At 61.0% G+C, this 57,671-nt stretch carries 46 protein-coding genes, 2 tRNA genes, 1 other RNA gene and 1 pseudogene (1 of these 50 running past the window's edge); 21 read left to right on the forward strand and 29 right to left on the reverse strand.

All coding sequences use genetic code 11. From position 1 onward, the window contains the following. Positions 1-74 precede the first annotated feature (74 nt). Positions 75-197 (reverse strand): type B 50S ribosomal protein L36, encoded by a 123-nt coding sequence (gene ykgO, locus L8U58_RS08025; RefSeq protein WP_005511141.1) that lies wholly within the window; start codon positions 195-197, stop codon positions 75-77. Between the two features lie 194 nt (positions 198-391). Between ykgO and nadE the strand changes: the two genes are divergently transcribed. Beyond that, complete coding sequence (nadE, locus tag L8U58_RS08030; RefSeq protein ID WP_269955091.1) at positions 392-1,342, forward strand: ammonia-dependent NAD(+) synthetase; 951 nt, start codon at positions 392-394, stop codon at positions 1,340-1,342. Here the strand turns inward: nadE and L8U58_RS08035 are convergent. The 6 genes from L8U58_RS08035 to pgm form a co-directional block, all read right to left on the reverse strand. After that, entirely contained in the window at positions 1,339-1,908 is a 570-nt protein-coding gene (locus L8U58_RS08035; protein ID WP_269955092.1) for a vitamin K epoxide reductase family protein, read from the reverse strand. The two genes, nadE and L8U58_RS08035, sit on opposite strands and share 4 nt — an antisense overlap. Before the next feature lie 191 nt (positions 1,909-2,099). Then, positions 2,100-2,366, reverse strand: coding sequence for a type II toxin-antitoxin system RelE family toxin (locus L8U58_RS08040; RefSeq protein ID WP_080716101.1), 267 nt, complete (start codon positions 2,364-2,366; stop codon positions 2,100-2,102). Beyond that, a complete protein-coding gene (gene relB, locus L8U58_RS08045) occupies positions 2,350-2,586 on the reverse strand; it encodes a type II toxin-antitoxin system RelB family antitoxin (RefSeq protein WP_269955093.1) in 237 nt (78 codons plus the stop codon). Before relB ends, L8U58_RS08040 begins: the two co-directional genes overlap by 17 nt. 203 nt (positions 2,587-2,789) lie before the next feature. Next, positions 2,790-2,862 (reverse strand) — tRNA-Ala (locus tag L8U58_RS08050). Between the two features lie 149 nt (positions 2,863-3,011). Then, the gene (locus tag L8U58_RS08055) at positions 3,012-3,758 is read right to left on the reverse strand and encodes a DsbA family protein (RefSeq protein ID WP_269955094.1); all 747 of its coding nucleotides are present in this window, start codon (positions 3,756-3,758) and stop codon (positions 3,012-3,014) included. A 182-nt stretch (positions 3,759-3,940) separates the two neighbouring features. Then, positions 3,941-5,596, reverse strand: a complete 1,656-nt coding sequence (gene pgm / locus L8U58_RS08060) for a phosphoglucomutase (alpha-D-glucose-1,6-bisphosphate-dependent) (protein WP_187401760.1) — start codon at positions 5,594-5,596, stop codon at positions 3,941-3,943. A 217-nt stretch (positions 5,597-5,813) separates the two neighbouring features. Between pgm and L8U58_RS08065 the strand changes: the two genes are divergently transcribed. Then, positions 5,814-7,259, forward strand: a complete 1,446-nt coding sequence (locus L8U58_RS08065; RefSeq protein ID WP_269955095.1) for an alanine/glycine:cation symporter family protein — start codon at positions 5,814-5,816, stop codon at positions 7,257-7,259. A gap of 26 nt (positions 7,260-7,285) precedes the next feature. Here the strand turns inward: L8U58_RS08065 and L8U58_RS08070 are convergent, their stop codons facing one another. Continuing rightward, complete coding sequence (locus L8U58_RS08070; RefSeq protein WP_034969583.1) at positions 7,286-7,588, reverse strand: hypothetical protein; 303 nt, start codon at positions 7,586-7,588, stop codon at positions 7,286-7,288. A 117-nt stretch (positions 7,589-7,705) separates the two neighbouring features. On the opposite strand from L8U58_RS08070, the gene L8U58_RS08075 reads away from it, so the two are divergent. Both L8U58_RS08075 and L8U58_RS08080 read left to right on the forward strand, forming a co-directional pair. Continuing rightward, entirely contained in the window at positions 7,706-9,379 is a 1,674-nt protein-coding gene (locus tag L8U58_RS08075; protein ID WP_269955096.1) for an AMP-binding protein, read from the forward strand. 87 nt (positions 9,380-9,466) lie between these two features. After that, positions 9,467-11,035 carry a metallophosphoesterase gene (locus tag L8U58_RS08080; RefSeq protein ID WP_269955097.1) on the forward strand — a complete coding sequence of 523 codons (1,569 nt, stop codon included), beginning with the start codon at positions 9,467-9,469 and terminating at the stop codon, positions 11,033-11,035. A gap of 33 nt (positions 11,036-11,068) precedes the next feature. On the opposite strand, the gene L8U58_RS08085 is transcribed toward L8U58_RS08080, so the two are convergent. Both L8U58_RS08085 and L8U58_RS08090 read right to left on the reverse strand, forming a co-directional pair. Next, positions 11,069-12,424: a Na+/H+ antiporter family protein gene (locus L8U58_RS08085; protein WP_035008627.1), complete on the reverse strand. Its 1,356-nt coding sequence runs from the start codon at positions 12,422-12,424 to the stop codon at positions 11,069-11,071. 50 nt (positions 12,425-12,474) lie between these two features. Then, positions 12,475-15,171: a DEAD/DEAH box helicase family protein gene (locus L8U58_RS08090; protein ID WP_269955098.1), complete on the reverse strand. Its 2,697-nt coding sequence runs from the start codon at positions 15,169-15,171 to the stop codon at positions 12,475-12,477. Positions 15,172-15,299: 128 nt separating this feature from the next. Between L8U58_RS08090 and L8U58_RS08095 the strand changes: the two genes are divergently transcribed. After that, positions 15,300-15,758 (forward strand): hypothetical protein, encoded by a 459-nt coding sequence (locus tag L8U58_RS08095; protein WP_155270742.1) that lies wholly within the window; start codon positions 15,300-15,302, stop codon positions 15,756-15,758. Between the two features lie 48 nt (positions 15,759-15,806). On the opposite strand, the gene ssrA is transcribed toward L8U58_RS08095, so the two are convergent. The 5 genes from ssrA to ftsE all read right to left on the reverse strand — a co-directional run bounded on the left by ssrA (position 15,807) and on the right by ftsE (position 19,527). Beyond that, positions 15,807-16,189, reverse strand: a transfer-messenger RNA (tmRNA) gene (gene ssrA / locus L8U58_RS08100). A gap of 67 nt (positions 16,190-16,256) precedes the next feature. Continuing rightward, positions 16,257-17,216, reverse strand: coding sequence for a hypothetical protein (locus L8U58_RS08105; RefSeq protein WP_269955099.1), 960 nt, complete (start codon positions 17,214-17,216; stop codon positions 16,257-16,259). Positions 17,217-17,278: 62 nt separating this feature from the next. Further along, the gene (gene smpB / locus L8U58_RS08110) at positions 17,279-17,842 is read right to left on the reverse strand and encodes an SsrA-binding protein SmpB (RefSeq protein ID WP_034969597.1); all 564 of its coding nucleotides are present in this window, start codon (positions 17,840-17,842) and stop codon (positions 17,279-17,281) included. Between the two features lie 53 nt (positions 17,843-17,895). After that, on the reverse strand, positions 17,896-18,798 hold the full coding sequence (gene ftsX, locus L8U58_RS08115; protein WP_034969601.1) for a permease-like cell division protein FtsX: 903 nt from the start codon (positions 18,796-18,798) through the stop codon (positions 17,896-17,898). A 39-nt stretch (positions 18,799-18,837) separates the two neighbouring features. Then, positions 18,838-19,527, reverse strand: coding sequence for a cell division ATP-binding protein FtsE (gene ftsE, locus L8U58_RS08120; RefSeq protein WP_034969749.1), 690 nt, complete (start codon positions 19,525-19,527; stop codon positions 18,838-18,840). 242 nt (positions 19,528-19,769) lie between these two features. On the opposite strand from ftsE, the gene L8U58_RS08125 reads away from it, so the two are divergent. Next, entirely contained in the window at positions 19,770-21,386 is a 1,617-nt protein-coding gene (locus tag L8U58_RS08125; protein WP_192817076.1) for an AbgT family transporter, read from the forward strand. 173 nt (positions 21,387-21,559) lie between these two features. Continuing rightward, complete coding sequence (locus tag L8U58_RS08130) at positions 21,560-25,036, forward strand: bifunctional proline dehydrogenase/L-glutamate gamma-semialdehyde dehydrogenase (protein WP_269955100.1); 3,477 nt, start codon at positions 21,560-21,562, stop codon at positions 25,034-25,036. 45 nt (positions 25,037-25,081) lie between these two features. On the opposite strand, the gene prfB is transcribed toward L8U58_RS08130, so the two are convergent. Continuing rightward, a complete protein-coding gene (prfB, locus tag L8U58_RS08135) occupies positions 25,082-26,215 on the reverse strand; it encodes a peptide chain release factor 2 (protein ID WP_034969607.1) in 1,134 nt (377 codons plus the stop codon). Positions 26,216-26,245: 30 nt separating this feature from the next. Here prfB and L8U58_RS08140 point away from each other — a divergent pair, with 30 nt between their 5' ends. Both L8U58_RS08140 and L8U58_RS08145 read left to right on the forward strand, forming a co-directional pair. Next, positions 26,246-27,115 (forward strand): inositol monophosphatase family protein, encoded by an 870-nt coding sequence (locus L8U58_RS08140; protein WP_043011467.1) that lies wholly within the window; start codon positions 26,246-26,248, stop codon positions 27,113-27,115. Positions 27,116-27,189: 74 nt separating this feature from the next. Further along, positions 27,190-28,056: an inositol monophosphatase family protein gene (locus L8U58_RS08145; protein WP_043011506.1), complete on the forward strand. Its 867-nt coding sequence runs from the start codon at positions 27,190-27,192 to the stop codon at positions 28,054-28,056. A gap of 11 nt (positions 28,057-28,067) precedes the next feature. Here the strand turns inward: L8U58_RS08145 and L8U58_RS08150 are convergent, their stop codons facing one another. After that, positions 28,068-29,591 (reverse strand): NAD-dependent succinate-semialdehyde dehydrogenase, encoded by a 1,524-nt coding sequence (locus L8U58_RS08150; RefSeq protein WP_269955101.1) that lies wholly within the window; start codon positions 29,589-29,591, stop codon positions 28,068-28,070. 102 nt (positions 29,592-29,693) lie between these two features. Here L8U58_RS08150 and pgi point away from each other — a divergent pair, with 102 nt between their 5' ends. Then, positions 29,694-31,397, forward strand: a complete 1,704-nt coding sequence (gene pgi, locus L8U58_RS08155) for a glucose-6-phosphate isomerase (protein ID WP_269955102.1) — start codon at positions 29,694-29,696, stop codon at positions 31,395-31,397. 1,165 nt (positions 31,398-32,562) lie between these two features. Further along, positions 32,563-32,826 (forward strand): hypothetical protein, encoded by a 264-nt coding sequence (locus L8U58_RS08160; protein WP_269955103.1) that lies wholly within the window; start codon positions 32,563-32,565, stop codon positions 32,824-32,826. Positions 32,827-32,960: 134 nt separating this feature from the next. On the opposite strand, the gene L8U58_RS08165 is transcribed toward L8U58_RS08160, so the two are convergent. The 4 genes from L8U58_RS08165 to L8U58_RS08180 form a co-directional block, all read right to left on the reverse strand. After that, a complete protein-coding gene (locus tag L8U58_RS08165) occupies positions 32,961-33,743 on the reverse strand; it encodes a neuraminidase (RefSeq protein ID WP_269955104.1) in 783 nt (260 codons plus the stop codon). Positions 33,744-33,853: 110 nt separating this feature from the next. Next, positions 33,854-34,660: a hypothetical protein gene (locus tag L8U58_RS08170; RefSeq protein WP_338078545.1), complete on the reverse strand. Its 807-nt coding sequence runs from the start codon at positions 34,658-34,660 to the stop codon at positions 33,854-33,856. Positions 34,661-35,429: 769 nt separating this feature from the next. Further along, complete coding sequence (locus L8U58_RS08175; protein ID WP_269955105.1) at positions 35,430-36,275, reverse strand: DNA-formamidopyrimidine glycosylase family protein; 846 nt, start codon at positions 36,273-36,275, stop codon at positions 35,430-35,432. Continuing rightward, positions 36,268-41,283, reverse strand: a complete 5,016-nt coding sequence (locus L8U58_RS08180; RefSeq protein ID WP_269955106.1) for a DEAD/DEAH box helicase — start codon at positions 41,281-41,283, stop codon at positions 36,268-36,270. Before L8U58_RS08180 ends, L8U58_RS08175 begins: the two co-directional genes overlap by 8 nt. A 34-nt stretch (positions 41,284-41,317) precedes the next feature. On the opposite strand from L8U58_RS08180, the gene L8U58_RS08185 reads away from it, so the two are divergent. The 6 genes from L8U58_RS08185 (at position 41,318) to L8U58_RS08210 (ending at position 46,052) form a co-directional block, all read left to right on the forward strand. Next, a complete protein-coding gene (locus L8U58_RS08185) occupies positions 41,318-42,082 on the forward strand; it encodes a 3'(2'),5'-bisphosphate nucleotidase CysQ (RefSeq protein ID WP_034969634.1) in 765 nt (254 codons plus the stop codon). A gap of 42 nt (positions 42,083-42,124) precedes the next feature. After that, positions 42,125-43,051: a lipase family alpha/beta hydrolase gene (locus tag L8U58_RS08190; protein WP_034975311.1), complete on the forward strand. Its 927-nt coding sequence runs from the start codon at positions 42,125-42,127 to the stop codon at positions 43,049-43,051. Beyond that, a complete protein-coding gene (locus tag L8U58_RS08195) occupies positions 43,041-44,033 on the forward strand; it encodes a lipase family alpha/beta hydrolase (protein WP_051894079.1) in 993 nt (330 codons plus the stop codon). The genes L8U58_RS08190 and L8U58_RS08195 overlap by 11 nt, the downstream gene beginning before the upstream one ends. Positions 44,034-44,126: 93 nt before the next feature. Next, positions 44,127-44,948 carry a thymidylate synthase gene (locus L8U58_RS08200; RefSeq protein WP_034969641.1) on the forward strand — a complete coding sequence of 274 codons (822 nt, stop codon included), beginning with the start codon at positions 44,127-44,129 and terminating at the stop codon, positions 44,946-44,948. Next, positions 44,949-45,662: a dihydrofolate reductase gene (locus L8U58_RS08205; RefSeq protein WP_269955107.1), complete on the forward strand. Its 714-nt coding sequence runs from the start codon at positions 44,949-44,951 to the stop codon at positions 45,660-45,662. Between the two features lie 114 nt (positions 45,663-45,776). After that, complete coding sequence (locus tag L8U58_RS08210) at positions 45,777-46,052, forward strand: hypothetical protein (RefSeq protein WP_192816042.1); 276 nt, start codon at positions 45,777-45,779, stop codon at positions 46,050-46,052. Positions 46,053-46,197: 145 nt separating this feature from the next. Here L8U58_RS08210 and L8U58_RS08215 read toward each other — a convergent pair whose 3' ends face one another. Genes L8U58_RS08215 through L8U58_RS08235 form a run of 5 tightly spaced genes read right to left on the reverse strand, consistent with a single transcriptional unit; the run spans position 46,198 to position 52,542 of the window. Next, positions 46,198-47,970, reverse strand: coding sequence for an ABC transporter ATP-binding protein (locus L8U58_RS08215; RefSeq protein WP_269955108.1), 1,773 nt, complete (start codon positions 47,968-47,970; stop codon positions 46,198-46,200). After that, the gene (locus tag L8U58_RS08220; protein ID WP_338078546.1) at positions 47,963-49,711 is read right to left on the reverse strand and encodes an ABC transporter ATP-binding protein; all 1,749 of its coding nucleotides are present in this window, start codon (positions 49,709-49,711) and stop codon (positions 47,963-47,965) included. Before L8U58_RS08220 ends, L8U58_RS08215 begins: the two co-directional genes overlap by 8 nt. Before the next feature lie 7 nt (positions 49,712-49,718). Continuing rightward, positions 49,719-51,188: an ABC transporter ATP-binding protein gene (locus L8U58_RS08225; protein WP_035002585.1), complete on the reverse strand. Its 1,470-nt coding sequence runs from the start codon at positions 51,186-51,188 to the stop codon at positions 49,719-49,721. Beyond that, the gene (locus L8U58_RS08230) at positions 51,185-51,910 is read right to left on the reverse strand and encodes an energy-coupling factor transporter transmembrane component T family protein (protein WP_034993043.1); all 726 of its coding nucleotides are present in this window, start codon (positions 51,908-51,910) and stop codon (positions 51,185-51,187) included. Before L8U58_RS08230 ends, L8U58_RS08225 begins: the two co-directional genes overlap by 4 nt. Continuing rightward, positions 51,907-52,542 (reverse strand): MptD family putative ECF transporter S component, encoded by a 636-nt coding sequence (locus L8U58_RS08235; RefSeq protein WP_269955110.1) that lies wholly within the window; start codon positions 52,540-52,542, stop codon positions 51,907-51,909. Before L8U58_RS08235 ends, L8U58_RS08230 begins: the two co-directional genes overlap by 4 nt. A 140-nt stretch (positions 52,543-52,682) precedes the next feature. Between L8U58_RS08235 and L8U58_RS08240 the strand changes: the two are divergent. After that, positions 52,683-52,958, forward strand: a pseudogene (locus L8U58_RS08240) (IS481 family transposase); the annotation flags it as partial. 30 nt (positions 52,959-52,988) lie between these two features. On the opposite strand, the gene L8U58_RS08245 reads toward L8U58_RS08240, so the two are convergent. After that, a tRNA-Arg gene (locus L8U58_RS08245) sits at positions 52,989-53,061 on the reverse strand. 174 nt (positions 53,062-53,235) lie between these two features. On the opposite strand from L8U58_RS08245, the gene L8U58_RS08250 reads away from it, so the two are divergent. Beyond that, positions 53,236-54,765 carry a glutamate-cysteine ligase family protein gene (locus L8U58_RS08250; protein ID WP_269955111.1) on the forward strand — a complete coding sequence of 510 codons (1,530 nt, stop codon included), beginning with the start codon at positions 53,236-53,238 and terminating at the stop codon, positions 54,763-54,765. Between the two features lie 12 nt (positions 54,766-54,777). Here L8U58_RS08250 and L8U58_RS08255 read toward each other — a convergent pair whose 3' ends face one another. Together L8U58_RS08255 and L8U58_RS08260 are read right to left on the reverse strand one after the other, a co-directional pair. After that, entirely contained in the window at positions 54,778-55,560 is a 783-nt protein-coding gene (locus L8U58_RS08255) for an enoyl-CoA hydratase (RefSeq protein WP_269955112.1), read from the reverse strand. Between the two features lie 67 nt (positions 55,561-55,627). Beyond that, positions 55,628-56,485 carry an aldo/keto reductase gene (locus L8U58_RS08260; RefSeq protein ID WP_034969667.1) on the reverse strand — a complete coding sequence of 286 codons (858 nt, stop codon included), beginning with the start codon at positions 56,483-56,485 and terminating at the stop codon, positions 55,628-55,630. Positions 56,486-56,612: 127 nt separating this feature from the next. Here L8U58_RS08260 and L8U58_RS08265 point away from each other — a divergent pair, with 127 nt between their 5' ends. Together L8U58_RS08265 and L8U58_RS08270 are read left to right on the forward strand one after the other, a co-directional pair. Then, the gene (locus L8U58_RS08265) at positions 56,613-57,494 is read left to right on the forward strand and encodes an ABC transporter ATP-binding protein (protein WP_269955113.1); all 882 of its coding nucleotides are present in this window, start codon (positions 56,613-56,615) and stop codon (positions 57,492-57,494) included. Beyond that, positions 57,491-57,671, forward strand: the beginning of a protein-coding gene (locus L8U58_RS08270) for an ABC transporter permease (RefSeq protein WP_269955114.1). Its footprint extends 1,040 nt past the window's final position; only the first 181 of its 1,221 coding nucleotides appear in the window; the start codon lies at positions 57,491-57,493; its stop codon lies beyond the right edge, outside the window. The genes L8U58_RS08265 and L8U58_RS08270 overlap by 4 nt, the downstream gene beginning before the upstream one ends.

Consider the following 57,671-nt stretch of genomic DNA (forward strand, 5'->3'; position numbering starts at 1 on the left):
ACAAAAAATCCCCCGCCTCACAACGGCGACAAAGCACCGAAGCGACGGCGGGGGAAGGTGGAACCTTGTGGTTCTTAGCCCTGGCGAGCCTTGAAGCGGGGTTCCTTCTTGTTGATCACGTAGACCTTACCGCGGCGACGAACGACCTGAGCGCCCGGCTTGTTCTTCAGCGACCGAAGGGACTTACGGACCTTCATCGGGCGCTCCTTTCCTCATCGACTTTTCACATCGCCAGGCAGCCCAGGCCAAAGCCCGGTCATGCCGCCCGGCACAAACACAAACGATGAGTTTACCCACCACGCCCCTCAAAACCAAATGGGTGCACGCAGCATCTTCGGCACAGCACCACGTACTCCGCCATATCCTCCACCGTACGGACTAGCATCAAGGCATGAGCTCCTCTGCAGATCACACTGGCAAGCCACACAGCACCGACCGCACCCCCGGCGCACGCGACATCCACGGTGGCCCTGGCGCCCGCCCGCTGCATGCGCGCATCATCGCCGAATTGGGAGTGCAACCCACCATCGACCCAGCCGAAGAGGTAAAACGTCGCGTACAGTTCATCGCCGACTACCTGCGAGCCACCCACACACGTACGCTGGTGCTGGGCATTTCCGGCGGGCAGGATTCCACCCTCGCCGGAAGGCTGTGCCAGCTGGCTGTCGATCGCCTCAACCAGGAGGATGCACAAGCCCAGCAGGAAGAGCCGGCCCAGCCCTACCGCTTCTGCGCCGTGCGGCTGCCCTACGGAATTCAAGCGGACGAGGACGACGCACAGGTTGCGCTGGAGTTTATTGCGCCGAGTATGGGCGTCACAGTAAATATCAAGGGAGCCACCGACGAGTCGGCGCGCGCGACCAGCGAAGCCCTAGGGATCACACAGGTCAGCGACTTCAATAAGGGCAACATCAAGGCGCGCGAGCGCATGATCGCGCAATACGCGCTGGCCGGCGAGCTCGGCGGGCTGGTCGTTGGAACAGACCACGCGGCGGAGGCGATCACTGGCTTCTACACCAAGCACGGCGACGGTGCGGCGGACCTGGTTCCATTGGCGGGACTGACGAAGCGACAGGGTGCAGCACTACTGCAGTACCTCGGCGCCCCGGACAGCACGTGGCAGAAGGTGCCAACCGCGGACCTTGAGGAAGACCGCCCCGCCCTGCCCGACGAAGAAGCACTGGGCGTAACGTACGCGCAGCTGGATGACTACCTGGAAAGCACCAACGGCGCGGCCGACTTCGACCCGCAGGTCGCGGAACACATCGAGGGGCTATGGTTCCGTTCGCGCCACAAGCGACACCTGCCAGTCACACCCCGCGACGCGTGGTGGCGGGACTAGAACAAGAACTGGTCCAGGATCAGCGCGGTAAATGCGAGGTACCAGGCGATAACGACCACCAGCGGCAAGCCCAGTGCGGTGTGTGGCACGTCCTCCCCCGCCTCGCGCCGCTGCTCGCGTTGGATGTGCACCAACGTCATCACGAACATCGGCAGGATCGCTGCCCACACGGCCATGCAGTAAGGGCACAGCGCGCCAATCGAGTAAACCGCAGCGTAGGCCAGCCAATGCACAAACACCACGCCCAATGCCAGCCCAGCCAGGATGCAGTACCACATCCAACGCGGCAGCTTGGCCCCCACGATCAGCATCACCGCGAGGGTCATCATCACAGGGAAGCCGATCAGCCCGATGAACGGGTTAGAGAAACCAAAGGCGGACGCCTGATCCGAGGCCATCACGTCCGTACAAGAGATCACCTCGTTGAAGGTGCAGGCCGGCTTAAAGTCGGGATTCAGCGCCATCTGCAGCTTGTCGTGCATGATCAGCGCGGAAAAAATCAGCCCGATCGTAGACAGCACTAGGAAGGTGTAGCCGAAGCGCTTCGTTGCCCCTAGACCGTTCATGTGCTCGCTCTCTCTGTTTTCTGACGCCCTCGCGACCCGACCTATCTAAACCTAGAATTCTCCGACATGTGGTGAACCTACATTGGGTTCGCTGTACGCTCCTGAACTGGGCAGTTTCCAATAGAACTAGACTAGCACGGTGGATTTGCTTCAGTCGTGCTTACCCAGACAGGGATCCCCACTCAAGCGGATTAACCTTTATAGATTTTCGACCGATGCCCTAGATCGACGACGACAACGACAATGCTCTCGTCTACGATATCGGCAATAATCCGAAGGTCCCCCACCCTCCATCGCCATAAACCAATCCTGTTCCCGGAAAGCGCTTTGCCACGCGATCGAGGATTTGGAAGCCGCGACACTTCTCTCAACAGCTGGCTGACGCGACTTCTATTCTGCTTATCTAACTTCTTATATGCTTTGGCCGCACGGGGAGAAAATCTAATCTCCCAGGTCACATTCGGCCTCCAAGTCAGTCAGCGAAACGGTCTCAAGTTCCCCCCTGCGGATTTGAGTGGCTTCATCCTCCAAGGTGTAGAGGTACTCAAGCTCCGCGAGATGTGCCCCCAATGCTTCACGAACATAGAAAGAACTGGACCGTCCCGTTCGCTTGGACAATCTATCCAGCCGTCTCTTTTGCTCATCATCGATGTGCAAATTAATCAGTGCACCGCTCATACCCATATTGTTACAGCTCCCCCACTCGAAAATCTAGACGTACACCATAGGAATCTCCGGCACGCTCCAGACTACCCCGATGGTCAAACTGTCCAGGCTTCGCGCTTATACACCCAGTCAAGTTATAGGAGCACTTTAACTCTCACAATGACCCACATACATAACAGAGCCCTGGTCGTTACCGACCAGGGCTCTGTGTTCTGTGGAGCTAACGGGATTCGAACCCGTGACCCCCACACTGCCAGTGTGGTGCGCTACCAGCTGCGCCATAGCCCCGTTGCTATCCGAGCGATTTCCTTCAAAGAAATCCCTGAGAAGCGAACGGATCTAAAGCTACAACACTGGAATTAAGTTCTCCAAATCGCCAGGTGCCCCTGGGTGGCGCCACAGCTCTGATGCTCCGTGACTACTCACCCGGCGGGAAACTACTTGCCTTCCAGCGCTACCGGAACCCAGGATTGCATCTCCCGCTTCTCGTTCACTGGCGGATCAAATTTCTTACCATTCTTGTAAAGCAGCGGCGAGGAAACATTTCCTTCTCGCTTCTCAACTTCCTTGTCGTTTGCACGGGAGATCTTCGCACCTTCGTCCTTAATGGACTTGTCGCGGATCTTGCCAACCACACCATCATCTACGCCCATCTTTTCCGCAGCGTTGGCCAGGTCATCCCAGTCCCAATCACGGGTAACGGTGGACTGCTCTTCCATCATCAAGCGGTGGATGTTCCAGAAGGCATCCACGTCACCCGTCTTGGCAATTTCCCAGGCCACGGCGGCGCCACGGGTCGAGGGGCCGGTTTCATCGCCACGGTCCAGGAAGTTCATGAAGCGGAACTGTACCTTCACCTTCCCGTCTTCCAGCGCCTTCTTCACGTCTTCGCTGGACGCGGTTTCCAACTCTGCACAGTAGTGGCAGCTGAAGTCCTCAAAAACTTCAACAGTCGGAACGTCGTTCCCGGCGTTCTCGGGCTCCAGGGTGACGATGCTGTCCTTAGCAGTCATCTTCACATTCACCTTGTCATCCGGCAGGGTGATGTTGTCCACCTTGTGCTTCTGGTTGTTGTACACGATAAAGCCAATGGCTACGGCTGCGATAACGAGGATCGCGATGATTCCCCACAGGAAGCCGTTGCCCCCTTTAGAAGCATTAGGGGACTTAATTTTCTGGCTCACTGAGCTTTCCTTTCAACAGATGGTGACGTGTCTACTGCGCGTTACACTATCGCAGTAGTCTGGGAAAACCCTGAATCGACCCCGAAATAATCCGTATACGCGCAGCGAGGGCAGCAGCAAGGGGCTCCGGCAGGGCTAGGGCTGCCGCCAGCCCCCCCCTGTCCGCCACTGCCGAGTGAGAACTATCCCAGCACCCCGTCGACAACGACCTGTGCTTCCTCCAGCACCTGGTCCAGGTGCTCGGCACCGTTGAAGGACTCGGCATAGATCTTGTACTTGTCCTCCGTGCCACTCGGGCGGGCGGCGAACCAGGCGTTATCCGTGGTCACCTTCACACCGCCGATGGCCGCGCCATTGCCCGGCGCCTCGGTCAGAATCGCCTGGATCTTCTCCCCCGCCAGCTCGGTGGCTTCCACGTCGCTGGCGCTGAGCTTCTTCAGCCGCTCCTTCTGTTCACGGTTCGCCGGCGCATCGATGCGCTTGTACTGCGGCGCCCCGAGCTCCTCGGCTAGCTCCTTGTAACGCTCGGATGGGCTCTTGCCGGTCGTTGCTTTTATTTCGGACGCCAACAGGTCAGCGATAATGCCGTCCTTATCGGTCGACCAGACCTGCCCGTTGCGACGGAGGAAGGAAGCACCTGCGGATTCTTCTCCGCCAAAGCCCACGGATCCGTTGACCAGGCCCGGCACGAACCACTTGAACCCGACCGGCACCTCCATCAGGTTGCGCCCCATGCGGGCCACCACGCGGTCGATCATGGAGGAGCTCACCAGGGTCTTGCCCACGGCGGCATCCTGCGGCCAGTTCTCGCGGTGGCTAAAGAGGTACTCGATGGCGACGGCAAGGTAGTGGTTCGGGTTCATCAGGCCTGCATCTGGCGTGACGATTCCGTGGCGGTCGGAATCAGCGTCATTACCAGTGGCTATGTCGTACGAAGCCCCACCGGCGCCGGCGACCGCATCGACCAGAGAGGCCATCGCGGACGGCGAAGAACAATCCATGCGGATCTTGCCGTCGGAGTCCAAGGTCATGAAGCCAAAGGCGGGGTCGATCGTCGGATTGACGACGGTGAGGTCGAGGCCGTGCACGTCGGCGATGCGCTCCCAGTAGGCGACGGAGGCACCACCCATCGGGTCGGCGCCGATGCGCACGCCCGCGCTGCGGATGGCCTCGAGGTCGATAACCTCCGGCAGAGCGGCGACGTAGTTGCCCAGGAAATCGTGGTTTTCTACCAACTCGGTCGAGGTGGAGCGCTGCACTCCAGCCAGATCAGCATCCAGGTACTCGTTGGCGCGACGGGCGATCCAACTGGTGGCGTCGGTATCCGCAGGGCCACCGGTCGGCGGGTTGTACTTGAAGCCACCGTCGCGTGGCGGGTTGTGGGAAGGGGTGATGACGATGCCGTCGACGCGGCCAGCATCGGTACCCTCCGGGCCGCCGGGCAGCTGCTTATTGTGCTCCAGGATTGCGAAGCTGATGGACGGGGTGGGAACGAAGCCACGCTCCTGGTCCACCTTGACGGTCACCCGGTTGCCGGCCAGGACCTCAAGCGCGGTGGCCTCGGCGGGCTCGGACAGTGCGTGCGGGTCGCGGCCGATAAACAGGGGGCCGTTAATGCCCTGTTCACGGCGGTAATCGACGATGGCCTGAGTGGTGGCCAGAATGTGTGCTTCGTTGAAAGCCCCGTCGAAGGCACTGCCACGATGGCCGGAGGTACCGAAGCTTACGCGCTGGCCCGGATCGTCCAGGTTGGGAACCTTGGCGGAGTAGGCCTCCAGCAGGGCGGGAATGTCGGTTAGGTCGTCGGGGGTGGCGGGCTGGCCAGCGCGTGGGTGCATATTCTTTCCTTCGGTCGGTGCCTGAAAGGGCTGAAAGCATTTTCTTGCAGCTCACCATTTATCGTGCCCGATTCCGCGGCTTTTTTCAGCGCTCTTGCACCCGTTCAACGCCCCCCTTGACGACTCTTTAACGCGCGGCTGCGCGGTAGCCAATTTTGCTGAGATTTTTGTGAAAACATTTCACCTCTCCCTACCACCGGCGTACCCTCTGTAGTTCATGCAAGACGTTTCCTTCGCCGAGTCCCTCCAGAACTATCTGGATAAGATCGACCAGTTTGTCTGGAGCCAGTGGCTACTTATCCCACTGTTGCTGCTCACTGGCCTGTGGCTGACGTTCCGCCTAGGCGGCGTGCAGTTCCGCAAGCTATTCGTGGCACTGCGGCACGCACTCATCGACCGCGATGACGAAGGCGGCGAAGGCGACATCACTCAGTACCAGGCGCTCACAACGGCTCTGGCTGCCACCGTCGGCGTGGGCAATATTGTGGGTGTGGCTACTGCAATTTCCGTCGGTGGTCCCGGCGCGCTGTTTTGGATGTGGGTCACCGGCTTGGTGGGTATGGCCTCGAAGTATTCGGAGGCCTTCCTGGGTGTTCGCTTCCGCGTGGCCGATTCGAAAGGCCAGGTTTCCGGTGGCCCACAGCGCTACCTGTCGCTGGGCATTCCGGGCGGTCTGGGCACGTTCCTGGCGTGGTTCTTCACCATCGCGGCCATCATCGCCTCGTTCGGCATCGGAAACCTCACCCAGGGCAACGCTGTGGCCGCGGGTCTAGAGGACACGTTCAACGTCAGCCCCACCGTCACCGGCGCGGTGATGTTCGTGCTAGTCGGCGCGGTGTTGCTGGGTGGCATCGGCTCGATCGGCAAGGTCACTTCGGCCTTCGTGCCGCTGATGATTCTTATCTATATCGTCGGCGGTTTCGTCGTGCTGGGGTTGCACGCTAGCGAGATCCCGGAGTCTTTCGGCCTTATCTTTAGTGACGCCTTCACGGGAACCTCTGCCACCGGTGGATTCCTAGGGTCCGGCATCATGCTGGCTATGCAGATGGGTGTGGCCCGCGGCATCTTCTCAAACGAATCCGGTATGGGTTCGGCCGCAATTGCCGCAGCAGCGGCAAAGACCACCCACCCTGTACGCCAGGGATTGGTCTCCATGACTCAGACCTTTATCGACACGATCATTGTGGTGACCATGACTGGCCTGGTGATCATCACCACGGGTGTGTGGGACACGGGCGAGGACAATGCAGCAAACATGACGGCGCAGGCCTTTAGCAAGGGAATCGGCTCGGAGTGGGGCGGCACCATCGTCTCCCTATCGATCGTGTTCTTCGCATTCTCCACGATCCTGGGCTGGTCTTACTACGGCGAGCGCAACGCGGAACGTGCTTTCGGACCCTGGGCCTCCCTGCCTTACCGAATGCTGTTCACCTGCGTGGTTTTCGTCGGCGCTACGACGGAGATCGGATTGGCCTGGACCTTCGCAGACATCGCCAACGGACTGATGGCCTTGCCGAACCTGGTTGGCCTGCTGATCCTGTCTGGCCTGATCGCTCGGGAAACCAAAGCATACCTGGACTTCGACCCCACCCTTCGGGCGCGCCCGGAGGACGTGGAGAAATTCCTCGTCGATACAAAGAACCCGTGGCGCAGTGCACTCTAGTTGCGGGGCGCCCTAGCTCCAGCGTTTTAGTTGGCGCAGGTGAACTCCACAGATAGGGCGATCGTGCGGTTCGAGTCGTCCTCCACCGGGTTTCCTTCGACAACATAAGCGTCACCCTTACGCTTCACCGTGGCCGAGCCAGCGTGGTCGTCGTCGATACCGAAGTCAACTTCCAGCACCTTGCGGCCATCGTCTTCATCCAGCTTGCAACGGACTGGGGAAAACAGCTTGGGATCTACATCTTTTCCATCAACGGAGATGCGCGTGAGCTTGCTGCCCGGGCTCTCCTGTGCGGGCGCGACCGCTGCAGCGCCAGCGCGACGAGACATTTGCGAACCAACAATTTCCTTAACAGATCGTGAATACCTCATCCCTTCCCACGGTATCAAAGCTCAAATTCTTCAAATCCCACACAGGTTTTAGTGATCTGAATTACAGTCGCGGGCATGACTTTCGCTTCACAGCACGGCCTGAACGCTCCCCTTACTCCCCTGCGCTTCCTCCAGCGCTCCGCACAGGTTCACTCCAACAAGGTAGCCGCGGTCGACGGACCGCGACGCATCACCTTTGCCGAATTCAACGCCGATGCACAAGCCTTCGCCCACGCACTGATCGCCGACCACGTCGCTGAAGGCGACCGGGTGGGCATCCTCGCCTCCAATAGCTACGAGGCGCTACTAGCGCAGTTCGCCGTGCCACTGGCACGCGCGGTCACGGTGCCGATCAACACCCGCCTGGCCCCGGCAGAGGTCAACCACATCCTCGACCACGCTTCCATCGACGTGCTTATCGGTGAAAAAGAACTAATCGACCCCATCCTCGATAGTAGCGAGCGCGACCTGCGCCGGGCCGTGTACATCGCCGACAAGGAAGGCGTAGAACCCCAGGTTGAAAGGGCAGATACTGACCCGCAGGGGGCGTCACTAGTAAAGATCTTTAGCGCTTACCTGGCAGGGCACCGCGACGAAGAGCCACTGCCCTACCGCGTGCGCGATGAGAACGAGACGATCGCGATTAACTACACCTCCGGCACGACGGGCAAGCCCAAGGGTGTGATCTACACGCACCGCGGCGCGTACCTGAACGCGCTGGGGCAAGCGCACACGCAGCATTTCAACCACGACACGGTGTACCTATGGACACTGCCGATGTTCCACTGTTCCGGTTGGTGCACCGGTTGGGCAGCAATAGCCGTCAGCGCAACCCAGGTGGCACTGCGCGCGGTACGGGGCCCGGAAATGTGGGAACTGATCCGCACCGAGGGCGTGACCGCCCTCTGCGGCGCACCGGCTGTACTGAACACCCTGGTCGACGACGAAAACAAGCGGCGCGTGACGAACCTCCGAGTAACCACCGCAGGCGCACCGCCGAGCCCGACGACCATCACCCGCTGCGAGAACATCGGAGTGGAGGTCACCCACGTGTACGGCCTGACCGAAAGCTATGGGCCTTTCACCGTCTGCGAAGCGCAGCCCGAATGGGAGGACATGACGGTTCGCCGTCGCGCGGTGCTGAAGGCGCGCCAAGGCGTGGCCTCTATCACCAACGAGGACGTGCGCGTAATCCAGCCAACTGAAAGCCAGGACGAGGCGCTGGTCGACGTGCCCGCCGACGGCGCAACGTTGGGCGAGATCATCCTGACCGGCAACGGCATTATGGCCGGTTACTTCAATGACGAAGAGGCCACTGCGCACGCCTTTCGCGGCGGCTGGTTCCACACCGGCGACCTGGGCGTGATGCACCCCAACGGTTATATCCAGCTGATGGATCGCGCGAAGGACGTGGTGGTTTCCGGCGGCGAGAACATCTCTACGATCGAGGTCGAGCAGGCCGTGATCAGCTACCCCGACGTCTCCGACTGCGCGGTGATCGGCGTGCCGGACGAGAAGTGGGGCGAGCGCCCACGCGCCTACGTGGTTCTGCGCCCGGAGGCCCGCGACGCTGATCAGTCCGCCGTGCAAGAGGCCGTGATCGCCCACTGCCGCGCCCACATCGCCGGTTACAAGGTTCCCCGCGACGTGCGGATTCTGGACGAACTCCCCCGTACCTCCACAGGCAAGGTCCGCAAGAACGCGCTGCGCGAAGAGGCCTGGGCGGGTCACGAGCAGAAGATTAATTAGCCGTTAACCCAGTATTCGCCCGACCTTTCCCTGCCCGCTGCCTCGAGGCCGGCTGTTCGTCACGCACGCCCTTTACCCTGTGCGCTCATGGGCAGTAAAGGTATTTTTTCTCGACGCCGATTCTTCAAAGCACTAGGCTTCAGCGCCGGTTCTGCAGCCTTCGTGGTGGGGCCGCTTGCCAATGCGGGTGCTGCTCCAGGCACGGGTGCGGGCAGTTCCGGCCTGGCCGGTAGCGACCTCGCGGGCAGCGGGCTGACCGGTAGCTCGGCGCTGGGTTCGGCGAGTACGCCGAATATGGCCAGCTCGGCCAGCTACACCCCAAGCAACATCGGTAGCTCCGAGACCGGTTGGGTGATGGGCCGCAAGGGCTCCGGCCCGAAGGGCAAGTTCCTGGCCGGCGACCTGCAGGTCGTGACTGTCACGGAGGATTCGGTGACGATCAGCTGGCTGACGTGGGATGCGAAGGTCAGCATCGCAGAACGCCCCGTGGGCATGCCGACCGAAGGCACGCTGCGCGTATGGCCGGAGGACAACCCGCAGGATACGAAGATCGTGCGCTCGGAGAAGAACACCTTCTTCCACATCATGACGGTCGAAGGACTGCAGCCCGAGACGACGTATCGTTTCAGCGCTTCCTCCCACGGTGTCGAAGCCAACGCGACGCACAATTACTTCCAGGAGAACAAGCGGGAGTTCACCACCCTGCCACGTCTTTCCGGTGACCTGCTGCAGACCGTCATTGTGGCAAACGACGTGCACATGGGTGAGGCCCAAGATGGTCTGTGGTTCGATGGCTTTCCACCACCGGCGGTACCTAATCCAGAATCTGCACCCTACCCGGAGGTGTGCCTAGACGCAGTGATTCAGACCGCCGAGGCTTACGGAGCCACGCACCTGTTTGTCAACGGCGATGTGACCAGCGAAGCCCGCCCGGCCGAGGTCCGTCGTGCGAAGGAGATGCTGGACAAGTTCTCCGGCACATGGCGCGTGACCCGTGGCAACCACGACCGCCCGCACAAGGCGGACGGTTCCTCTGGATACGAGACTGCTACTCCTTATGGCAAGGAGCACTTCGACCCCTTCGGCGATGTCTTCGAACCCCGCCAGCAGGCCTGGATGATGGACCTGGAGCCCGCGGGCGTGCGCGTGATCGGCATCGATTCCACGGAGCTGGATAAGTCCGGCGGGCGGATCGAGCCACAGCAGTTCCGTCAGATCGAGGGCTTCCTGCGCCGCGATCCAAACAAACCGACCGTTCTGATGCTGCACCACCCCATGACGCGCGAAGCCGGCTGGTCGAACGCCGCCGGACCTGCTTTCATCCTGCGCGACCCGGATTTGATCCGACTGCAGAAGATGATCCAAGCAGCCCCGGGCGTGAAGCTGGTGCTGGCGGGCCACACCCACCGCGCCCACCGCGATAAGCCGGACTTGGATACCCACGCGGTTTTCCTGGAGACTCCGGCGGCGAAGAACTGGCCCACCGGCGCCACGCAGCTGCGCTTTTACTCCGACGGCATTGCCGTGAACTTCCGTCACAACATGGGTGAGGAGGCTCTGGACTGGGCCAGCCGTACCCGCTGGACCAACTTCGGTCTGGCGCCGGAGATCCTGCTGGGGCCGACGGACGCGCGCAACCTAGTGGTGCGCTACTAAGTCGCTACAGCGCGGCTGGAGCGCGCGGCTTCGCTATAGAACCATCGCCGCGACCCAGCCGGCGATCAGCAGCGGAATATTGAAGTGCAGGAACGTCGGGATCACGGAATCCCGGATGTGGTCGTGCTGGCCATCCGCGTTCAGACCCGACGTGGGGCCTAGGGTCGAGTCGGAGGCCGGGGATCCGGCGTCACCAAGAGCACCCGCAGTACCCACGATCGCCACAGTAGCGAGCGGCGAGAAGCCCATCGACGCGCACAAAGGCACGTAGATCGTTGCGACAATCGGCAGGGTGGAGAAGCTAGAGCCAATGCCCATGGTGACCACCAAGCCGACCAGCAGCATCACCAGCGCGGCGGCGGCCTTGTTGCCCGCGAACAGATCGGCGGAGGTGTTGACCAGGCTTTCGACCTCGCCGGTAGCCTTCATGACTTCGGCGAAGCCCTGAGCGGTGATCATAATGAAGCCGATCAAGGCCATCATGCGCATGCCAGCGGTGAAGACATCGTCGGCCTTCTTCCAATCAACTGCGCCGGTACCCATGAAGATCGTCAAGCCCACCAGGGCGCCGATCAGAAGCGAATTAGCCTCCATATCCATGGACTGCATAACTACCTGCACGGCGAAGGTCGCGATAATCGCGATGATGGAAACGAAGATCTTGTAGCGGGAGATCTCCTCGTCCGATGTGGTCCCGGCATCCGTGATCGGACGATCCTCGTACGTACGAGGCTTGCGGTACGTAAAAAACACCGCCACCATCAGGCCACAGAGCATGCCCAGCGCCGGGATGCCCATTGCCGACATCACGTTGATGCCGTCGGTGTTCATACCCGCTTTGGAGATGTTGGCCATCAGAATGTCGTTCAGGAAGATCGAACCGAAGCCCAGCGGTATCCACATATACGTGGTGATCAGGCCGAACGTCAGGATACAGGTGACTAGGCGGCGGTCCAGCTGCAGCTTATTAAAGACGCTCAGCAGCGGCGGGATGATCAGCGGAATGAACGCGATGTGCACGGGGATAAGGTTCTGGCTCATCACGGCCATTGCGAGGATGCCCGCCAGCATCAGCCATTTCGTTGCGGCGACGGCGCGACTCTTTGTTTCTTCGTTTGTGACGCCCAGTCGTCCCAGGATCGAATCTGCCAAAAGCTTGGGCAGTCCTGCGCTGGCTACGGCCATCGCGAAGGCGCCAAGGAGGGCATAACTCAGTGCAATTTGTGCACCGCCGGAAAGACCTTCTTGGAATGCCACCATCGTGGCATCGAGGCCAAGGCCGCTAAGGAGACCACCGATAAGAGCTCCGATGAACAGCGCCAACACCACATGCACCCGAAGCAGGGCGAGAGCCAGCATGACGACGACGGCAACGAGGACTGCGTTCATGCACCTTAGAGTAGTGTGAGGGGCCAGACAATAGGAAATCCCAACAGTAGCTACCGTCCGTAGCGCCGTGTCTGCTTTGTCAGGCGGGCTGCAATATTAGACCCGCTGAGCTTTCGCGCCTGCAGCAAAAACTCCCGCCCTTCCGGATTGCGGGTGTACACCGCCCGCATCGGCAGCCCCACACGCTCTAACTGCCCCACGAATTCATCCACGTTCTCCCGGCGCGTACCGATCACATCAGGTACCGACTGAGCGCAGAAGATTCCGCGGATGTGGGGTTGATGCGCGGGCGTAATCAGATAGCGCGCGTTGCGGACTTCCCCAGATAGCTGGGTCATGGCGTCCGCAAAAAGCTTCCTTTCGGCGAAGGTCCCGCCGGACAGGCGCACATTCGCCCCGACAGCCCCTTCGTCGACGATGGCCATGAGGCTGCGAGTTTCGATCAAGCCGAGGGCGCTCAGCGTGCGTGCCAGCGCCGTGGCCTCGGCTTTCAGGCGCTTGCTGGTATCCGTCAGTTGTTGGACCTTCCGGGTGCGCATCAGTGCCGCCGCACCGCCGAGCAGCGCAAGCACCCCGAACGCCAGCCATTGGCCCCCGACCGGGAGGTGCGGAAGAACGCGCCCCACTGCCAGGCCGAACATGACCGCGAGGAAGAAGATGTAGCCCAGGATGACGTCCAGGTAAGGCACCACTCCGGCCGATGTGGGCTTTTCGACATCGATGTTGAACTGCATTTCGTAGGGCTGGCCATCCGGCACATTCCCCATGCCTAGGGCCTCTAGCCATTGGTTGCGCATTAGGTCCCGGCGGAAGGCTCGGGCCAGCATCTGTTCGTTGGCGGCATCGATGCTGCGGTAGGCGCGCAGGGGTGGCTCGGCGAAGCAGCGCTCGAAGCCGTTCTCGATCACTGGCGCATCGGCACGCGGCGCGACGAAGGCCTCGAAGCGCTTCTGCAGCGAACGCACGTCGTGCGAGCCCAGCACGTCCAGGGACTCCCCTGTACCGACGTTCAGCGCCTGCGCCCCGCTCTGTACCGCCTGGTCGAGCCATGCCCCGCGCCCGGCACCTTGGCTCGGTTCGCACGTCGCGATGTGCCAGATATTCGCGGTCTTATCCGGAACGGCGGGGTCCACGCGAATCACCCGGCCGCGCATCTGGTTGGTCAGCATAAACGCGCGCACGGAGCTGGCGATGATGAGCGCGTTGGCGCACGGTGAATCCCACCCCTCTCCCAGCAAGGCGGCGGTGCCCACCAGGATCGTAAACAGTCCTTCCTGGAAGGCGCGGGTAATGGCGGGGACGGATACCCGCGTGCCGCAGGAAAAGCGCACCTCCACATACTCGTCGTTGAGGTTCTTGGTGGCGGTGACTTCCCCATCGAGGTCCACCGCGAAGCGTTTCACCTCGTCCAGCGCCGAGCGCGGGATGACGATCACCGAACCACTGATGGCGGCGATCCTTGCGGTACCGCCTACGCGCCGTCGCAGTGCTTCGAAGATGGGGATGACGCCCACGTGGACCAGGGCATCGTCGCTGCCCACGCTGGACAGGTAATCCCGCTGTACGTAATCCGCGAGGATCACCAGGCGCAGACTGTCGGACATCGCGGAGACTTCTTCTTCGGCAATATCGCTGACGGCGCGGACCTTGCCCGCGGAGTGGGTGAGGATCCTGTTGACCTTCGTCTCCCCGGTGACGGAAATCCTCCCCTTGTTCAGCAGATTGTTGGCCCGCAGAGCGGAGGCCACTGAAGAGCTGGCGCGGAAGAAGTCGGGGTGATCGATGACGAACTGCAGCCCCAGCTCGCCGGCGAGTTCCGGGCGCTTTTCGCTGAGTATCGCCTGGATATGCGGCGCTATCGGGTACCCAGCAGCGGCAAGAAGGATTTTGAGGGCGTAGAAATTCTCCTCGTCGTCGAGGGCCACCTGCAACTGTTCGTCCGTGAGTTGGCCGAGATCCTCCGCCAGTTGCGCCAAAATCCCCTGCCGTTGCAGGTCCACTAGCACTTCGTTGCCACGCCGGCGCAGCTCGGCGATTTCCTGCTCTTCTTCCTGGCTGGGCTTCGTAACGTAGACGTAGTCCTGATGCGGGCACAGGTTACCGGCGGCCACGAGTTCGGGGGCGAAGATTTCCTCGTCGATAGGGCCGCACAGCTGTTCATAGCGTTGCCATTCGCTGGGGGTGGAATCGTACGGCGGGGTAGCCGTGAGCGCGATGGTGTTGGGCACTGCTTTTCGGCGGCCCAGCTGTTCCATGAAGGCTGTCAGGGCGCGGTGCCACTGGGAGCGCAGGTGGTGTGCTTCGTCGAGGCACACCGTTCCGATGTCGCGGACTGCGTCCAGGATGTCGAGGTCCGCGAAGTCCTCCCCCGTTTCCTCGTCGAGCGCCTGGGTGTATGCGGAGTACAGCGCCTGGTAGGTGATGACCGTCAGGAAGGCCGGGTTGTGTAGCGAGGTGGAACACCACTCCCGCGGGTTCGATGCGCCGTTGTGTTGGAAGTGCGCTGCAAAACGATCGATCCACTGGTCGCGGATGGTGATGGTGGGAGCCAGGATCAGGGCTGGTTTGCCGAGGCGGCAGATAAGTTCCAGGCCGAGAATCGTCTTGCCCGATCCAGGCGCGGCCACGACGTGGATACGGCGATCCTGTTTCAGGTCATCGAAGCGTTCGAGGATGCGCTGTTGATACGGCCGGAAGGTCCCGGCAAAGCGCCAGCTGGGCTGCGGTTGTGTCTCGGGCGCTACCATGCGGGCAAGTCTAACCGATGAGTCCCACCCCTCTCCTCGAATTAGCCACCCCTTCCAACGATGGAATCTATAATTCCGCTATCAATACTCATGCAATTCGCACTTCCTATAGAGCCTGAGGAGGCTCCATGCTTAAAGCTGCATACCCGAGCGTGCTCGCACTCTTCTCTCACCAAAAAGAAACTCTTCAAGAAGACTTCGTCGGTGTTGCACGTAATCGAAAACAAGCAGACGCAATGGCCGAATATGTAGAATCAAAAATGTACAGCTGCTGGATTGAAGAAGTAACCATTAAAGACTGGTATAGGCCCCTACTCAGAAAACTCCCTTCCGATGTAATCTTTCTGGTTTTCCGATCTGGACCTGCCCAGGAGGAAGAAAGAAGAGCAGACGATTTTGACCCAGAACTAGTGGGGGCGTTCACTTCTAAGCTAGCCGCTGAACGATGCGCGGTTGCCCTAGATCGGAGGGTCGAAACTGGTAACCCCCTGCATAATAAACTAAACCAGCACCATGTTTGGGAAGCACATTATGGCTTTCTCCCTAAATATCTGAAAGCGGATGGCATTCCAATTCCAGCTTGTTAATCGAGCACGGCAAAACCCCAGCTCATTTCTGAACTGGGGTAATGCGTTTGGTGGAGCCGCCGGGAATTGAACCCGGGTCCTTTGCGACCTCGCCAGGGCTTCTCCGTGCGCAGTTCGCACGTGACCTCTGCTCGACCCTCCAGCGCTCACGAACCAGCCTGGATGATGGGCCCAGTTGCTCGAAAGGTGTCCCACACAGCCCAAGCAACAAAGCCGTGCAGCAAGTCCCTTAAGTCGATGCCAGCTACCGGGTCAGGGACATCCCCGGGCTGACAGACACGCGGTCGCTGTAATTAGGCAGCGAGGGCGTAGTCGCGCTGAGTATTCTCGGCGCTTATAAATTCGCAGCGACGCTTAAAATCGGTGGTCGTCTGCCTTCACCGGCACGCTTCCCCTGGCTCAATGCACAAAGTCGAAACCAAGTCGACCCCGTGATTCCTGCTGCGGAAACGCTTGTACAACAGGAAGTCTAACCTTACACCCGCGTGTGGTGCTGATTCAAGAATCCGTCTGCTCGTCTCGCCACTTCGCCTTGCGCTCCTTGGACTTTTTGTTGTTTTTCACCGCCATCAGACCGACCGCAATGCCGATCACCACAGGCACCCACACCTTGCTGTAATCCGCCATGAATGCCACCACGCGCAGAATCGGCTCCATCCATTCGGGCATGTGCCAATCCGGCCACGGGATCGAAGGAAGGTTGATATCCGGCCATGGAATGGAGGGCAAATTAATGTCCGGCCACGGGATCGACGGCAGATTAATGTCCGGCCACGGAATGTTGATATCCCAGTCCGGCAGGAAGCTCAGCAGCCATGCAATCAGCTTGGAAACCAACGGCCCCAGCACGATCACTGCCAGCGCCCAACCGCCTTTCCCCAGCCCGGTAATCAGCGGGTAAAACCAGCGCTTGAACGGCGACTCCTCCATCGCCTCCCAGCGCTTCGCTGCCCGCGAGCCCCCAGGCGGGTCGAAGTTCACCACCCCTTCGTCGTCCTTTACCTTGACCTCGATCATCCAGCTATCCAGGAAGTTCGACGTCCACCCCAGGTACGGCGCGCTGAGCGTCATCTCACCGCCATATTTTCCAGACTTAACGGTCGCCTCGGTCTTGCCTAGGTCAATCTTTTGATTCTCGAGGCTCTTGTACCTTGCGATCGTTACCCCGTCACGACGCACGAGTAGCTGACGGTTCTTATCGAGGTCGTCTAGTCTCTCTGCCAGCTTCTTGTGGAGCTTCTCGCTACCTTCTTTTGTGGACGCCCCCTCGTCCCCCACATCACCTTCAGCTCCCTCTTCCGCCTCCGGCTCGGCGCTGTTTTCCGCGTCGGTTTTCTTTTCGGACGCGGGGAAGTCGGGATCGATTTCCCGCAGTGCATCCGGCTCGCCGATAAACAGTTCAAGCAGCCCGAACTCGGGGTGCTTCAGGGACCAGTGCTCGACGTCGACATTTTTCACAGGCCTGAAAATATCAAAACGCGAAGACCCGTTCAATAGGCGCCTCCTATGCGTTACCGCCCCTAGCCCTGGATCCCCTTAATCCGGCGACCCAGATCGCGCGTGATCTCGCGCTCCTCAGTGCGACGCTTGATGTCCTGGCGCTTATCGTATTCCTGCTTACCGCGCGCCAGCGCCAGCTCAACCTTCAACTTGCCGGCAACGAAGTACAGTTGCAGCGGAACCAACGTGTTGTTTCCGTCGCGAACCTTGCCCATCAGCGAGTCGATTTCCCGGCGGTGCAGCAGCAGCTTGCGGGTACGGCGGGGGCTGTGGTTCGTCCAGTGCCCCATGGAGTACTCCGGGATGTGAAGTCCACGCAACCAGACCTCACCTTCGTCGATGGTGGCGTAGGCGTCCACAAGAGAAGCCTTGCCCTCCCGCAAAGACTTAACTTCCGTACCCACCAGAACCACACCGCATTCGTAGGTATCGATGATGTGGTAATCGTGGCGCGCCTTGCGGTTGGTGGCAACGACGATCTGGCCAGTCCCCTTCTGACCTGTACCTTTTTGCCCCTTCTGGGGCTTACCCTTTTTCCCCTTCGATTTCCCCGAATCGGTGGGAGTGCTCTTTTTTGCTGCCATGACAGCCACACACTACCACCGAGCGCTCTCCCGAGCGAAAATGCTTACGAGCGCTAGTTCTTCACGTACCAGCGCAATGTCACCTGCGCGGTCACCGCTGCAACTGCCATGCCGACCAGCACAACGAACGGCGCGGCCAGCCACAAATCGCTGTTTGTCACGCGACCCACCAACTGCTGGTCGTATACGGCCTTCAGGGCACGATCAACCACCAGCACCTTTGCTGCGAACATGCCACCAACCGCAAGGACGGCACCAACCAGAGCGGCCACCATGGCCTCCAGCACAAACGGAGCCTGGGTGTACCAGCGCGAGGCGCCGACCATGCGCATAATGCTGATCTCGCTGCGGCGCGAGTACGCGGTGATCTGCACCATGTTCATAATCAGGAAGATAGCCGCAATGGCCTGCACCGCAGCAACGATAAACGAGGCGTTGCGGATCGCATCCAGGTTCCGCATCGCCGCCTGCAGATCATCGCCCTGGTCCAGCACACTAGCCACGGCCGGGTTATCGCGCAGCGCGTCGATCGGCGCGGTGTTCTCTGGGTCGGCAAGGCGGATGTGGAAGGCAGCCGGCAGCGCATCCTTTTCCGTCTGCTCCACCAGCTGCGGGTCGGACTCCCCGAAGAGCTCCGCAAAGCGCTCGTAGGACTGCTCCTTGTTGCGGAAGGTCACGGACTTCACCGCTTCGTCGCCCTCTAGCTGCTGCTTAATGCCCGAGCATTCGGGAGAGGAGCACGTCGGGTCGGTAGCAGAGATCTCATCGTTCAGCTGCACCATCACCTCAATGCGGTCGAAGTAAATGTCCTTCGTCCGCTCCGTCATCGCGCTCAGCAGAAAGCCGGTTGCCAGCAAGGCCAGGGCAATGGAGGTGGTGATGATCATCGCGATCGTCATGGTCATGTTGCGGCGCAGGCCCGAAAACGCCTCACGGAGCACAAAGTTGGTCTTCATAATTGTTTCCCTTTTAACCTCTTAGCTTGCAGGGCGGCGCTAGCGGCCCACGCCGTACATTCCGTATTCGTCGTCGCGCACGAGCTTGCCCTTCGATAGCTCGATCACGCGCTTGCGCATAGAATCCACCGCAACATCGTCGTGCGTGGACATGACGACGGTCGTACCGTTCTGGTTGATGCGGTTAAGCAGCATCATGATCTCGGACGAGGTATCGGGGTCCAGGTTGCCTGTCGGCTCGTCCGCCAGCAGAACAAGGGGTTTATTTACGGACGCCCGCGCGATCGCCACGCGCTGTTGTTCGCCACCCGACAGTTCGTGTGGGAAGCGGTTTTCCTTTCCGTCCAAGCCAACGGTCTTCAGCGCGGCAGGCACCAGGTGCTGAATATCCGAGCGCTTCTTGCCGATCACTTCGAGGGCGAAGGCAACATTGTCGAAGACGGTCTTCTTCGGCAGCAGGCGGAAGTCCTGGAATACGTAGCCGATGCGCTGGCGCAGCTTGGGCACGTCCCGATTCTTGATCTTGTTCACGTGGTAGCCAGCAACATGCAGGTCGCCGGAATCCAGCTTTTCTTCGCGGAGGATGAGCTGCAGGAACGTCGACTTACCAGAGCCGGAAGGGCCAATCAGGAATACGAATTCGCCTTTTTCGATTTCCAGGGTGACGTTATCCAGGGCGGGGCGCCCGGACGACATATAGCTTTTGGTTACGTTTTCGAAGGTGATCACGAGCACACAGTGTAGCGAAACTAATGATACAAAGATAGCCCCGAGTGGCTGATGTGACGCATGTGACTACTGCTGTGGCCTACCTTTCGCCTCCGTTGCTTCACTTTTTTGTCACGAGGAAGCCACTTTCCTGCCGTTAGGGAGGCCAGATTGTAAAGTCACAATCTAATCCGGTTGAAGTCGGCGTCAATAGAAAGGCGCCTCCCCTACCCTCCTCGACAACCCGAGGGCAGAAAGAGTTCATGAGCGATACAAAGACCGACAACAACAGCAACCAACCCGGCGGCTTCCTAGGGAGCATCGAAAAGATCGGCAACAAGCTCCCCGACCCGTTCTGGCTGTTCGTCATACTCGGCGGGCTGGTGCTCGTCTCCAGCTTCATCTTCAACAAGCTTGGCCTGAGCGCCACGAACCCAGAAAGCGGCAAGAAGGTAGAGATCGTCAACCTGCTGAGTTCTGATGGGCTCAAGGAGATACTTTCCGGCGTGGTGGACAACTACGTCACCTTCCCACCGCTGGGCCTGATTATTACGGTCATGCTGGGCGTGGCCGTGGCCGAGCATTCTGGCCTAATCAGCGCGGTGGTACGCGCAACCGTCTCTAGAGTCGGACCGAAACTTCTGACCTTCGTAGTGGCTCTGGCAGGTGTGACGGGCTCCGTAGCCTCGGACGCGGTGTACGTGATCCTCATTCCGCTGGGCGCCGTTGCCTTCCGCGCAGTGGGGCGATCCCCGATCGTTGGCGCGATGGTGGCCTTTGCCGCATCCTCGGCCGGTTTTAACTCCTCGCTGGTCCTGAACATCACCGACGTGCTGTTGGGTGGAATCTCCACCTCGGCGGCCCACATCGTGGATGACAAATACCACGTCTCGCCGCTAGCCAACTACTTCTTCGTAGCCGTCAGCGCGGTCGTGTTGGCGCTGATCATCACGGCACTGACGGAGCTGTACATGAACAAACGTACCCAGGAGCTGGTGGACCACGACGAAATCGACTACTCGGAGGTCACCTTCAATACCGGCCGCGACGGCGATGACGCACTCGCTGGGGACGTACCGCAGGAGAAGATCACCGCCGCATTGAGGCTCGAGCCCGACGAGGCACGCGCACTAGGGACTACCGCTATCGTCGCCATAATCATGACGGCCATCTACTTTGCACTGCTGTTCGTTCCGGGATCACCGCTTCAAGGCGAAAACGGCGAGGTGATGTCCAGCCCTCTGATCACCGCAGTGGCTGTGCCCATCGGCGCTGCCTTCCTGATCCTCGGCCTGGTTTACGGGCTGGGCATTAAGTCCATCACAAAGGCCAGCGACGTTCCGGATTTCATGGCGCGCGGTTTGAAGACCCTGCTGCCGATGATGGTGCTGTTTTTCGCCGTCTCCCAGTTCCTGGCCTGGTTCAAGGCATCCAACCTGGGTGATTGGACCGCTATTAAGGGCGCGGAGCTGCTACAGAAGGCGGATCTGCCGCCGCTGTTGCTCTTCGGCGCCTTTGTAATCCTGGTAGCACTGGTGAACCTCTTCATTACCTCTGGTTCCGCCCAGTGGGCGCTGATGGCGCCCATCGTCGTGCCGATGTTCATGTACGTCGGCTACTCCCCCGAGGTCACCCAGATGCTATTCCGCATCGGCGATTCCCCGTCGAACATCATCACCCCGATGAGCCCGTACTTCGCCCTGGCTCTGACGTTCCTGCAGCGCTACTACAAGAAGGCGGGCATCGGTACCTTGATGTCACTGGCGCTGCCCTACTCCATCGCCATGCTGGTCGGCTGGTTCCTGTTCTTCGCGCTCTGGTGGATGGTCGGATTGCCACTGGGCCCCGGCACCCCAATGGACTACCCGGCAGCGCAGTAAGGACAACACCACAAGCAGCCTAAACCGCCCGCCACCACCCTCGATTCAAACAACAAGCCCCCACGGTAGCCCTAACGAAGTCAGATCGTTAGGGTGGGGAACAAACCCTGCACACCACTTGGTCAGGGGCCAACAGTGCGCCTTGGCCAACCAATGAAGAATTGAGGTCGGCGTTGCATAGCCAGGCTAATACTCCCCTACCAGATAGCTCCGATGTCGAAGCGGTGGTCACCAAGGCCATCCACCGCGCCGAACGTTGGCTGGAGATCGAGGAAACCTCGCCCTCCACCAAGCAGCTGGCGGACATGGTGCACGACCCGGACGGCGTGGAGTTCACATTCGCTTTCGTCGACCGCGTGGCCCGCCCAGAGGACAACCACGTTTCCGCCAAGGAGTTCGCCAAGATCGCCCACCCCTTCAAGCGCACCGCGCCGGTGCCGGGGTTCATGAACCTGGTTGATTCCTTCCTAGTGACCGCAGGATCCATCGCTGCTCCGATTCTGCCGAACATCGTTATGCCCATCGCGCGCTCCTACCTGCGCGCCACCGTCGGCCACCTGGTTCTGGACGCAGAGTCCAAGGCGCTGGATCGGATGCTGGAGGACTACCGCGACAAGGGCTTCCAGCTAAACCTCAACCTGCTGGGCGAAGCCGTTCTGGGCGAGGCCGAGGCGCAACGCCGCCTGGATAACACCATCGAACTGCTGAAGAATCCGCGGGTGGACTACGTGTCCGTCAAGGCTTCCTCCGTAGTCAGCCAGCTCAACCACTGGGATCTGGAAGGCTCCGCCGAGCGCCTGAAGGATCGCCTGCGCCCGCTGTACCGCGAGGCAATGAAGCGCAACCCGCACCCGTTCATCAACCTGGATATGGAGGAATACAAGGACCTCCACCTGACCATCAAAATCTTCACGGAGCTGATGGATGAGGAAGAATTCCGCGAGCTAGAAGCCGGCATCGTTCTGCAGGCTTACTTGCCCGATACCTTCGACGCACTTCAGCGACTCGCTGAGTTCGCCAAGGAACGTCGCGCCAAGGGCGGAGCGAAGATCAAGGTGCGCCTGGTGAAAGGCGCCAACCTTTCCATGGAGCGCGTGGATTCCGAGATCCACGACTGGCCGCAGGCACCCTACCTAACCAAGGCCGAGGTGGATGCGAACTACGTCCGCCTGCTGGACTGGGTTCTGCACCCCGAGCACGCGGACAACCTGCGCATCGGTGTGGCTTCGCACAACCTGTACCACCTGGCGCTGGCCCACGAGCTCTCGGTCGCCCGCAATGTGGAGCACCAGCTGGACGTCGAAATGCTGCAGGGCATGTCGCCCGCCCAGTCCGAGGCCGTGCGTGATGTCACCGGCAAGATGATCCTGTACACCCCTGTGGTGAAGAAGGAAGACTTCGACGTGGCCATCAGCTACCTGGTGCGCCGCCTCGAGGAAAACGGCGCGAAGCAGAACTTCCTCTACGCACTGTTCACCCCGGAGGATGACGAGACCGACATCACCGGCATGACCCCCATGCAGGGCCAGGAGCTGCGTTTTCGCAACTCCGTGCGCGACCGCTGGGATACGTTCGCCGGTCCGCGCCGCACCCAGAACCGACTGGAGGAAGAAGCTCAGCAGCTGGGCTGCCAGTCCGACGGCCTGCCAGGCAACTTCGTCAACGAGCCGGATACTGATCCCACCCTGCCTGCCAACCGCGAATGGGCACTGAAGATCGTCGATCCGTCCAGCGATCCTGGCCCCGCCCAGACCCCGGAGGTTACTGACCCTGCGGTTATCGACGCCGCCGTGGCGCGTTGCCGCGAGGCTTCCGAAACCTGGTCGCAGAAGACCGGCGCAGAGCGTGCGGAGCTGCTGGACCGCGCGGCGGACGCGCTGGCCAACAACCGTTCGAAGCTGATCTCGGCGGCAGTGTTCGAGGCCGGCAAGACCGTCGCAGAGACGGACCCCGAGGTCTCCGAGGCCATCGACTTTGCCCGCTACTACGCGGAGAGCGCCCGCCAGCTGGACCATGTGCGCGGCTCGGTGTTCACCCCGTACAAGTCCGTGGTGGTCACCCCACCGTGGAACTTCCCCATCGCCATCCCGCTGGGCGGTATCTTCGCCGCCCTGGCGGCCGGTTCCTGTGTGATCATCAAGCCCGCCCCGCAGGTGCTGCGCATCGCAGAGGTCTTCATCGGTATCCTGCGCGATGCCGGAATCACGGAGGATCTGGTGCAGCTGGTCAACGCCGACGAGGCCGAGGCCGGTAAGCGCCTGGTCAGCCACCCGGATGTGGAGTCCGTGATCCTCACCGGTGCTTCCGAGACTGCCAAGCTGTTCCGTGGCTGGAAACCGCGGATGGTTATTAATGCCGAGACCTCCGGTAAGAATGCGATCATCGTTACGCCGTCGGCCGACCCGGATTTGGCGGTGGCGGATATCTTCAAGTCCGCCTACGGTCACGCCGGCCAGAAGTGCTCCGCTGCCTCGCTGATCATCACCGTCGGATCCATCGGCAAGTCCAAGCGCTTCATCAACCAGCTGGTCGATGCCGTGCGTTCCATCAAGGTCGGCCCCGGCTCGGACATCTCCACTGTCATGAACGGTGTGATCGAAGCCCCGGGCGACAAGCTGCTGCGCGGCCTGACCGAGCTGGAGAAGGGCGAGAAGTGGCTGGTGAAGCCACGGAAGCTGAACGACGAGGGCACCCTGTGGTCCCCGGGCCTGCGCGATAACGTGAAGCCGGGCAGCTGGTTCCACACCCACGAGTGCTTCGGCCCGGTGGCGGGCATCATGCACGCCGAAACTCTGGACGAGGCCATCGAGTGGCAAAACTCCACCGGCTTCGGCCTGACCGGCGGCATCCACACCATCGATGTGGAGGAAACCGCCTATTGGCGCGAGCGCGTGGAGGTCGGCAATGCGTATGTCGAGCGCGGCATCACGGGCGCGATCGTACAGCGCCAGTCCTTCGGTGGCTGGAAGAACTCCGCCCTGGGCAGCGGTGCGAAGGCCGGTGGCCCGAACTACGTCGCTCAGCAGGGCGTGTGGACCGAAGGCGACCTCAGCGAGCTGGCTGCCGGTACCCTCCCGACCCACATCACCCAGTTGCTGCGTGAGATCCGTGGCCTGGGCTCCCCCGCCCTATCCAAGGACGACCACGTGTGGCTCCGCCGTGCAGCGGAATCGGACGCCTACGCGATGTCCACCGAGTTCGGCGTCGAACATGACAAGACCGCCCTGGTCGTGGAATCCAACGTGTTCCGCTACAAGCCTTTGCTCGAGCCGCTGCGCGTCCGCGTCTCCGAGGGCGCGAACCCGCGTGACCTGCTGCGCCTGAAGCTGGCCTCCGCGGCCACCGGCACGGAGCTGGATATTTCCGCCAACCCGGAGGTCGCCCGCGAGTGGGGCGAGCTGGGTGAGCAGATGCGTACGTCCTCCGACCGCGACTTCGCCGAGGAAATCGCCATCGCCCAGTCGGTTCGCGTCCGTGCCCTGGGCAATAGCCCAGAGGAGTTCTACGAAGCCGCGGCAAAATCCGGTTCGGTGATCCTGGATCAAGACGTGCTGCCCGATGGCCGCCGCGAGCTGCTACCCATGCTGCTCGAACAGGCGATCTCCACCACGGAGCACCGCTTCGGCTACATCCACGGCCTCACGCCTTAAGGCCCTGGAAGCGCCACAGGCGGCGCCGGGCTGCTGCCCAGCGCGCTAGGCCTGTGCTTCCTGTTGCTGCGCCATGCGCCAGCGGATGCCGGCCTCTAGGAACCCGTCAAGGTCACCATCCAGCACCTTGCTGGGGTCGTTGACCTCGACGTTCGTGCGCAGGTCCTTCACCATCTGGTACGGGTGCAGCACGTAGTTGCGCATCTGGTTGCCCCAGGAGTTCGAGCCGTCGCCCTTCAGCGCGTCCATCTCGGCCTGTTCTTCTTGACGCTTACGCTCCAGCAACTTCGCCTGCAGCACTCGCATGGCGGATGCCTTGTTCTGGATCTGCGATTTCTCGTTCTGGCACGTCACCACAATGCCGGTGGGGACGTGGGTCAGGCGCACCGCCGAGTCGGTGGTGTTCACCGACTGCCCACCGGGACCGGAGGAACGGTAGACGTCCACGCGCACATCGTTGTCGTCAATGTCGATGTGGTCGGTCTGCTCCACCACGGGCAACACCTCGACCTCGGCGAAGGAGGTCTGGCGGCGCCCCTGGTTGTCGAAGGGGGAAATGCGCACTAGGCGGTGGGTTCCCTGCTCCACGGACAGGGTGCCGTACATGTATTCGCCGTGGATGACGATGGTCGCGGACTTAATGCCGGCTTCCTCGGCGTAGGAGATGTCGTAGACCTCTACCTTGTGCCCGGCCTTCTCTGCCCAGCGGGTGTACATGCGCAGCAGCATCTCTGCCCAGTCGGCGGCATCCACGCCACCGGCGGCGCTGCGGATGTTCACCACGGCTTCGCGCTCGTCATACTCCCCCGACAGCATGGTCGTGACCTCTAGGGATTCGATCTCCTGGCGCAGTTCCGCGCGTTCCGCGTCGGCCAGCTGCACGGCCTCCTTGGCTGCGTCCGGGTCGTCCCCGGCTTCTTCTTCTGCCATGTCGTAGAGCACCGGCAGGTCGTCCAGGCGCTGGCGCAGACCCGTGACCTTCTTGAGTTTTCCCTGCACACGCGACAGTTCGGAAGTCACCTGCTGTGCGTGGTCCGGGTCGTCCCACAGGGAGGGATCTGCGGACTGATCTTCCAGCTCGCGGGCGCGATCGCCCAGCTCTTTGAGGTCCAGCACCTTCTCGATGGTGGTCAGGGTGCCGTCCAGGTCGCTTAGGTCTGCAGAAACTTCCGGTTGCATAATGCGCAAGTCTACCCGGCGGCATGCACAATGGAATGCATGGCTACTAACGGTAATGATTCTTCTTCCCCAATCCCCGAGGACATGTTGAACGCGATCATCAAGACGTTCATCGTGGCGCATGTCGACGATTCCGACCACCACCTGGCCCAGGCGCTGGTGTATAACGCTGGTCGACTGGCATGGCGGATGCGTCAGACGGGTGTGGATACGGAGCAGAAGACCTCCGTCAGCGATGTCGTCACGGCTGCCGATCGGGCAGCCGAGAAGTTCATTGCCGACGCGCTGCGCGCCATTCGCCCGGACGATGGTCTGTTGGGTGAGGAAGGCACGTCCGTGGAGTCGAAGTCCGGCCGCACCTGGGTCATCGACCCGGTCGATGGCACATACAACTTCACCACCGGCTCTGATTATTGGTGCTCCGCACTGGCTCTCGTCGAGGGTTCCCCCGAGGATCCGGATGCCCTGCTGTTCGGCGCCGTTCACCGTCCGGCGATGGGCTACACGTGGTTTGGTGGTCCGGATATTCCTACTACTCGTGACGCCAACCGTATCGACCTACCCAATACCGCAGCGGAACTGACCTGCCTGGGTGGCTACCTACACCCCACTGACATCGCGGACGCCACCCGCCTGAACAGCTGGACTGCCGTGGCTACGCAGTTTGCCACGGTGCGCATGCTGGGGTCTGCGTCCATCGACTTGGCTTGCGTGGCCGGTGGCGAGCTCGGCTGCTGGATGCAGCACAGCGTGGCCAGCTGGGATTGGTTGCCTGGGCGAGCTTTGGTCGAGGGAGCTGGGGGCGTCACTAAGAAGGAAGAAAAAGACGGCACTACCTGGTTCATTACCGGGGCGCCCGACGCAGTAGAGCAGGCAGCGGCGGCGTTGCGTGAGGCATAAAAGAGTCACAGCAATCACAACACTCCCAGAAGTCCCGTAGCTTAACTCGAGTCGACTGGGCTATCATGTGCCTCATGACGGACTCGGTATCCACCTATGCAGATGACCTCAACCTGGCGCTGACGCTGGCGGACGCGGCGGACACGATCACTATGACGCGCTTCGAAGCGAGCGACCTGAGCGTTGAATCGAAGCCGGACCTCACACCGGTCAGCGACGCGGATACCGCCGTGGAGAAGGAACTGCGGGAGATCATCGCCGCACACTGCCCGGACGATGCTCTGCTGGGCGAAGAGTTCGGTGGCGACGTCACCTTCGCCGGGCGCCAATGGGTCATCGACCCCATCGACGGCACGAAGAACTTTGTGCGCGGAGTGCCCGTGTGGGCCACACTGATCAGCCTGCTGGTAGACGGCAAGCCAGTGGTCGGTGTTGTGTCCGCGCCTGCACTAGGACGACGCTGGTGGGCAGCCGAGGGGGCCGGAGCTTGGCGACTGTTTAACACTCCGGCAAGCACCGGAACCAGCGCAGATGCAGCGCCGGCAAACGGTGGCTCTGTCGATGGCGGAGTACCGTCGGCGGGCGCGCGCCAACTGGGGGTTTCGAAGGTTGCGGATGTCGCGGACTCTTCCATCGCGATTTCCTCGCTGTCCGGCTGGGCGGACTGCGGCAAGCGCGAGCAGCTGATCAGCCTGACGGATTCCGCATGGCGCCTGCGCGGATACGGCGACTTCTGGTCCTACATGCTGGTCGCCGAAGGTGCGGTCGACATTGCCGCCGAGCCGGAGGTCAGCCTGTGGGACCTGGCCGCGCTGGTGCCGATTATCACGGAGGCTGGCGGGCGGTTCACCTCTCTGGACGGCGAGGATGGCCCGCACGGCGGCTCCGCTGTAGCCACCAACGGCTTGCTACACGAGGCCACGCTCGGCGCCCTGGCCTAAGAAGCCGGAACCTAGACGTCGAGCGCCAGGTAGACAGTGTCGAGGTACTCCTCGATCCCCTCGAATCCACCCTCGCGCCCAAGACCGGACTGCTTCACGCCGCCAAAGGGCGCCGCGGCATCCGATAGTGCGCCCCGGTTTACGCCGACCATGCCGGCCTCCATGCGCTCGGCAAAGAGCAGGGTCTTCTTCATATCCTCGCCCATCACGTAGCCAGCCAGGCCGAAGACAGTGTCGTTGGCGACCTTTAGTGCCTCCTCATCGCTGGAGACACGCTGGACGGCCGCGACCGGTCCGAAGATCTCCTGATTAGCGATCTCAAACTGTGGCGTCACCCCCGTCAGCACCGTGGCGGGATACCAGAAACCATTCGGGTCCAGGTCGGGGTGCGTCTCCCCCAGCTTTTCCAGCGCCTCATTGCCGCCGAGGGCGACGTGCGCTCCCTCCTCGACTGCCTTGGCTACCATGTCGCGAACACCGTCGCGCTGCTCCAGACTGACCAGCGGGCCCATAGTCGACTTCGGATCGGTACCGGGACCCATGACAAACTCGGCCATCTTCTGCACCAGACCGGCCTCAAACTCTTCCGCCAGGGACTCGTGAACGATGAAACGGTTGGCAGCCACGCAAACCTGGCCCGCGCCGCGCATCTTCGCAGCAATGGCTTGCTCCACGGCCTTGCCTACGTCCGCGTGTTCCAGCACAACGAAGGGCGCGTTGCCACCGAGCTCCAGCGACGTGCGGATCGTCTTCTGTGCCGCGGTGGCCGCCAGCGCCTGACCCACCTCCGTGGACCCGGTGAACGTCAGCTTCCGCAGGCGGTCATCATCCAACAGCACCGAGACGCGGCGGGCCGAGGACGTCGGCAACACCTGGAATACGCCATCCGGAATGCCAGCCATGCGCCCCAACTCCGCGAAGTAGAGCATCGTCAGCGGGGTCAGCTGTGCCGGCTTCGCGATCACGGTGCAGCCCGCCGCCAGCGCCGGAGCCAGCTTGCGGGTGACCATCGCCAGCGGGAAGTTCCACGGGGTGATGGCCAGCACGGGCCCCACCGGGCGGTGCGTGGTCACGATGCGTCCATTGCCCGCCGGAGCCACGCGATACTCACCGGTAATCGCCGCCGCCCGCTCGCTGAACCAGCGCAGATACTCGGCAGCATAGGTCACCTCGCCCTTGGAATCAGGCAGCGCGCGCCCCAGCTCCAGCGACTGCAGAGCCGCCAGCTGGTCGGCATGCTCGTGCACCAGGTCGAAGAGTCGACGCAGAATCTCGGAACGATCGCGCGGGGTGGATTCCGCCCAGTCCGCCTGAACCTCCACGGCCTTATCCATAGCCTCCCGCGCATCATCTTCTGTCGCTGCGGCGACATCTGCGAAAGGTTTCCCCGTGGCGGCGTCAATAACAGAAAAGACCTCGCCCGAAGAACCAGCGCGCCAGGCACCGCCCAAGAACAACCCCGTGGGCACATCGAAGGACTGCCCGGCCGCGTTCAGGGTAATGCTGAAACCAGAAGGAATGTTGAGTGAAGTCATGGAACCACATATACGCTTCTGCGCTGACCACCACGCGCCACCACCTTTTCCACTACGTTGGGAAGAGAGACTTGTAGCAACGAGAGGAGCCCGGCTGTGCCCATGCCAGAACAACGCGAATCTGCACATAAGACGCGGGAATGGAAGAAGCTCACCGAATACGCCGACGCGACGCGCGGCACCCAACTGCGAGAGCTCTTCACTGAGCAGCCGGGACGCTCCAGCGACATGACCTACAACGTCGGGCCACTGCACGTGGATCTGTCGAAGAACCTCATCGACGAACGTGGACTGCGCCTGCTGCTGGATCTGGCGCGCGCCCGCGGCCTTGAGGACTACCGCAGCGCCATGTTCGACGGCGAGCACATCAACACCACCGAGGATCGTGCCGTGCTGCACACCGCGCTGCGCATTCCGGTGGAGCGAGAGTTCAGTATTCCGGTTGGTGCGGGCTCGGACGAGACGCAGGACGTGGCAGCCGACGTTCACGCAGTGCTGGGCCGCATGCGCGACTTCGCCAAGGCACTGCGTTCCGGATCCTGGCAAGGCGTGACCGGGCACACCATCAAGCACGTCGTCAACATCGGCATCGGCGGCTCTGACCTGGGCCCGGCGATGGCCGCCCAGGCACTGCGCCCCTACATGACTGCTGGCATCACCCCGCACTTCATCTCCAACATCGACCCGGCGGACGTGGCCGGAACGCTCGACGGGCTGGATGCGGAATCGACCTTGTTCGTCATTGCCTCCAAGACGTTCACCACCTCCGAGACCCTGGCGAACGCCCACGCCGCGCGCCGTTGGCTGCTGCGCAACCTCGCCGATGCAGGTGTTGAGGTCGAGGGGGATGACGCCATCCGCGACATCACCGCCAAGCACTTCGTGGCCGTCTCCACCGCTGCGGAGAAGGTGCAGGAATTCGGCATCGACACGAATAACATGTTCGAGTTCTGGGACTGGGTAGGCGGCCGCTACTCCGTGGACTCGGCAATTGGCCTGTCGCTGATGGCCGCTATCGGCCCGCAGGACTTCATGCGTTTCCTGGAGGGCTTCCACGAGGTCGACGACCACTTCCGCACCGAGCCGCTGGAAATGAACATTCCGGTACTGATGGGCATGCTGGGCGTGTGGTACACCGACTTCCTGGGTGCGCAGTCGCATGCGGTGCTGCCATATTCCGAGGACATGGCGCGCTTCCCCGCCTACCTGCAGCAGCTGACGATGGAATCCAACGGCAAGTCCGTGCAGCTGGACGGCAGCCCGGTGGAGGTTCCATCCGGCGAGATCTACTGGGGCGAGCCCGGCACCAACGGCCAGCACGCTTTCTTCCAGCTGCTGCACCAGGGCACGCATTTGGTGCCTGCCGACTTCATCGGCTTTGTGAACCCGCACGACGATGCGGTGGCCGCCGACGGAACCACCAGCATGCACGACATGCTGATGTCCAACTTCTTCGCCCAGACCCGCGTGCTGGCCTTCGGCAAAAACGCCGAGGAGCTGAAGGAAGAGGGCGTGGCGCCCGAACTGATCCCCCACAAGGTGATGCCCGGCAACCGGCCGACCACCACCATCCTGGCGAACAAGCTGACCCCGAATACGCTGGGTGCGCTGATCGCACTGTACGAGCACATTGTCTTTGTACAAGGCGTGATCTGGGGCATCAACAGCTTTGACCAGTGGGGTGTGGAGCTCGGCAAGAAGCAGGCAAGTGCGCTGTTGCCTGCGGTTACTGGCGCTGAGCGTAGTGACGCCGGCGACTCCTCCACCGACGACCTCATCACCTACTACCGCCAGCACCGGGTCTAGCGGTTAGCTGGGGCGGCTTGCCTCTCGGTTTCCCGACCCGGTTTCCCCGCCCCCTGGTCTGCCCGACTCCCCTACTGTCCGGCAGGCGGGGGTGCACCATCCGGACGCCCGCCTCCCCCTGCTCCTAGATGTCGGAAATGTTGCAGAACGTTCTTGGAACCCATTTCTATCTACATATAAGAGCTGGTCAGGAAGTTGCAGCGATGGAGAGGTGGGCGTCAACAAAAAAGAATTGCAACAATTCCGACATTTTGCGCCCCAGGTCATACCCCAGCGCTCAGAAGAAATGCCCCGCGGGCTAACGCTGGCGCCCGATTAATCGATATCCCTTACGAAACCTGTTTCCCGCGGCTTACTTCGGCATCTTCCGGCCCATTAGCGCCGCGCGGGACGCAGCGTCTTTGTGAACGTTCGAATCCTCCAGAAAGGAATACTTCCCCATGAAGGTTCGCAAGACTTTGGCGGTAGGCATCGCAGCGGCATCGATCTCCGCAGGCGTAGCTGCGCCGGCACAGGCAGCGGCGCCAAAGCCCGCGCTATCCCAGCAAGCTGCTGAGTCCGAACACTACTCCCCCATTACAGGCTCCCTGAGGATAGCGCCCGTCTTTCTAGCCTCTCCCATTGTTCTTCCAGCCGCTCTACTGTACGCGATTTGGGTTCGCCTGAACCCCGGCCTCGGTTAGGCCAACGCCCGCCCCACCGCAGTACATGGGGTGGGCAGGCGCCGGTTTCGGCGTCTCCCCACCCTGACTAGCTCCCGGCCTCTGGCCTAGCCCTGTCCGCCGGCCTGTCCGGCCCTAGACCGACCCTAAAATGTCGGAAACGTTGCACTTCCGTAAGGCAAATGTCGGAAAACTTGCAAAACGTTCTTGCAAACCATTTCCAGCTACACATAAGGGCTGGTCAGGAGGTTTTAGAGGCGGAACAGGTGGCGTCGATAAAAAAGAAATGCAACATTTCCGACATTTAACCCTCAAACCCGCACCCAAAATCGTCCTACGGGGTGGCCCCATCGCACAAAATAATTCAGCGGAATACCTAGACGGCTAACGCTGGGGCTCCGGTGATCGATTTCACTTACGAAACCTGCTTCCCCATGGCTGGTTTTTGACTTGTTTTCGACTTGTTTTGACTACACGAATCCTCCAGAAAGGAATGCTTCCCCATGAAGGTTCGCAAGACTTTGGCGGTAAGCATCGCAGCGGCATCGATCTCCGCAGGCGTAGCTGCGCCGGCACAGGGAGAAGCGACCACGCCGCAGACTGCGCAGGTGGCACAGGCTGCCCCGACGGAACGCACCCCGTCCCCCACGTCGTCACTCTCTAACATCGCACCTGGATGGTTCAGCTTGCTGCTCGCACCAGGCTTCCTGTTGATCACCGCGATTCGCGTCCTGTTGAAGGGTGAATCGAACTGGATGCTTCCTTAGCAAAGGTAGGCACTAAACCCAGACCCTTTCAGGGCACGGAATAAGCGCACTAAGGCTCCCCGCTGATGCGGGGAGCCTTAGTTTCGTTTAAACGGAGTTAGCCGTTCAGATCAGGGATCCGTTCAGAGATCAGACTAGAACAGGCCCTTGGTCGGCTTGTGCATAACGTCGGTAGTGGTGACCTCACGGGAGTCAACGTTCTGGTCGTTAGAGGTGGACTTGTCCTCCTCCAGGCGACCGGTCTGGGTGACGGTGATGTAGTTCACCAGGCGACCCAGCTTGGTCTTGCCATCGCCGAAGTTCAGGTTCGCCAGCAGCTGGGAATCACCCGGGTTGACCGGGTTGGACAGGGTGACCTCGAAGCTGCGAACAGACTTTTCCTTGTCGAAGCCCAGGTCACGGGTGTATGCACCGTTGAACCAGCCCGGGGTGATCAGGCGGTCAACGCCCTTCGGACCCTTCTCAGTGTGCACGTCGATGCGGAAAGTAGTAGCCGGGAAGTCCTGGTAGTAGATCTCGGAGCCAACGTTCTTGGCAGAGATGGAGACCAGGCCTGCGAAGCCAGCGGACTTGCCAGCAGCGACGCGGATCTCCGGCTTCAGGTCGTACTTCTCGCCAGACTGCTCGGCCTCGTCCTTAGCCGGCTTCTCAGCGGCATCGCCAGCGGGCTTCTCAGCCTCGGCGTCCGCGGCGGGCTTCTCAGCCTCGGCGTCCGCGGCGGGCTTCTCAGCCTCAGCGTCCGCGGCCGGCTTCTCAGCCTCAGCGTCCGCGGCCGGCTTTTCAGCCTCAGCGGTAACGACATCATGGTTGAAGCCAGGGTCAACAACGTCTTCAGCGAATGCGTTGCCAGCGCCTGCGAAAGCGGTGGTCACGCCAATGGCAGCAGCGAGGGTCAGGGAAGCTGCGTTCTTCTTCATGTGAGGGGTTCCTTACTTAGTAGGTGCAGGTGAAGGGGCATGGCCTGCGAAAGCTAGGAGGGGTGGTTCAATCCCCTTCGAACCTGCTGGATATTCTGCGAGAAAAGGGTTTACGCGTCGGCGTTCTCGGCCGGCTTGTTTGCAGCCTCGTCGGCCGGCTTTTCAGCTGGCTTCTCGGCCGGCTTCTCGGCCGGCTTCTCAGCGTCCTCCGGCTTCGCCGGAACAGCGGAGTCAGCCGGGTTGGCGTACAGCTTCACGTTGACCTGGTTCTTAATCGGGGTCAGCGCGATCCACGGGGTCGGGGTGGACCAGGTGCCGTTTGCCTTGCAGAACTGCTGGGTACCGGTCATCTTGATGGTGCGGAAGCCGTAGGTAGCCTCACCGGTGTGGCCAGCCGGAACATCGTACGGGCCAACGGTCTGGCCGACGTTCCAGCTCAGGGAGTAGGAAGCCTCAGCGCCGATTTTCTTAGCCAGCTCGTAAGCGATGCCGACGCTGCCCTTGGACTCCTTGCCGGATGCTTCGCCGCCCAGGTTCACGCTGGTGGTCTCGGTACGGTCACCCTTGATGCTGATGGAGATGGTCTGCGTCTTGGACAGCTCCTGGGTCAGCGGGATGGTGTTCTTGGACTGGTTGGTGGCAGAGATGGTGCCAGCCGGGGTGAACTTGTCGTCAACCTTGTAGACGACGGTGCGGTAGTCCTCGCCGGAGTTGCAGACCGGGTGCGGGTTCAGGATGTTTGCCTTGATGTGATCGCTGCCGTGGGTGGTGTTAACAATCGGCAGGGTGGGGTTCAGCTTCGGGGTTTCCGGGTAGTGCTCTTCCTTGGTGATTGCGGTTGCCGGGGATGCTACCGCTGCAGCCACGATGGCAGCAGCGGCGGCTGCGCTTGCGCCGTTCTTCCACAGGTTCTTCATGTTTGTGCTCCTCTTGCACGCCACCGACCGAAGAATGCGGGCTGGTGAACCCGCACTGGCGACGAGGTGCGTTGGTGATGCTGCGAGCCGCACGCCCAAGGGAAGCAGTGCCGACACTTTCTGCACGTTCACTTTTGCGAGTTCACGTTTGCAGCAGCTGCCTCGGGGTACGCCGTACGCACGTCGCCGAAAGGTGCGAGGTTTCGGCCAGGTGGCTTTAGTTTTGAATCCGATTAAGGGGTGCCCTCTCCCCGGTAACGCATGGCATTTGTGAGGACCACGCCGCACCAGGGCTCTGAGTGACGAGATTCAACTTTAAACCCTCCCCAACAGGAATTGTTCGACAATTCGACGCCCCAATGCACCGCATTCAACCCCTAATTAACCGCACGTTCACCTTCTGTTAACCCCTTGAAACTTAATCAACCCTTAAACCCTGTCTTAGGTAAGCAAAAATCTGAAACCATTATCACTATGCGACCACTCACCCCACCCCTCTATGAAACTTTGCCAACCCTTACCCTCAACACCCAAAACCACGAGAAACCAACACCCCGCCTGCACCCACCGCACCCTGTTCTTAAAAAATAAGAAAACCAACCCCCTTTTGTGGTCAAAAATTCCTCACCCTCAACCCGTCCTCAACCCCGTAACCACCTGACTAGTGAACTTTAAGTGAACTCTCTCCACCTGCACTTTTATCCTGCACCCACCTGCAATATCACCCCATTCCGGGGGTGTTTGGTGCGTTAAGCTACCCCCGTCACCGCTACTCCCCCTGGCATTGCGAGCACCACCAAATTATTCGTTCCAACTCTGCGGCATCCACGTCCGGATCCCCGCCGGCCGACGGCCCACCCAGCGTCGCCTGTTGAATCGCCGTCCCGCAACGCCTGCACGCCTTGCCCGCACGCCCGAACACCCACGTCCCCTGCCCCGGCCGCCGATCACCGGTGAATACGCGGTGCGGTTCAAGGCGGTTGTCCCACATCACTCGCCGCGCTAGGTCTATTGCCTTTTGGACGCCACCTTCCCCGACCTTCCCCACTGTCACCTTCGGGTGCATCCCCACTAAAAACATCACCTCGGCACGATACTCGTTGCCAATTCCAGCGACGTTCTTTTGGTCCAGCAGTGCCGCACCGAGGGGCCTTTCCGGCCGCTGCATTATCCGCGCGATAGCTTCGTCCCTGCCGCTAACTGTCCAGTCCTCCGCCAGGATGTCCGGGCCCAGATGAGCCACGACCTGCGGGTAGTCCTCAAAACGAAATACCCGCACGAATCCCAGGCTGTGCCCCACAATTTCTATCTCTGGGCCGCCTGCGTGCTGGGGGCTAAAGCGCAGCACAATGCGGGCGGTGTGGCCAGGCCGGCGCCAGCGCTGCCCCGCACGATGGATCGCCCACACGCCTTCCATCTTCAGGTGGGTGTGGATCACCCGTTGCCCAATGTGCATGAACAGGTGTTTGCCGTAGGGCCACACCCGGTGAACTTTCTCGCCGTCGAAATTCAGGGTGGCGAACCTGGGCACGCGAATGTCGGTATGCCGAACTGTCCGGCCTGCCATCCATTGCAGGCGGTTGGATAGCTGCAGTACGGAATCACCCTCAGGCACGGATGCTCAACCCCTTCGGGGTCAGTCGCGCACCGGCTGCCACCCAGTCGGTGGTGGCGATGTCCATTACCGACGATCCGTTGATCTTCTCCACGGTCACGGGGCTCAACCGTCCGGCACCGATGGCCTCCCGAATCGCCCTCACAATCAGATCTATCTGTGCAGCTGGGGCGCCCAGGGGTTCCGACGTGGCGTCGTTAAATTCGGGGCGAGCAAAAAGAACCAGGTTCTTGCCGCCGCGCGACAGATAGGCCTCGGCGCGTCCGGCGGCGACAATGATCATCGCCCCAGCAGCGCGCGTGGGCGCCATTGCCGAACCGTTAGGGTGCGCGACTTCCGGCCACGGCAGCGTAGAGCCGAAGGGGTTCGCTGGATCCAGAACCGACAGCAGCTGGGGTGCGGAATCGGTAACGGTGCGACTGTCCTGGGAGCGCCGCAGCTGGGAGATCACGTCGCGCGGGGCGAACTGCGCGCCGCCGAGCCCCTCTACGATGTACCCGCGCAGCACCTCGCCGGAATCTTCCCACGCGCTAAGGGTGCGGTAGGCCTCTGCGAAACCTCCGTCGGATTTCTCTGTAACGACGGCCCCGCGGGTGACTACGGCGTAGCGGTCGATCCAGGCCTCGGAGCGGATCAGTGCCAGCTCGGTGGCGTCGGCCGTGCTAGCCCCAGCGTCCCCAACACCACCCGGCACAGCGCCAACCGGCACAGCGCCACCCGGCACCGCCGACCAGCGCCCCGGCACCGAGGAATGCGCGTTCATCGCCCGCCGAGCCGCCCGCGCAAACCCGCTGCGCCCCATCCGCACCCGGCGCGCCGAACCCCGCCCCTGGTTCCGCCGTGGCGCGCGGTGGGCCTGCTTGCCCGTCGAACCGGCCTCCACCAGCCGCGCCCGCAGAGCCGCAAAGCTATCGGGTACGACCAGCCCTGCATCGAAAAGCTCCCACAGTGCCGCGTCGACCTCCGCGTGATCCGCCCCGGTCGCCGACTGCAGCTCAGCCGCCAGGAACGCACCGCCGCGCTGCAGGTGCTGGAGGATCTGGATAGCGACCATATTCTGGACGCCACGCTCCAGCTCCTCCCCGTTCAGCAGAAACTCGGCCGTGTCCGCAGGCATGAAGCTCACCCAGGCGTCCTTGGCACCGGCCTGGCCGGAGCCGACAGCCAGAACCTCGCCGGTGCTCAGGAGTTCATCCAAATCGCCCGGCTGATAGTCGGGAATGCGGGCGGGCAGCACCAGGGTTTCCCAGGCGCTGGCGGGGATCGGCACTCCCGCGAGTTGTTCCAGAACGCTGGCTAGTTCCTCGCGCTGCATCTGGCCCAGGCCGTGCCAGTCAGCCAGGAATTGTGCGTAGGTCTGCTGGGTCACGGGTTCCAGCGCGCCGCGGGCGGCTGCCAAGGTCGCCGAGCGTAGGCGGCGGAGCATCCCCGTATCCACGTACTGCGTTTCCGCCTGCGATTCTGCGCCGGTACCGGCTGCAGGGGCGGAAGCGGTGGCGTCATTCGGAAAGTCACCGTCAAGAAAGACAAAGTGCCCCGCAGCCAAACGGCGCTGCGTTCCCTGTGCGCGTGCGCCTTCGGTCCACCGGGCCAGCAGTGCGTCGGCGGTCGCGCGCCCCAGGCCGAACTCCGCGGCGGCCTCGGTAGCGGTGGTGGGCCCGCGGTTTTTCATCCACCGCAGCAATAGTTGGTCGATGGCATTGTCCACCTGATCCACCTGCTCGGCAGCGATTGCCACGCCGGGAGGGACGGGCACGCCCAGGCCGTCGCGCAGCAAGGCCATGTCCTCGACAGCGGCGAGCTTCAACTGGCCGCCAAAGTTCACTTCCATCAACCGGGTGGGGATCAATGCGCGCAGCTCAGCAAGGCTATCCTCCACCGTTCCAGCCCAGGGTTCGATGCGTTCGCGCACCCCGTCCAGACTCAACGGCCCGAGGGCGCGCAGCATGTCCACAGCTTGTTCCACACTGCTGGCCTGGCGCCCTTCAGACTTCCACTGTGCGGCCTCGACCACGCGCCGCACCGCGACCGGATCTAAGGCCATACCTTCCTCGCGGGTGCCCAGGACCTTCGCCAGTAAGGCGGGATCTACGGCCAGGGCGGCGGCACGCTCGGCGGAATCGCCCTCGTACATAAAGGCGCTGGTGTAGGTGAACAGTAGGGATTCGGCAAAGGCACTCGGGGATTCGGTGGTGACCTCCGCCAGACGCACGCCGCGCTGGCTACCCGCGCTCTGCTGACCCGGCGCGCTCTGCTGCCCCGGCGCAACCTGCTGGCCCAGCCCCGCCACGAGGTTCTTCAAGAAGTCCAGGTTGTACACGTCGTGTACACACTCGCGCATGGTCTCCACCATGACGGGAAACTCGGGGTGTTCGCGGGCCACATCCAGTAGCTGGGCGGCGCGCTGGCGTTGCTGCCACAGTGGCTGACGCTTGCCGGGGTTGCGCCGCGGCAGCAGCAACGCGCGGGCCGCGCACTCGCGAAAGCGGGCGGCAAACAGCGCAGAGGATCCAACTTCCTCCATCACATCCGCCAGAGTGGCCTCCGCCCGCTCGGAGCCGCCATAGCCATGTTCACCGAGCAGCAGCTCCATTCCCGGTGGTTCGTCCGAATACGGCAGGCGCAGCACCATCCCGTCGTCCCCGGCCACGGCCATCGCATCAATGCCCATCCGGCGGTTCAGCTCCGCCCCCAACGCCAACGCCCACGGGGCGTTCACCCCGCGTCCGAACGGAGTGTGCACCACCACTCGCCAGTCGCCAATATCGTCGCGGAAGCGCTCGATCAGCACAGTCCGCTCGTCCGGGATGATCCCGGCGGAATCCTTCTGTTCCTGGTAGTAGGCATCCAGGTTGGCGCGGGTGTGGGCGTCCAAAAAATCGGCCGAGCGAATGTCCGACAGAGTGCCGGTGCCCCAGGTGCGGCGGTGCTCGCCGATGGCCTGGCCAAGCTCCACGGGGCGACCCGCGGCATCGCCCACCCAGAACGGCAAGCGGCCAGTGTGGCCGGCCGCCGGGGCAACAATCACCTGGTCACGGTTGATTTCCAGGATCCGCCAGCTGCTCGCACCCAGGGTGAATACGTCTCCGACGCGGGACTCATAGACCATCTCCTCGTCCAGCTCGCCAACGCGCCGCGCACCGTCGTTGTCGCCGGCGGCCAGGAACACTCCGAACATTCCGCGGTCCGGGATCGTGCCACCGCTGGTTACCGCCAGGCGTTGCGCACCGGGGCGAGCCTCCAGAGTTCCAGCGACGGGGTCGTAGATCGCGCGGGCCTTCAGATCCGCGAAGTCGGTGGATGGGTAGCGGCCGCTGATCATCTCGATCACGCCGTCGAAGGCCTCGCGCGGCAGCGTGGAATAAGGGTGGGCGCGGCGGACAACGCGCCACCACTCCTCAACATCCAGCGTGCCTGCGCTGCCCGTGCCCGCCTGCACGGTCGCCGCCACCGTCTGCTGCGCCAGTACGTCCAGCGCATTATGCACCACATTCAGCGGCTCCAGCTCCCCCTTCAGCAGCCGATCCACCACGACCACCGCGGCTTCGGCGTCCTGCTTATGCAGCGGGTAGATCGTCGCGTGGCTGGTCGCGCCCACGGTGTGCCCGGCGCGGCCACACCGCTGCACCGCCGAAGCCACCGACGGCGGCGCGCCGACCTGCACCACGTGATCCACCAGCCCCATGTCGATGCCCAACTCCAGCGAACTCGTCGCCACCACGCAGCGCAGCTCGCCGGATTTCAGCGCCGCCTCGATGTCGGCGCGTTCGTCCTTGGAAACCGACCCGTGGTGCGCCCGCGCGACACCTGCCCCGTCCATCCCCCGCACCGCCTCGGACTGCGCCATCAACTGCGCCGGGTCGCGCCTGGTCGGGGCAGCCAACGAGTCGGGGGCGTACTCCTTGGCCCATTCCTCGTTCAGCGCCCCGGTCAGCCGCTCGGCCGCGCGCCGGGAGTTCACGAACACCAGTGTGGAGCGGTTCTCCATCACCTGCCGGTAGATCGCGCGCTGCACGTGCGGCCATACGCTCTTCTGCTGCGGCAGCGCGGATTCTTTGTCCACCCCACTGGCCACGCGCGCGCCCGACCCGTTCTGGGTGCTGCCGCCCAGTCCTTCGCCGATGAGGCTAGGGCCGAGCAGTGCTTCATCTACTAGTGCCCCGTCTACTAGTTCTTCCTCTGTCTCTTTTGCTGACGCCCCTTCCTCCGCCACCTCATACTCCGCCAACGCAACATCTTCAGCCGCGGGAGGATCCTGGAAGTCCTCCACCACACTCGTCACCTGCACATCCCACGACTTCGGCTGCTCGGGGTTCACCACCGTTACCGGCCGGTCGCCGCCCAGGAAGCTGGCGACCTTATCCACGGGATTCACCGTCGCCGACAGGCCGATGCGCTGCACCGCCCGGCCCGTCAGCATCTCCAGCCTCTCCAACGACAGCGCCAGGTGTGTACCGCGCTTGGTGCCCGCCACCGCGTGCACCTCATCCACGATGACGGTTTCCACATTCGCCAGCGTGGCCGCGGCCTTGCCGGTCAGCATCAGGTACAGCGATTCGGGCGTGGTCACCAGAATCTCCGGCGGGTTCCGCAGCAGCTTGGAGCGCTCCGACTGCGGAGTATCGCCACTACGCACGCCCACCCGCACCGGCGCACTCGCCTGCCCCATTGCGTCGGCCACCCGCGAGATTCCAGCCAGCGGAGCTGCCAGATTCCGGCTGACGTCTACACCCAAAGCTTTAAGCGGGGAAATATACAGAACCTTGGTGGGACTGGACTTTTCTGGCGTGGTGGCGTCATTAAAAAAAGATCCCCCAGATAATCGCGACAGCGACCATAAAAAAGCCGCCAGGGTTTTACCCGATCCCGTCGGCGCCACCACCAAAGCATTCTGACCTGCGGAGATAGCCTTCCACGCCTGCGTTTGCACGACCGTCGGCTCGGCGAAAACGTCCCGGAACCACGCTGCAACGGGGGCATAAAAGGAATCCAGCGGGTCAACAGCCATGTGACCATTTAAACAGACCGCTAAAGTATGAACTATGACGGCTGAACTCAATGATGCGACGCTGGCCCAGAGACTCGCGCAGGGCACCGGGGAGATCCTCAAAGGCGTAAGAAACGTAGGTCTGCTCCGCGGCACCGAACTGGGCAAAGCGGGCGACGCGCTGGCACAGGACTGGATCGCCCGATCCCTGATCCAGCACCGCCCGAACGATGCGATGCTGTCCGAGGAAGCCGAGGACGACCTCACGCGCCTCGACAACGACCGCGTGTGGATCATCGACCCGCTCGACGGCACCCGGGAGTACGCCGGTGGTCGCCAGGACTGGGCCGTGCACATCGCGCTGGCGGAAAAGGGCAAGATCGTCCAAGCCGCCGTGGGCATGCCAGACCTGGGGCGGGTGTTCAGCAGCTCGGAGGTTCGCGCCGTAGAAGGTGCCCGCACGAACCGCCTGGTTATCAGCCAAAACACCACCCCCGCAATCGCAGAGTTCATCGCCGAGGATCTGGGCATGGAGCTGGTGACCATGGGATCCTGCGGCGCCAAAGCCGTCTCCGTGATCCTGGGCGATAACGATGCCTACGTGCACGCCGGTGGCCAGTACGAGTGGGATAACGCCGCTCCGGTGGGCATCGCCCAGGCCGCTGGTCTGCACACATCCCGCCTGGACGGCACCCCGCTGCGCTACAACTGCGAGTCCCCCTACCTGCCGGATCTGGTGATTTCCCGCCCCGACCGTGCCGACGAGATCCTGGCCTCCGCCGCGAAGTTCCACGACAAGCACGGCGCTTATTCGCTGTAGCCCTTCGAGCCCTCGAGCCTTCAAACCAAGGCTGTATGCTTCATGCTTCCTTTTTCCTTCCTGACGCCCCGCCCGGCCGCCCGCAAGCAGCGCGAGTTGGATGCGGACGTGCCCGCCACGCTGCAGGGGCGCTTCATGCTGGGCGGGCCGGTCAACGACTCGCGGAAGGAACTGTCCGAGGAGCACCCCTATCCCCTGGTATTCATTCACGGCACGACGGATAATTCCCTGCGCTGGCAGAAAGCCGCGACCTACTTTTCCGCCCGTGGCTATTCGGTATGGGCTTTGAACTACGGCAAGCCGGAGGCCGGTCGTCCGGTGATCCCCGGGGTGTTTGCCGTGAATGACATTGACGAGTCCGCGGTGGAGATCGCCAAGACGATCGACCATATTCTGGCGGTGACGGGGGCCAGCAAGGTGGATCTGGTGGGGCATTCCCAGGGTGGACTGCACATTAAGAAGTACGTTGCGGAGCACGGCGGGCAGGATACGGTGCGCCGTGCGGTGGGGATCGCCGCGACGTATCACGGCACGACGATGACGGGCATGTCCTCCATCCTGCAGAACCTGGTGGATCGCAACCCGGACTTTGCAGACCTGGTGGCGGGCAAGGCCGCAGTGCAGCAGCTGAATAGTTCGGAACTGATCCGTCGGTTGAACGAGCTACCCGATACGCACCCGAACGTGATGTACACGAACATCTACACGTCAAAGGATCTGACGGCCACGCCGAATTCCACGTCACAGCTGGAGTCGATCGGCGGAGCAGATGTTGCGGAGGCCGAAGTCGGTGCGGTCTGTGGGCTGTTGATACCCCCGGGCCATGCGTCGCTGCCGGAAAACGATCACGTCATTGGCCTGGTTGAGTGGGGTTTAACCCGTAAGCAAGGCGATTGCACACCAGTGCATAACGGGTGTAACGGTGGACAACGCTGGAAGTTGGGCTATCGTTTCTTCCATGAAAACTAAAAATCTCGCTGTAAGGCGGGCGCGCAGGCCCGTCATCGCTGGTGCTGCTGTGGCGCTGGCTGTCGCTCTTTCCCCTGTTTCTGCTGTCTCTGCCGTTGCTGCCCCGGTTTCGGACGCCGCAGTTCCCGATGGTCTCACGGGTCCCTATGTGGCCACCTCCCCGGTGAACGACCCCCGGTGTGTGCCTTCGCCGGAGCACCCGAACCCGGTCGTTTTCATCCACGGCACGACGGATAACTCCACCCGTTGGCGGAAGGCCGCCGTAGCAATGTCCGAGCAGGGCTTCTGCACCTGGGCTTTCAACTACGGCAAGCCTCGGGCTGGCCAGGTAGGGCTGCCGGGTAGCTATGCCGTGGCGGATATCGACGATTCCGCGAAGGAAATTGCCGCCACCATCGACTACATCCTGCAAGTTACAGGCGCAAAGAAGGTCGACCTGGTTGGGCACTCCCAGGGTGGGCTGCACTTGAAGAAGTACATCGCGGAAAACGGCGGTGGGGATAAAGTCGGTCGCGTTGTCGGAGTCGCGGCGACCTATCACGGCACAACGTTGAATGGGTTGGCGGACTCGCTGCGCCCAATTATCGGCAGCGTCCCGAAGCTGGCCGAGGCCCTCGCAAGCAAGGCGGGAGTGCAGCAGCTGGTCGGCTCGGATATCGTCCAGCGGCTCAATGCCCTGCCGGATACCGATCGTCGGGTGCAGTACACCAACCTGTACTCTTCCGGGGACACCACGGCCACGCCGAATGAGACCTCAAAGTTGAAGTCCGTCAATGGCGCGGACGTCGCGAATGTGGAGGTCGGCGCGACGTGCCAGCTCCCCATTCCACCGAGCCACGCGGGGCTTCCCCGCAATAATCAGACCATTGGACTGATCTATTGGGGTCTGACCCGCACGTCGGGCGATGACATCCCGAGCGCTGCTGACTGTTCTGTCCCGTCCAACCGGTCGGCGACTGGATCCCACAGTTCGCTGGATTAGCTGGACGACTGCCCCCGTACGTGCCACCGTTACCTGGCCGACGTAGACTGTGTGGGACTTTGCACCACGGTTAGAAAGGCAGGCGGCGCGTCAGTGGATACCCAGCAGCAGCCGAGTTCCATTCCCACCCCGTATGAGGATCTGCTTCGGCAAATCCTCGAAACTGGTACCCCGAAGGGTGACCGCACGGGAACTGGCACTACCAGCCTGTTTGGCCGCCAGATCCGCTATGACCTGTCCGCGGGCTTCCCACTGATCACCACGAAATCGGTCCACATAAAGTCCGTAGTGGGCGAGCTTTTGTGGTTCCTCCGGGGCGATTCCAACGTGCGCTGGCTGCAGGATAACGGCATTCGCATTTGGAACGAGTGGGCCGATGAAAACGGCGACTTGGGACCGGTCTACGGTGTGCAGTGGCGCAGCTGGCCAACCCCGAATGGCCAGCACATCGACCAGATCGCAGGCGCGCTGGAGATGCTGAAAAACAACCCGGATTCTCGCCGGAATATCGTCAGCGCCTGGAATGTCTCGGAGCTGGACAATATGGCTCTGCCCCCGTGCCACCTTTTGTTCCAGCTTTATGTGGCCGATGGCAAGCTCAGCTGCCAGCTATACCAGCGCAGCGCGGACATGTTCCTGGGCGTGCCGTTCAACATCGCCAGCTACTCTCTGTTGACCCACATGTTCGCCCAGCAGGCGGGCCTGGAAGTCGGCGAGTTCATCTGGACCGGTGGCGATTGCCACATCTACGACAATCACGTGGAGCAGGTTAAGCTGCAGCTTTCCCGTGAAGCCCGCCCGTACCCGCAGCTGAAGCTGAACAAGGCAGCGGACATGTTTTCCTATGACTTTTCCGACATCGAGTTCACCGGCTACGACCCGCATCCGGTGATCAAGGCAAAGGTGGCCGTGTAAATGAGTAAGAACGATAAGCCCCACCGCCCCACTGGCTACGAACCGGGCGACTACCCGGAGCTCACCGCCGCCGCGGTCAGCTACGCCCTGGAGGCAAAGGGTATCTCCCGCGACCAGGTGGAGATCGGCATGATCTGGGCGCAGACCACCGCCGGTGTGATCGGCGATGGTGCGGATATGCCCTGGTACCTGCCGGAGGACCTGAAGCACTTTAAGAACGCGACCACCGGCTACCCCGTGGTCATGGGGCGCACCTCCTGGGAGGCTCTCGACGATGGCTTCCGCCCGCTGCCGGGGCGCACGAACTATGTAATCACTCGGCAGGATGATTATGACGCCCCCGGTGGCCTCATCGAGCCTTCTATCCCCAGCGCGCTGGCCAATGCCGCGGAGCAGATCCTCAACGAGTTGAAGGACGGCACCAGCACCGACGGCGCCGACGGCACTGAAGACGAGCGCACCCCCACCGTATGGGTACTGGGTGGCGGACAGGTGTACGCCCAGTGCATGCCTGTTGCTGACCGGATCGTCATCACGGAGATCGACATGGAAGCCCCCGAGCGCTTCCAGGTGTACGCGCCTCTGGTTCCCACGGAGGAGTTCGAAGAGCACGCCCAGGAGTGGCAGGAGTCGGCAAAGGGCCACCCGGTCGACCAAGAAGTCGATACCGAGCAGCCCTTGCGCTACCGCTTCTGCACTTGGACGCGACGCTAGTCCAGGGCATCAGTTCATTCTTCGCCTGCTTCGCGCGGCTTTTGCTCTTGGGCTTTTGCCGCGCTTTCGCGGATGCTCTTGACGATCGCCTCTGAATCAAGGGTGCCATCCGCTTTGAAGAATCCGACAGGCTTTGCCACCCCCGACGTCGCGGCACGGTACGGGGCACCTGGCACCGTGCTCATTGGGCTCGGCTTGGAAGCCGTCGGCGTCCTTATCCTCGTCCTGCTTATGGTCATCGCCGCGCCGCTGAACCTGTACGGCTTGAGCCTGGGGTTCGCCTCCGCGCAGCTAACCGGCACGATGCTGCGGGATATTCCCGTCTATGACTCCAGGCAAGCCTCCGCAACGCAAACGACCGTGTGCCTGGGGCAGTGGTGTAGGCCTTAAGCGTAGGCATAGCCAACGCCGCGCAGTGGTCACTCGTAGCCGCTACCGTATTCTTCGCTCTGAGCTTTGTCGGTGCACTTAGGGTGCTCCGTGCTGCGGGGGGAGAAGGGTGCCCCCGCAAACAACGCCAATCTCGGTGCCCGCGTTAATCGCGTCCCGAATTGATTTTCCACCCGCGTGCTGCTTTGCGTTGCTGCCAGAAGTGACGGTAGATACCGGGGACATCGGAAAGCTCAGAATGCGTGCCCAGCTGGCTGACTTGCCCGTGTTCATCCAAGACTACGATTTGATCAGCAGATTTGATTGTATCCAGCTTATGGGCGATGACAATGAAAGTAGATTGCTCCCGTAGCTCGTCCATCGCAGCAAGAATGTTTGCCTCATTTTCTGCATCGAGCGCGGAGGTAGCCTCATCAAAGAGTACAATCGGCGCTTGTTTGAGAAGCGCGCGAGCTACAGATACGCGCTGGCGTTCACCACCGGATAGAAGCCGCCCGCCTTCACCAACTGGAGTATGCCACCCTAGGCGGTTGGCAATAGAAGTCACGCCTGAAAGATCAGCTGCGCGGAAGACTTCCTCATCGGAGGCGTCGGGACGACCAACGCGGATATTAGCGATTAACGAGTCGTCGAAGAGGTAGACGTCCTGAAAGACCATGGACAGTCTGGACATTAACTGTTCGGTTCCAAGCTCGCGGATATCTACGCCGTCAACCATCACCGCCCCGGAATCTACATCCCAGAATCGCGAAATAAGGCGCGCAATTGTGGTCTTTCCGGAGCCAGAAGGACCGACAATGGCGGTAACGGTGCCTGATCGAGCATGGAAAGCGACATCTACCAATACTGGTTTATCGCCGTATCCAAACGTGACATTACGCAGCTCTACATTTCCCGAACCATCGCCTGGGCGCGGAGTAGTGGGTTCTGGCAGGGAAGGAGCATCGGTGATGAGCTCAGTTTCTGCGAGCGCGATACGGCCGGCATCTAAACCGACGAAAGAAGAACCCAGCTCCTCAAGCGTGCGGGTAAACCTCAAGCTGATTCCGATGATCGCAATTGTTTCTAGTGGCGATAGGGCGCCTTCAACAGCAAAATCCGCGGAGACCATAATGAGAGCCACGATGAAGATCTGCACTACTATGCCGTTGAGTAGCAAAGCTAATGTGGATACCCATAGCTCGCGTAATCGTGCTTTATGGTCGATTTCTAGCGCTTGCTCTAGTGGCGCAAAAACTTGTGATTGTCCTGCCGCGCGCAGGGCTGGTTGACGGTTAGCAAATTCTACGATGCGCTGGGAGAGCTCTTTACTCGGCCCCAGTGTGCGGTTCGATGCTTTCTCACGAATCCATGCAGCCAACTGCATCACCACGAGCGCCAATGGTGCGATGATAAGAAGGACCAAGCCCAGCTTCGGGTTCCAGAAACACGCTCCTACTAACAAGGTGACAAGTGCCGCGCTATCGCGGTATACCGTTCCTTGAATATGCGCAATGGTCTCGGCCGCCACCATAAAGCGATCTGAAACGAGGCGAGATAGGCCGCCAGTATTAGCCGGTACGAACCAGCCGAGCGGTAGCGTTGCTAATTTATCGCCCACAGTCGTGTGCGCGGTTCGGATGAAATCCAAGGCCGTGTGGTAAGAGGCCATGGTTGCGAAAAATCGTAGCGCAAAAGCTACGAGCGCAATTGCCAAAAGCGTCCACATCCATGGTGCGATCGTCGTATCCCCATCGAGTGCCTTTGTAAGTGGCACGAGCGTGAGAACGGCGAGGCCGTCAAGCACGCCCACGATAAGGGATAGACGAGCATACCTTTTATTGAGCTTATGGCCTACAGGACCTTGCAGCTTTTTGACACTGCGAGTGAGTAGCGGATCACGAAGACGCGAACTAGCAGGCGTAGTGGCATTAGACATGAGAATTATCCTTCATAGGCTTGAGGAAGATTATTTGGTCTGCGCCTTGGATGGACTCCGGCTTGTGGGCGATGACTAAGACGGTCTTGCCTCTGACGAGTGTGGCTAGAGCTGCTTGAATTTCTGCTTCACAGTCAGGATCAGTTGCCGCAGTAGCTTCATCCAGGATCAAGATTGGGGCATTGGTAACAATTGCCCGGGCAATAGAAATGCGTTGCTGTTGTCCACCGGATAAAGAGATGTCCTCACCAACAACGGTGTCGAGCCCAGCCGGTAAAGCGCGAATATCAGCAGCTATGTGCGCAGCCTCTGCAGCTTGCCAGATCTCTTCATCGCGGGCTTCTGGGCGTGCAAGGCGAATGTTTTCCCGAATACTCATACGCAGTAAGTGAGGATCTTGTAAGACGAAAGCCACAGTGCGGTACAAACTGTCGAAAGTGAGATCACGGATATCCACGTGGTTGATAGTGATTGTGCCCGAATCTGGATCCTGGAAACGCGCCAGCATCGTTGCTGCTGTGGATTTGCCAGCCCCAGAGGGGCCAATCAATGCCGTGACAGTGCCTGCTTTTAGTTGCGCAGAAAAGTCTTGGAGGACTGGTGTGTCTGGGGCGTAGCTAAAGCTGACCTTATGGAACTCCACCTCCATGTCTTGACTATTGGCATCGAGGCTCTTTTGGCCTTCTTTCACGTGGGAAATTGTCATGACTTCATCAAGGCGCAACGCCGCATTGCCAGCGAGCTGGTAAGACCACATCATTTGGCCGACGGTTTGAATCGTGCCCGGGAGCACCAGCGCAATTAACGTTGTTGCGATGACTTCAGCGACCGTTACATAGTCACCAGCTATCAGCAGGGAACCGACTCCTACATTGATAAGGATGAGGACAGGAACCGCCACCACAGACTCTGAGATTGCGCTAACACGCAGAAGAGGACGTACCCACTCGTAATAGAATTCCGCGAATTTTTGGGCAGCTTCGCGATATCGAGCGTGGGCTTTGCCAACGGTGCCGAAAGCCTTGATGACGGAAATACCTTCGGAGAACTCCACCGCAGTCGCAGAGACCTCACCCAGATAATTATCCATTTCCGCAGTTTTTGTGCCCATATCTTTCATTGAATACGCTTGGATTGCTAGGAAAATGGGCACAGTGGCAATAGAAAGAAGACCAAGGCGCCAATCCAAGATAAAGGCATAAACCAGAAGCGCGAGGGGCGTAAAGATCGCGGCGACCTTCTCTACAGGAGCGTGGGCTGTCAGGGTGTGCAGAGTTAACGTATCGTCCTCGACGGCTTTGCGAACTTTGCCGGAATTAGTCTGGCTAAACCACGAGAGTGGTGCTTTCGCAATAGCGGTAATGATTCGGCGCCGGTTAATCCCCACCAGCTTTGCATCAGCGAAGTGGGTGATCGCAAGGGCAAGGAAATAGAAGAATAGCTGGCCCAAAAAAGTAGCAAGTAGCCATTTCACAATGGACGCGACGTCATCAGTATTGCCGTCGATTAGAGCATTTCCCAGTGCCACCAACGCGACGTAGGGTGCTACGGCGAGTATCGAGGATATAAGCGCGAGAAACTGTGCGAAGTAGATGGTTGTTTGCACTGGGGCCAGTAGCTTTTTTAGAGCGACCTGGCCGGCTTTTAGTTTTGCGCGAGCCTCTTCTTCCGGTGACGCACCGTGTGATTCTGGTGCGTGGGTTCCGGTTGATTCTGTGGAACTCTGTCTTATTTCAGACATTTCTTTCTCAATTCTTGTTGATGTCAGTAATATCGATGATTCTGGTGACTGATTCTTGGATGAATTCGTGGTCATGGGTGATGACGATGACCACTGCTCCGCTTGCTGCAAGAGATCGAAGCAGCGCAGAGATGGATTGCAGTTGGCGCCAGCCCACGCCAGAGGTAGGTTCATCGAAGATGTAGACCTCTGCTTGCTCGGCTTGGGCTGAAGCTATGGCTAAGCGTTGCCGTTGCCCACCGGACAGAGACTGCGGATGCCGTTGGGCCATTCCTGCCAGATCGAGGCGATGGAGAATCTCATTGACATCGATGTGGTCCCGCTTCTTCTTTGCCAGTCCGAGCGTGACTTCTTCTTCGGTGGTGGCTGCGAATAATTGGCGGCCAACATCTTGCATCACCATGTACGCGGCACGTCTGCGGGCAGCCGCTCCTACTCGTTTGCTGTTCAAACGGAGATTACCGCCGCGTTTGGGAGAAGCAAGACCACAAATGATCCTGGCGAGGGTGGTTTTTCCAGCGCCGTTGGGCCCGATTAAGGCAGTGACTTCGCCGCTGGGGAAAAATGCGTGGTCAATGTTTAGCACCTCATGCGTGCCATAAGAAAAACAGATGTTGCTTAACTCGAGTCCGCTCCGCTGGGGATCGGCGTTTTCGAGCGTGGGTGGTACCGGCACGCTCGCGGGCAGGGGAACGTGGTGTAAGCTGCGTAGTCCCAATTGTTTGCGTTCGGGTTCGTCTAAGCCATAAAACTCCTGAGCGTGGAAACTCCGCGTTATTTTTCCCTGAGTCAAGTAAATGACTTGGTCAGCGATATCTTTTAAGAAAAAGAGGCGGTGATCAGCGATAATGATCGTTGTGCCTAATTCCTTCAAGCGGTGTAGCACGCGTGCAAGAATATCGATGCTTTCCATGGAGAGATTGGACGTGGGTTCATCGAGAAGCACGAGACTGCCCGGGGACACAAGCGCGCATGCGCATGCCACGGTTTGTAGCTGTCCACCAGATAATTCTTTGAATCGCCGGCCCCGAAGATCGTTAATGCCTAGTAGCTCGACCGCTGATTGAATCCTCGACTCAATTTCTGTGGGATCCACACCAAGGTTTTCTAGCCCGAAGGCCAATTCTGCATTGACGCTTTCAGTGAAAAATTGTGTCCTTGGATTTTGGAATACTGAGGCGCTGAACTCGATGGCTCGGAACAGCGGTTCTTCCGCAGGGTTAAAAGCCTGGTCATCCTTTATAATAGTGATGGCGCCTAGTAGCTCTCCTGGATTGAAATGGGGGATGAGTCCGTTGATCAACTTGAGTACCGTGGACTTTCCCGATCCGGAATCACCGGTAATCAGTAGACACTGTCCTGGAGAGACAGAAAAAGACACATCAGATACACCTTGAATGCCTGGCCGAGCGCCCAATGAATATGTAAAAGAAGCGTTGTGGGCGTTTACACTGGTTGCGATACTGCGTTCGTTCATAAGTGGACCTCCGTGGGAAGCCAGACAGAGGCAACAATGAGGCCCAACCCAGCTAGTGCAGTTGCATCGACAAGCTTGAAGGAAAGATCGGCGGTGGTGGTTGGGCGTGTGGGGCCTCCCAATCCGCGGACAAGAGCAGAGGCAGCGAGCTCATCACCAGCGCGGACGACGGCGCCTAATAGGGGGATGATCAGCATCGCGGACGATTGTGTGGGCTGTGTGATCCAGCTTTTTACTCCAGGCTGGAGACCCCGAAGGACCATGGCATCGCGGATCGCTTTGGCTTCTGCCACGATTATCGGCAAAACGCGCAGGAAAACCGCCGGTGGAATGGTGGCCCAGCCTGGTAAACGCAGGTCCCGCAGTGCTGAGGTCAACGTGGATGGTGTGAGAGTGAGCAAGCCGAATGCGCCGATGGACATGCTGATGACAAAACGGCTTAGCCACGAAAAAATTGCCGCTGAAAAAGCGAAAAATGTGGAGCCAGGAAGCTGTAATAGGCCCCAATACCCTAGATAGGATAATGCAAAAGCGAACAGGCAAATAAGACCATAGTGTGGCTTTACTGTAGCTAGTGCGATGGAGCTGAAGGCGATAGAAATCAGCAGTGTCGGTAGGTGGCCGTGGCTGAGAGCTACCGCATTGATTACTAGAACAGAAAGCAGCACGGTCCGTGGATCGATCGAAGATCGACGAAGCAAGCCCTGTTTTTGCAGGCTCACAGGAGACCAGCGCTTTCAAAGTGTTTGCGGCTGACGCGAACTCCGACCTTTCCTCCGATAAAGCCGACGATGAGCGCACAAATGGCCAGTACTCCAATGGTCCATGGCTGGAAGATATCCGACATAGCATCGGCGTATTCTTGACCCATTTGGTCTGCGATATCGACGTAGTATGAGTCCGTATCCAGAATTAGCGGAATAAAAGGCAAAGAAATCCAGACACAGAAGACGCCGTAGGCAATAGGGAAGGACTTGGCAATACTGAGGTGGCTTTTTGCAATAATCAAATCCGCGATAAACCCAAGAATTATGCTTCCCAGCAAGGTCCAGAAGTAGTGTCCGGTAAGCATGAATGCTAATCCGTTAATACCACCGACGAGGGTGAAAGCACCCATTTTGGACGTGCGGACGGCATAAAGCGCTAGCACGATTCCGTTTGCGATTGCCGCGATAAACCATCCAATAAACATGAATTGTGGTCCTGCGAATCCAATCATTCCGCTTATAAAGGTGATTACAAAGTAAAGTGCAGCAAAGATGCCAGCGTTGATGAGATCTCTGGTGTTTAAACGTGCCGTCGACCCACTGGATGAGCTTGTACTCCGTGCGGGCGTAGAGGACTGTTGGGCCATAGTAAACCTCGATTCATGAACATCAGGAAAGGTAAGGCTTACCTAATACAGATAACACTCTTTATAAACTACTTCTAGTTTTGATCTGAAGATTCACCCTTAATGGGGGTGAATGCAGATAAGCGGACATCAAACCAGAGCACGACTACCGACTACGCACCGACAAAGTAGGCACCAACGGCAAGACAACCCTGCGATGGGGCAGTAAACTACGCCGCCTCTACATCGGCCGCCGATGGGGCGGGGGAACCAATCACCATGGTGTCTGCATCGACAACCACGTCGACATCAAAATAACCGCCATCGGAGCACAAATCGCTGCCTACACACTTACCGAAGAAAAGATCTACTACAACAAGAAAGACAACGAACTCAACCCCAGTCGGGGCAACCAAAAACAAAAATCTCGAGACACCGACCGGAACGATGTCTCGAGACTTCCAGCGTGCCCCAGAGAGGAATCGAACCTCCGACACCGGCTTTAGGAGAGCCGTGCTCTATCCACTGAGCTACTAGGGCAATCGCACGATCCAACGGCTACCAGCAATTATCTGCCGACTGCCGACCGTGCGAAGTACATCTTACAAGCCCACCTGCACTCCCCGTTAACCAGACCTTCAGCTCATTGACACTAGAGGCGTCAGCACCAAAATCGCCGGCGCTGCACCCGCAGCGAGGCTACGATTCATAAGCATGGGCGAAGCAGTATCTAAAGATACCTACACACCGAAACAACGCACCCGCTTCCGCGAGCGCCTCAACGCCGAGCTGGAGGTCTTCGACAAGCACCTGCAGGACGCAGAGTTCATCAACCAGGGCACCATCGGCCTGGAGCTAGAGATGAACCTCGTCGGCGACGACATGCAGCCCAAACGCTGCAACGAAGGCGTGCTGGAAAAGCTGGAGGAAACCCACCCGGGCGAATACCAATCCGAGATCGGCTCGTACAACGTAGAGATGAACCATCCCCCGCTGGCCATCACCGGCCGCGGGCTCGAGCAACTGCAGGAAGGCCTCGACGAGCGCCTGCGTGCGGTGCAGAAGGCCGCCAAGCAGCTCGGCTCCCACGCCGTGATGATCGGCACGCTCCCCACCCTGACCACCGAGTTCCTCAGCGACCCCGCCTGGATCACCAACGAAAACCGCTACAAGGCACTGAACAACGCCATCCTGGAATCCCGCGGCGAGCTCGTCCGCATCGAACTCGAAGGTGCGCTCCCCGGCCGCGTTCTCGGCACCGTCGATACCTACCGCCACGACTTCGAGGACATTGCCCCGGAATCGGCCTGCACCTCCATGCAGCTGCACCTACAGGTCGCGCCGAACCTCTTCGCCAACGCCTGGAACGCCTCCCAAGCCATCGCGGGTGTGCAGGCGGCGCTCAGCGCCAACTCCCCTCTGTTTGTCGGCCACAAGCTGTGGCACGAATCGCGCATCCCCGTCTTCCAGCAAGCCATCGACACGCGCACTGCGGAGCTCGTCAACCAGGGCGTGCGCCCGCGCGTATGGTTCGGCGAACGATGGATCACCAGCGTATTCGACCTCTTTGAGGAAAACGGCCGCTACTTCTCCCCTCTCCTACCCGAAGATCGCCTGGAAGCCGGCACGCCCATCATGTCCGGCGACAGCCCAGGCCTGCACTACATGAACCTGCACAACGGCACGATCTGGCGCTGGAACCGCCCGATCTACGACCCGAACCTGGAGCGCTCTCACATCCGCGTGGAGAACCGCCTGCTGCCCGCCGGGCCGACCACCGCCGATATCGTCGCGGACGCTGCCTTCTACTACGGGCTGGTCAAGTTCTTGGGCACGCAGAATCGACCCGTGTGGTCACGCCTTTCTTTTGAGGACGCCCACAGTAACTTCCTCGCCGGCGCCCGCGAAGGGCTGCGCGCCAGCATGCGCTGGCCGCGTGTGGGGACTGTTCCGGTCCGCCAGCTGATTACCGAGCATCTGCTCGAACAGGCCCGCGAGGGACTGGAGCTGCTGGACGTGGATTCCGAACTGATCGAGACCTACCTGGGAATCATCGAAGGCCGCGCCCGCAGCGGACAGAATGGCGCGACGTGGCAGCTGGATACCGTCAACCGGCTAGCTCCGAACAGCGAGCCGGATTCCGCCGAGCGAGCCGAGGCGCTGGCCACCATGATGCAGCGCTACATCGCCCACCAGACCAGCGGCCAGCCGGTGCACACCTGGTCTGTGGAAGGGCGCGACTAGCGGAGCCGGGGTCTAGCGCCCCCTGAACTGCGGCGGGCGATGCTCGGCGCGCGCCCGGCGCGCCTCCTGCACGTCCTCGCTGGCCCATACGTCCACCATCATCTGCTGCAGCTCCGCATCCGCGTGCATGTCGGGGCTGTTAAAAACGCGCTTCGAATGCTCCATGGACAGCGGAGCCTGGCGCGCCACCCGATGTGCAAAGGCGGTGGCGTTGGGGGTGGCGTCATCAAGAACAACAGAAAAACCCGTCGCCCTTGCCTGGTCGGCGCTTACCCGGGCGCCTGCCAAGAACACGTTGCGGGCCAGCGCGCCGCCCATCAGCTCGCGGGCGCGGGCGTGGGTCCACAGATCCAGGGCGAAGCCGTGCTCGGCGACAGGCACCCAGCAGGCGCCCTTGTCGGCAAAAACGCGCAGGTCACAGGCCAGGGCAATCTGACAGCCCGCACCCACCGCCGGGCCGTGGATGTCGGCGATGACGGGCACCGGGGTGGTCTGGATGGCCGAGAGCATGTCCTCCATGGCGGACCAGAAATCATCGGCGTACACGCCACCGGAAAGGTCGGCACCGGCGCAGAAGACGGGTCCTTCGCCGCGGATCAGAATGGCGCGCACCCCAGCTGCAGTGTGGGTGCGGACGGCCTCGGCCACGGCGGTGGCGATGGCGGCGTTAAGGGCGTTGCGCTTCTCCGGGCGGTTCAGCGTGATCACGCCGACCTGTGGGGCGGTGGCCTCAGCCGCTTCGCCTTCGGCTGACCCGGTGGCCTCGATATGGGTGATGACGTGCCCTGCGCTCATGGCTAGCAATGTACCGCAGGGGCGGCGCCGTGCGCTGGTGTTTCGCCGTAACTGGCCTGCTGGCTGACTAGCCCTCCAGTCCAGCGTGGAAGGTGTGTGGATCGCCGCCGATGCGGCCGTCCTCCACGTCCAGAGCCTCAATGGCGGCGACCTCGTCGGCGGACAGCTCGAAGCCGAAGACGTCGAAGTTCTGGCGCACGCGCTCCACCTTGGAGGAACGCGGGATCACCACATCCCCGCGCTGGATGTGCCAGCGGATAATGGCCTGTGCCACGCTTACGCCGTGTTCGGCGGCGATCTTCGCGATCGTCGGGTCGGTTAGGTTCTGCCCCTGCCCCAGCGGCGACCATGCCTGGGTAACGATGCCGCGGTCGCGGTTATCCGCGCGCTGCTCAGCCTGGCTAAAGCCTGGGTGAACCTCGATCTGGTTCACCGCCGGAATGTGGCCTGCCTGCTTCAGCGCATCCAGTGCCTCAGGGTAGAAGTTGCACACGCCGATGCTGGTAGCGCCGCCGGACTGCTGGATCTCCGCCATCGTGTCGTAGGCCTGCACGAACTTATCGGCCTTCGGGCACGGCCAGTGCAGCAGGTACAGGTCGACGTAATCCATCCCTAGCTTTTTCTGGGACTCCGCGAAGGCTTCCTTGCCGCGGGCCTGGTCGGCGTTCCACAGCTTGGTCGTAACAAACAGCTCCTCGCGCTGCACGTCGCCGGCCTTCACAGCGTCGGCCACGGCGCGCCCCACGGCCTCTTCGTTGCCGTAAATCGCGGCGGTATCAATGTGGCGGTAGCCGGTCTCGATGGAAGCCCTCACCGAGGTGTAGGTGTCCTCGTCGCTGAGCTGCCACACGCCCAGGCCCAGCTGCGGGATGGTCTTGCCGTCGTTCATTTCAAGGGTCGGTACTGCGTTGATGTTTTCGCTCATGCTTTCCGTTGTACGCCTCTTGCCGGTTTCTCGCGACAGTGCGGGTAGCGACGGCCAGTCATGATGCTTTGGCTTATGAGACAATACGAAAGGCTCTTCTTTCGTTAAGAACAGATTCAAGGAATAAATGGAATCCCTCTATATCAATAACCTCAATAAGAGTTATGGGGACCATCAGGTCCTCCACGACATGACGCTCCACGTTCAGCCAGGCGAAATGTATGGCTTCGTCGGTTCGAATGGCGCAGGCAAGTCCACCACCATGCGCATCGCACTGGGCGTGCTCGCGGCGGACAGCGGCGAAGTGCTCATGGGCGATAAGCCGATCGACGACGACTTGCGCCGCCGCATCGGCTACATGCCGGAAGAACGCGGGCTGTACGCGAAGGAGAAGATCGGTGACCAGCTGCGCTTCTTCGCCCGACTACACGGCCTGAACGACAACGCCGCCAAGCAGAACGCGGAAAGCCTGCTGGAACAGCTCGGCCTGGCCGAGCGCGCAGACGACAAGCTGGAGGAGCTCTCGCTGGGTAACCAGCAGCGCGTCCAGCTGGCGGCCTCGCTAATCCACGACCCGGAACTGCTGATCCTGGACGAGCCCTTCTCTGGCCTGGACCCTGTGGCCGTGAACGTCATGAGCGACCTGCTGGTCGAGCGCTGCAAGGCGGGCGTGCCCGTGCTGTTCAGCTCCCACCAGCTGGATCTGGTGCAGCGCCTATGCGACCGCGTGGGCATCATTTCAAAGGGGCGCATGAAGGCCGAGGGCACCGTTGACGAGCTGCGCACCCGCGGTCCCCTGGTCTACGAGGTACGCACCCCGGCTCGCGACTGGTACCCACAGGGCACGCGTCTGGTCGAGGATTTTGGCGAGGGCGTGCTGCTCGAGGCAGACACCACAGACCTGGATCAGCAAATCCTGCAGGCTGCGCTCGCTGTCGGCCCGGTCCACTCGTTCTCCCGCCGCATCCCGCACCTTGCAGAGCTCTTCCAGGAGGTCGTCGAATCATGAGTTACTCTTCCCCCAACACCATCGCCACCGTCGCCAAGCGCGAAATTCAGGTGGCCTCCCGCAGCAAGGCGATCATGTTCTCCCTGATTGTCGTCATCGCCGTCATGCTCATCGGCGTGTTCGCTGGCGCATGGTTCGCCAAGAAGGACGACGGCAACGAAACCCCGAAGCTCGGCC

This window comes from Corynebacterium macclintockiae, assembly GCF_027570165.1.
Lineage (GTDB): Bacteria > Actinomycetota > Actinomycetes > Mycobacteriales > Mycobacteriaceae > Corynebacterium > Corynebacterium macclintockiae.

Coding starts and splice junctions, on each gene's coding strand:
- ykgO (WP_005511141.1), bottom strand. CDS start 197: ATGAAGGTCCGTAAGTCCCTTCGGTCGCTGAAGAACAAGCCGGGCGCT.
- nadE (WP_269955091.1), top strand. CDS start 392: ATGAGCTCCTCTGCAGATCACACTGGCAAGCCACACAGCACCGACCGC.
- L8U58_RS08035 (WP_269955092.1), bottom strand. CDS start 1,908: ATGAACGGTCTAGGGGCAACGAAGCGCTTCGGCTACACCTTCCTAGTG.
- relB (WP_269955093.1), bottom strand. CDS start 2,586: ATGAGCGGTGCACTGATTAATTTGCACATCGATGATGAGCAAAAGAGA.
- pgm (WP_187401760.1), bottom strand. CDS start 5,596: ATGCACCCACGCGCTGGCCAGCCCGCCACCCCCGACGACCTAACCGAC.
- L8U58_RS08065 (WP_269955095.1), top strand. CDS start 5,814: ATGCAAGACGTTTCCTTCGCCGAGTCCCTCCAGAACTATCTGGATAAG.
- L8U58_RS08070 (WP_034969583.1), bottom strand. CDS start 7,588: ATGTCTCGTCGCGCTGGCGCTGCAGCGGTCGCGCCCGCACAGGAGAGC.
- L8U58_RS08075 (WP_269955096.1), top strand. CDS start 7,706: ATGACTTTCGCTTCACAGCACGGCCTGAACGCTCCCCTTACTCCCCTG.
- L8U58_RS08080 (WP_269955097.1), top strand. CDS start 9,467: ATGGGCAGTAAAGGTATTTTTTCTCGACGCCGATTCTTCAAAGCACTA.
- L8U58_RS08085 (WP_035008627.1), bottom strand. CDS start 12,424: ATGAACGCAGTCCTCGTTGCCGTCGTCGTCATGCTGGCTCTCGCCCTG.
- L8U58_RS08090 (WP_269955098.1), bottom strand. CDS start 15,171: ATGGTAGCGCCCGAGACACAACCGCAGCCCAGCTGGCGCTTTGCCGGG.
- L8U58_RS08095 (WP_155270742.1), top strand. CDS start 15,300: ATGCTTAAAGCTGCATACCCGAGCGTGCTCGCACTCTTCTCTCACCAA.
- smpB (WP_034969597.1), bottom strand. CDS start 17,842: ATGGCAGCAAAAAAGAGCACTCCCACCGATTCGGGGAAATCGAAGGGG.
- ftsX (WP_034969601.1), bottom strand. CDS start 18,798: ATGAAGACCAACTTTGTGCTCCGTGAGGCGTTTTCGGGCCTGCGCCGC.
- L8U58_RS08125 (WP_192817076.1), top strand. CDS start 19,770: ATGAGCGATACAAAGACCGACAACAACAGCAACCAACCCGGCGGCTTC.
- prfB (WP_034969607.1), bottom strand. CDS start 26,215: ATGCAACCGGAAGTTTCTGCAGACCTAAGCGACCTGGACGGCACCCTG.
- L8U58_RS08140 (WP_043011467.1), top strand. CDS start 26,246: ATGGAATGCATGGCTACTAACGGTAATGATTCTTCTTCCCCAATCCCC.
- L8U58_RS08145 (WP_043011506.1), top strand. CDS start 27,190: ATGACGGACTCGGTATCCACCTATGCAGATGACCTCAACCTGGCGCTG.
- L8U58_RS08150 (WP_269955101.1), bottom strand. CDS start 29,591: ATGACTTCACTCAACATTCCTTCTGGTTTCAGCATTACCCTGAACGCG.
- pgi (WP_269955102.1), top strand. CDS start 29,694: ATGCCAGAACAACGCGAATCTGCACATAAGACGCGGGAATGGAAGAAG.
- L8U58_RS08160 (WP_269955103.1), top strand. CDS start 32,563: ATGAAGGTTCGCAAGACTTTGGCGGTAAGCATCGCAGCGGCATCGATC.
- L8U58_RS08165 (WP_269955104.1), bottom strand. CDS start 33,743: ATGAAGAAGAACGCAGCTTCCCTGACCCTCGCTGCTGCCATTGGCGTG.
- L8U58_RS08170 (WP_338078545.1), bottom strand. CDS start 34,660: ATGAAGAACCTGTGGAAGAACGGCGCAAGCGCAGCCGCCGCTGCTGCC.
- L8U58_RS08180 (WP_269955106.1), bottom strand. CDS start 41,283: ATGGCTGTTGACCCGCTGGATTCCTTTTATGCCCCCGTTGCAGCGTGG.
- L8U58_RS08185 (WP_034969634.1), top strand. CDS start 41,318: ATGACGGCTGAACTCAATGATGCGACGCTGGCCCAGAGACTCGCGCAG.
- L8U58_RS08190 (WP_034975311.1), top strand. CDS start 42,125: ATGCTTCCTTTTTCCTTCCTGACGCCCCGCCCGGCCGCCCGCAAGCAG.
- L8U58_RS08195 (WP_051894079.1), top strand. CDS start 43,041: ATGAAAACTAAAAATCTCGCTGTAAGGCGGGCGCGCAGGCCCGTCATC.
- L8U58_RS08205 (WP_269955107.1), top strand. CDS start 44,949: ATGAGTAAGAACGATAAGCCCCACCGCCCCACTGGCTACGAACCGGGC.
- L8U58_RS08215 (WP_269955108.1), bottom strand. CDS start 47,970: ATGTCTAATGCCACTACGCCTGCTAGTTCGCGTCTTCGTGATCCGCTA.
- L8U58_RS08220 (WP_338078546.1), bottom strand. CDS start 49,711: ATGTCTGAAATAAGACAGAGTTCCACAGAATCAACCGGAACCCACGCA.
- L8U58_RS08225 (WP_035002585.1), bottom strand. CDS start 51,188: ATGAACGAACGCAGTATCGCAACCAGTGTAAACGCCCACAACGCTTCT.
- L8U58_RS08235 (WP_269955110.1), bottom strand. CDS start 52,542: ATGGCCCAACAGTCCTCTACGCCCGCACGGAGTACAAGCTCATCCAGT.
- L8U58_RS08250 (WP_269955111.1), top strand. CDS start 53,236: ATGGGCGAAGCAGTATCTAAAGATACCTACACACCGAAACAACGCACC.
- L8U58_RS08255 (WP_269955112.1), bottom strand. CDS start 55,560: ATGAGCGCAGGGCACGTCATCACCCATATCGAGGCCACCGGGTCAGCC.
- L8U58_RS08260 (WP_034969667.1), bottom strand. CDS start 56,485: ATGAGCGAAAACATCAACGCAGTACCGACCCTTGAAATGAACGACGGC.
- L8U58_RS08265 (WP_269955113.1), top strand. CDS start 56,613: ATGGAATCCCTCTATATCAATAACCTCAATAAGAGTTATGGGGACCAT.